The sequence below is a fragment of the Mycobacterium sp. NS-7484 genome (assembly GCF_001953975.1).
Taxonomy (GTDB): domain Bacteria; phylum Actinomycetota; class Actinomycetes; order Mycobacteriales; family Mycobacteriaceae; genus Mycobacterium.
In genome coordinates this window covers 54,096-111,106 of record NZ_MBEJ01000062.1, presented here as the reverse complement: position 1 = coordinate 111,106, position 57,011 = coordinate 54,096, and the positions used below count along the sequence as shown (strand labels likewise).

Sequence of the window (57,011 nt, the reverse complement as noted above, 5' to 3'; positions counted from 1 at the left end):
CTCCAGACCATGTCACGACCCGGTGCCCGCGGTGGTGCGCTGTACCCGGGCGTAGGCCGCGGTGGCCGCCAACGCCATCAGGCCCACCAGCAGGTACTGCCAGGCTTGTGAAAGCTTGAGGAAGATGGTCGCGTTGCTGATCACCTGCAGCAGCAGGACACCGAACAGCACACCGACGAAACTCCCTCGCCCGCCGAAGATCGACGCACCGCCGAGCACCACCGCGGTGATGGCTGTCAGTGTGTAGCTGATGCCTGCCGTGGGGTCGCCCACCCCGATCTGGGCCATCAACAGCAGGGCACCGACGGCCGTCAGCACAGAGCTGGCCAGATACGCGAGCAGCTGTACCGAATCGACGCCGACGCCACGCTTGCGCGCTGCCGCCTCATCGGATCCCGAGGCGCGCAGCCGTAGACCGAAGAAACTACGGCGGGAGGCAAATTCGAAGCCGACGAGGACGGCGATGCCGATGATCACCGCGATGGGGAATGGACCCACCCGCATGCTGAGAGCTTCGACCACGTCGAGGGCGATGACGCCGCCGGGTGCGTCACGCCATACCAGCGACAAGCCCTGCAGCGCGGTGTAGGTGATCAGCGTCGCGACGACCGGTACCACCCGGGAATATCGGACCATTGCGCCGTTGGCGAGGCCGACCCCGGCGGCAAGGCCGAACATCAGGACGAATCCCAGTATCCACCAGCCGAATCCGTATCCCTCGACGATGAAGAAGGATGCGACCACCACCAGTGTTCCGCTCAGCGGACCCACGGAGAGGTCGATGCCGCCGGTGAGCATCACGATCAGCTGCCCGGCCGCCAGGAACAACACCGGCGCCATGAGCATCAGCACATTGGCGATGTTGAACTCGGACAAGAACCGGCCGTTGACTGCCGTGGTGACCGCGCCCAGGGCGAGAATCGCCGCCAGCAACACCAAACTCGGCGACTGCTGGCTGGCGAGCAGGCGCTGCCAGCGGCTGGGCCGCCCGGACCGAGGCGCGGTGACGGCGCCGTCCTCCTCGTCGGCGCGGCCCGCCGTCAATGATGCTGCGGTGATGGCGTGCTCGGTCACTTCCTCGCCGACGAGCTCCTTGACCACGTGTCCGCGGGAGAACACCAGCACGCGGTCGCACAACCCGGCCAGTTCCACATCATCGGAGCTGAGCACAACGACCGGAGTTCCGGAATCGGCCACGTCCCGCAGACGGTGGTAGATCTCGGAGCGCACGCCGACATCGATGCCTTGGGTGGGTTCGTCGCACAGCAGGAGTTCCGGCGCAGACAGCAGGGCCCGGCCCAGCACCACCTTCTGCTGGTTGCCGCCCGACAGCGTGCCCACCTCGGTGTCGATGCTCGCTGTCTTCACGCCCAACTCGGCCACCTGTTCCTGGGCCAGTTCACGTTCGATGGCCGGAGAGACGAAACCCGCCCGGGACACTCGTGGCAACGCGACGAGGGAAAGATTCTCGCGCACCGACAGAATCGGTGAGATGCCCTCGATGCCGCGCTCCTGCGGCATCAGGATGATCCCCTTGTCGCGTGCGGCGCGCGGCGAGGACAGGCGCAGCCGGCCACCGTCCACGCTGACCTCACCGTGGGAGGCGATCGCGCCGCCGAGCGCACGGATGAATTCCCGCTGGCCGTTGCCTTCAACACCGGCCAGCCCGAGGATCTCGTGCCGGCGAATCGTGGTGGTGACGCCGGGGGAATCGACGGACCCGAAATCGGAGATAACCACCGCGGGCTCGCCGAGGTCATCGCTGCGATCGGGGAACAGTGCCTCCACGGTGCGCCCGGCGATCAGCGTGACGATCTCGGCCTCGGAGACGTCGTCGGCGGCGAACCGGCCGCGAATCCGCCCATCCCGCAGAACCGTTATCCGATCGGCGAGACGGAAGACATCGGGCAGGCGGTGACTGATGTAGACGACGGCCACACCGGATGCGGTGAGCTCGCCGATGAGTTCGAAGAGCCGCGCCGACTCCGCGGCGGCGAACGGCTCGGTCGGCTCATCGAGAATCAGCACGCTGGGTTCGCAGGCGAGGGCACCGCAGATCTCGATGGCCTGCTTCTCGGCCAGCCCGACCTGACCCGCAGGCAACGAAGGGTCGATGGGGATGCCCATCGGTTTGAGTTTGTCGGCGGCCCAGGCGTCGAGATCGCGCAGCGGCGGCCGCAGGCTCGGCGGCACTGCCAGCGCGAGGTTCTCGGCCACGGTGAGATCGGGCAGGATCGCCGGAATCTGGTAGGCGATGGCCAGCCCGGCTTCCTTGGCGGCCACGGGCGAGGCGGAGGTGAGCTCGTCGTCGCCGATCCGTACGGTGCCGCAGTCGGGCGCCAGGGCGCCTGAGGCGACCGCCATGAGCGTCGACTTACCGGCACCGTTGCCACCGACCAGGGCATGCACTTCGCCGGGCACGGCTTCGAAGCTCACACTGTCCAGGGCCGTGACGCCGGGGAAGGTCTTGGTCACGCCCGCAACTGACAGTCCACGAAGGGGTTTGGGCGCCAAGGACTTCGACCCTTCCTCGCGTCGTTGGGGTGCGGCGGTGTTGTGGGTCATCGGTAGATCTCCGCGAGTTTGTCGGTGCTCAACTGAGAGGAGGTGACGGCGCTGGCAGGCAGGTCGGGATCGCACGTCGGGTCGAGGTCGGGATCCAGTGAGTTCATCACGATCGGCACGTTGACGATGTCGGGCTCAGGCTCGGGAATGTCCTGCGCGGCAGCGACGGCCTTGCGCAACGCGAGCCGGATGATCCACGTCCTCGAGGTGACGGCGACGATCTGGAACTGCGGCTGCTTCGGCTTGTTCTCGACGTAGGCGCACGCAAAACCGTTGTTGTCGTTGGCCGTCCACACCGGAAGCGGCCGGCCGGCTTGCAGGAATGCGCGGATACCGCCGAGGGAACTGTCGCCGGAGTCGGTGATGACGGCGTCGATCTTGGGGTACTTGGCCAGTAGGCCGGACACGACACGCTGCGTCTGTGCGGGGTTCCAGCCGGTGTCGATCGGCGCGCCCGGATCGTTGAGCAGGGTGACGTTCCGGCAGTCGGGGTTGGTGGCCAGCTCATCTTCGATGCCGTGGATTTCGCTGAGGCTCTGCGCATTACCCGGAGTGCCGCCGAGGAAGATGGCATTGCCGCCTTTCGGTCCCAGTGCGTTGCATACCCATTCAGCCCATTTCGCGCCGTCGGTGACGGTGTTGTGCCCGACGAAGGTGGTGTAGTCGACGCCGGGGGTGCCGCCGGGGCTGGCGGTGTAGGGCACGACTGCCACACCGGCCTCGAAAGCCTCACGCAAGGTGGGTATCAGAGCCGGCCCGGCGTCGGGGAACACCACCAGCGCGTCCACCCCGAGGGCGACCAGCGCCTTGATGTCGCTGATCGCCTTCTGCGGGTTGTTCTGTCCGTCGGCGTAGGGCAGTACTTCGAGATTTGGGCACTTGGCGGCCTCGTCCTCGAACTCGGCACGCGCGGTCTTGCGGAAGGCGTTGTCACCCACACCGTCGGCGAGGGCGACCTTGATGGGCCGGTCGCCGCAGAAGTCGGTGATCGGCCGGAGCTGATCGACCGAGCCACTCAGTTCGGGGTCGAGGTAGACGGGGTCGACCTCGAATGCTGCGGGCGCGCTGAACGGCCCCCCGGCGCAGGACGTCAACGTGAGGCCCGCGAGCACCGCCGCCACTGTTGCCTTGATTCGATCGGGCACGCCAATACTCCTGTCAATCACTGCTTTTGCGGGTGGACGGGTTCATTGCGGAATCTGACGAATCGCCGCCAGTCCACGCCGCGCAGGATGATGGCGGCAGCCAGCACCAGGGCCTGGATGAGCAACTGCATGGCCGTCGATGCACCGGCGGCCAGCACCACCTGTCCCAGCTGGGTGAGGAACAGAGCGGCGACGGCGGTGGCGATGATCGATGAGATGCCGCCGCGCAGGAGCGTGCCACCGAGAACGACGGCGGCGATGGTGGTGAGCTGATAGCTCTGGCCCAGCTGTAAATCGGGCGTGCGCAGGTAGGCGGCGAGCAGCATGCCGGCGGCCGCGTAGGCAGTCCCGGCCAACACGTAGGCCATCACCCCGTGGATGGAAGTGTGAATACCTGCGATGCGCGCGGACGGCACGCCGGCGCCGACGGCGATGAACCGGCGACCCGCCACGCTCTGCTTCAACACCAGGTGGGCGACCACCACCAGCAACGTTGCCAACAGGAACAGCGTCGGAACCCCGGCGAAGGAGCTGACCGCGAAGGCGCTGACGGCAGGATGGGCGGTGCCCGGGAATCCACCGGACACCACCAGCACCAGGCCGGTGAGCAATGAGTTCACCGCCAGCGACGCCACGAAGGCGGCAACTGAAAACCGCACCACTGCAACGCCGATCACCAAACCGGACAGAGCCCCTGCAGCGATGCCGAGCAGCACACACGCCGGCGTGGGCAGCTCCCCGCCCTGGGCGAGCTTGGTGACGCAGACGGCGGATATCGCCATCACGCCGGGCACTGACAGGTCGATGCCGCCGTGGGTGATCACCAGGGTTTGTCCCAGCGCGGCGATCGCCATGACACCGGCGAAGGGCAGCATCGCGGTGAGCGCTGATGGCGTCACACTGCCTGGCGCGATCAGCGGGCTGATCACAAACACGACGATCGCGAGCAGCCAGATCGGCATGAATCGGTCGGTGCGGATGCGGTGTAACAGCGTCGGGCCGGGCGGCAACCGATTGTCCGGCCCGGCTTTCGACATCAGAGATGACATGGTCGGCTCCTCGAAAGGCATTGTGCTGGGCAGTGTTCGGTCAGACGCTGGTGTAGCCGCCGTCGACGGCCAGGGCCGCGCCGGTGACGAAGCTGGAGTCCGATCCCAGCAGGAAGGCGATGGTGGAGGCCACCTCGCGCGCTTCGGCGACGCGCCCGATCGGGTGCGCCGCATAGAGCGCTTGACGGGCCGCGTCGGGGTCGGGTTGTGACCCGAGGTAGGTCGCGAGCTGCGCGGTCTCCACGGTGCCGGGACTCACCACGTTGGCACGGATTCCGCGTCCGGCATATTCGACGGCGATCTGCCGGGTCAGCTGCGCCACAGCGCCTTTCGATGCGCAGTAGGCGGCTTGATTCGGCAGCGCGACCGTGCCGGAGATCGACGACAGATTGACGATCGAACCTGGCCGGCCGATGTCGGTGAGACGGCGCACGAACTCGCGGCAGATCAGGAACACGCCCGTCACATTGACCGACTGCAGCGTGTTCCAGTCGTCGAGTGTGGTCTCGGTCAACGGTTTGGAGATCATCACGGCCGCGGAGGTGACCAGGCCGTCGATCACGCCGAACTTTTCATACCCCGCGGCGAGTGCGTCCGCGGCCGCAGGTTCGTGCGATACATCGCCGACGACGGTGACCGCCTGACCGCCGGCGGCTCGAACGTCGTCGGCCACCCGTTCCAGACGGTGCTGGTCGATGTCGACCAGCACAAGTCGGTGGCCGCGCTGGGCCAGCAGGGACGCGGTGGCCGCGCCAATCCCGCTGGCAGCGCCGGTGATCAGGGTGGTGTTGGTCGGGGTTGATGGGGCGTCAGTCATCAGCAGAACCGCCCGTCAGCACATTGCATGCAGCACGCAGAGTATCCCACGTCACACACATTGACATGCTGCATGCAGCATGTCAATGTGAACCGACGACCTCATGGAAGGGGGAAACCGGTGTCCGACGACGAGTCACGCCGAGGCCCATTCGCGCTCGGCGCCGGCGCCGCAGACGCCGCGGACGCCGTCGTCGCCGTCGCCCAGGTCCCCTCGGTACTCGGTGAACCCGAGGCCAACATCGAGTCGGTCGGGCAGTGGTGGCGGCGGGGCGCCACCCGGGGCGCGGCACTGACCGTCTTTCCCGAGTGCGCACTGTCCGGCTACATGATGGACTCGCGCGATCAGGTTGAGGCCGCGGCTTTGCGCGTCACCGACGACCGGTTCAATTCTCTCGTCGAGATCGCCGCGGACACCGGAACATTCGCGGTGGTGGGCCTACTCGAACGTGCCGATGACAAGGTCTACAACGGTGCCGTGCTGATCGGCCCCGGCGGCATCGTAGGTTCCTACCGCAAGCAGCACCTGCCCAGGCTGGGCGCCGACATGTTCGTCGACCCCGGCGACGGTGTGGCGCCCCGGGTTTACGACATCGGCAGCCTGCGCGTCGGAATCATGATCTGCTTCGATTTGAGGTTCCCGGAATCGGCCAGAGAACTGGCCCTCGGTGGCGCCGATGTCATTGCCATGCCGACCAACTGGCCGTTGACTGCGGGCTTTCTCGCCGATCACATGACCCGAGTGCGGGCAGTGGAAAATCTGGTGTATGTGGCCGTGGCCGACCGGTGCGACCGCGAATCCGGCACCGACTTCCTCGGCCGCAGCCAGGTGGTGGCGCCCTCCGGTGAGGTGCTGGTCGACGCGGGAAGCGGAGAGGGGATCGCCGTCGCACCGGTCGACGTCGCCCAATCCCGCACCAAGACCTTGACGTTCGACGACCCGCCGTTCTCGCTTCCGGTGTTCGACGGACGCCGGCCGGAACTGTATTCGGCGCTCACAAAGCCCGCCAACCCCACGACCCGTTAGGCAGGAGAAGACCACCATGTGTGGACCCGGCATCATCGACGAGCGCACCCGTGACCTCATCGCCGCGCACGCCGCGAAGTTCCGCGAGATCACCATGAGTCCGTTCGGCCCGGACGACGAGATCGGCATGCTGAACCTGATCAGCGCCGAGAAATCACGAGAGGTGATGCGGGCCGCCGACGGAGGCAAAGCGATCGACCTCTCCGTCGACTACTTCGTCGGGATGCCGTCCTGGACCAAAGCCGGCGACCCGGGATTCCAGCAGTGGATGACGCATACACCCAACGGGACCGTGCTCGACGACATCACCGGCGTCGGCGTCGACCAGAACCATCTGGTGTCGTACTCGGGCGACGCGATGTCGATGTACACCCACTGCGGTACCCACATCGACACGCTGAACCACTTCGGTTATCACGGCAAGATCTTCAACGGATACGAAGCGGCGCAATGCATCAGCTCGCGACACTGGATCAAGTGTGGGGCCGACAAGTTTCCCCCGATCATCACGCGCGGGGTGCTGTTCGACATCGCCGGTCTGCACGGGGTCGACGTGCTGCCGGACAACTACGGCATCGGGGCAAAGGATCTCGCCGATGCGCTCAAGCGGCAGAACGTAGAGTTCCAGCCCGGCGATGTCGCGCTCGTACGCACCGGCCGCATGAGGTGCTGGCCCGACACCGATCGCTATATCGACAACGCCCCCGGCCTCAACCGGGAGGGAGCGGAGTTCCTCGCCGAGGCCGGCGCCGCCGTCATCGGTGGTGACAACCTGGCACTCGAGCAGTCGCCGTCGCCCGATGCCGAGAACTGGCAGGTGGTGCACACCTACCTGCTGGCCGAGGCGGGCGTGCCCATCATGGAGGTGGTCGACTGCGAAACCCTTGCCGGGGAAGGACTTTACGAGTTCGCCTTCATCGGCGCCTGCATGAAGGTGCGTGGTGCAACCGGCGCCCCCATGCGTCCGCTGGCGATGCCGCTGCTGCCCTGACGGGGCACCGAAAGGATCTACATGTCTGAATCGTCCGGGTATCAGCCGGGCACCTCGGCCGTCGACAGCAGTCGGACGTCGTACGGGGATGCCGGCTTCAGCCGTTACCTGCGCAGGGCATTCCTGGCCTCCGCGGGCTACGACGACGAGAGCCTCGAGCGGCCGATCATCGGGATCGCGGTCACTCAAAGCGATTACAACACCTGTCACCGTGACATGCCCGCGCTGCTGGCGGCGGTCAAGCGCGGGGTGGAGCAGGCCGGTGGGCTGCCGATGGACTTTCCCACGATCTCACTCGGCGAGATCCTCACCTCCCCGACGACGATGTTGTTCCGCAACCTCATGGCGATGGACACCGAGGAGATGATCCGGGCCCTGCCGATGGATGCGGCAGTGCTGCTCGGCGGTTGCGACAAGACGGTGCCGGCCCAACTGATGGCGGCCGCCTCGTCGGACATCCCGGTGATGCTCGAAGTCGTCGGACCCATGATGACTGGCTCGTGGCGCGGCGAGCGGCTGGGTGCGTGCACGGACTGCCGACGGTTCTGGGGCGCGCACCGTGGTGGTGAACTCGACGGGGACGAAATCGTCTCGGTGCGACAGGAATTGGTGTCGACCACCGGAACCTGCACGGTGATGGGAACCGCATCGACAATGGCGGCGTTGACCGAGGCGCTGGGCATGATGCTGCCCGGCGGTGCGACGCCGCCCGCGGTGAGCGGGGCACGGTTGCGGCATGCCACCCAGACCGGCAGGCGTGCAGTGGAATTGGCCCGGACCGGGGGACCGCTGCCGCGGGATGTGCTGACGCGTGAGGCGTTCGAGAACGCGATCCGGGTGTTGGCGGCGGTCGGCGGTTCGACCAACGCGCTGATCCACGTGATCGCGGTCGCGCGTCGGGCGGGGGTATCGCTGGAGCTCGCCGACTTCGACAAGATCGGTTCGGACACGCCTCTTCTGGTCGATTGCAAGCCGTCCGGCGCCGGCTACATGGAGGACTTCCACCGTGCCGGTGGCGTGCCGGCGTTGATGACCGAGTTGGCGCCGCTACTGCATCGCGACCATCGCGGGGTCAGTGGACGCTCGGTTGGCGAGCTGATCGCGGACACGGACGGACCGGCAGAGTGGCAGAACACGATCCGGCGCCGAGGCGATCCGCTGGGGCCGCCGGGGGCATTGGCGGTGTTGTCGGGGTCGTTGGCGCCGAACGGGGCGATCATCAAGGCCTCGGCCGCCAGCCCGCACCTCATGCAGCACACCGGTCCGGCGCTCGTCGTCGACAATCCGGCTGATGCGTCGACGATCCTGGATGACCCGGATCTGGACGTGACGCCCGAACATGTACTGGTGTTGCGGTTTTCGGGACCGGTGGCGGCTGGGATGCCGGAGGCGGGCGCCCTGCCGATCCCCGCGAAGCTCGCCCGGGCCGGGATCCGGGACATGGTGCGCGTCTCGGATGCGCGGATGAGTGGCACGTCGTACGGGACCGTGGTGCTGCACTGCGATCCCGAGGCGGCCGTGGGCGGTCCGCTGTCGGTGGTGCGTAACGGGGACCTGATCCGGCTGGACGTGCCGAACCGGTCGATTGATCTGCTGGTGCCCGAGGAGGAGATCGCCGAGAGGCTGCGATCGTTCACGCCTCCACCGCGGGCCGCGCGGGGTTGGCGGAGGCTCTATGAGGAAACAGTCTTGCCTGCGAGTCAAGGTGCCGACCTGTCTTTCCTGTGAGCAGCCACGACACGGCGTATCGGAACCAATACGGCGCATGCTGCATGCATTTATGCTGACGGGAATGTGCTGGTCGATCAGGGGGACGTGAAACGTGTTCGACCCCGGGCAAGTTTCGTTGACCGATCGTGTCTACGAAGAGTTGATGCGCGCCGTCCGCGCGGGCGAACTGCAACCCGGCACGATGCATTCGGTGGTGGAGATCTCGAGCCGTCTCGGGGTGTCACGGACTCCGGTGCGCGAGGCGCTGTTGCGAATGGCGAGCAATGGCATGGTGCGCTTCGAGCGCAGCCGCGGCGTGCGAATCCTGGAGGTGTCCACCCGCGACATCGAGGAGATCTATTCGCTGCGGATGATGCTGGAGGTGCCCTCGGCCTACCGGGCTGCTGAATTGCTGACCGACGAGCTGCTGGGGCCCATCGAGGAGGCTTTCGGTCGGATGCAGGACGCGGCCAAGGCGGGCGACGAGTCCGACTTCCAGGCCGCCGATGTCGACTTCCACGCCGCGATCCTCAATGTCGCGGGCAATCGCCGAGTCACCGAGGTGGCGGCGAACACCCGTATCCAGATGATGGATCGCGGCTTGTCGACCACCGCCACCCGCACGCTGGCCGACATCCTGCTGGTGCACGAGCGCATCCTCGACGCCCTCCGTGCCCGTGACCCGCAAGCCAGTGCGGCGCGGATGCGCGACCACCTGGTCGAGACGGTGGGGTTGCTGCTGACCCAGTCGACCGGCGACGAGGCCTCGGTTGACGCTTACACGCCGCCGCCGCTGCCGGTGTAGCGCCGCCGGTATAGGTATGCCGCGCCGACTTCTACACCCTGGTCGCGGTGAGGCGCTCGGAACCGCCCTGACGTGGAAATCGGCGACGTTCGCCGCAGGCGTAGCGGGGAACTCGAAAGGCGCCGGTCCAAACCTTGCACTCACCCTGGTCGAGTGCTAAGAATGCAGTTGGCACTCTCGATCAGTGAGTGCTAGGTCGGGACGGTGAGACCGGGGCCGCACCTGCGGGAGCACACCTTGGTCGTCCGTCGCGGGCACTGCGCCCGACCGAAAAGACGTGCATCCCCAATCCGGAGGAATCACTTCGCAATGGCTAAGACAATTGCGTATGACGAAGAGGCCCGTCGCGGCCTCGAGCGGGGTCTGAACGCCCTCGCCGACGCGGTAAAGGTGACGCTGGGCCCCAAGGGTCGCAACGTCGTCCTGGAGAAGAAGTGGGGCGCCCCCACGATCACCAACGATGGTGTGTCCATCGCCAAGGAGATCGAGCTGGAGGACCCGTACGAGAAGATCGGCGCTGAGCTCGTCAAAGAGGTCGCCAAGAAGACCGACGACGTCGCAGGCGACGGCACCACCACCGCCACCGTTCTGGCCCAGGCCCTGGTTCGCGAAGGTCTGCGCAACGTCGCTGCCGGCGCCAACCCCCTCGGCCTGAAGCGCGGCATCGAAAAGGCCGTGGAGAAGATCACCGAAGGCCTGCTCAAGTCTGCCAAGGAGGTGGAGACCAAGGAGCAGATCGCTGCCACCGCCGGTATCTCCGCCGGTGACCAGTCCATCGGTGACCTGATCGCCGAGGCCATGGACAAGGTCGGCAACGAGGGTGTCATCACCGTCGAGGAGTCCAACACCTTCGGGCTGCAGCTGGAGCTCACCGAGGGCATGCGCTTCGACAAGGGCTACATCTCGGGTTACTTCGTGACCGACGCCGAGCGTCAGGAAGCCGTCCTGGAGGATCCCTACATCCTGCTGGTCAGCTCCAAGGTCTCGACCGTCAAGGACCTGCTGCCGCTGCTGGAGAAGGTCATCCAGTCCGGAAAGCCGCTGCTGATCATCGCCGAGGACGTCGAGGGCGAGGCCCTGTCGACCCTGGTGGTCAACAAGATCCGTGGCACCTTCAAGTCTGTGGCCGTCAAGGCTCCGGGCTTCGGTGACCGCCGCAAGGCCATGCTGCAGGACATCGCCATCCTCACCGGTGGCCAGGTCATCAGCGAAGAGGTCGGCCTCTCGCTGGAGACCGCCGATGTCGCGCTGCTGGGCCAGGCCCGCAAGGTCGTCGTCACCAAGGACGAGACCACCGTCATCGAGGGTGCCGGCGATGCCGACGCGATCCAGGGCCGTGTCGCCCAGATCCGCGCCGAGATCGAGAACAGCGACTCCGACTACGACCGTGAGAAGCTGCAGGAGCGCCTGGCCAAGCTGGCCGGCGGTGTTGCGGTGATCAAGGCCGGCGCTGCCACCGAGGTGGAGCTCAAGGAGCGCAAGCACCGCATCGAAGATGCCGTGCGCAACGCCAAGGCTGCCGTCGAAGAGGGCATCGTCGCCGGTGGTGGCGTGGCCCTGCTGCAGGCCGCTCCGTCGCTGGAGGAGCTGTCGCTCACCGGTGACGAGGCCACCGGCGCCAACATCGTGCGTGTCGCGCTGTCGGCTCCGCTCAAGCAGATCGCCTTCAACGGTGGCCTGGAGCCCGGCGTCGTCGCCGAGAAGGTCGCCAACTCGCCCGCCGGCACCGGCCTGAACGCCGCCACCGGTGAGTACGAGGACCTGCTCAAGGCCGGCGTTGCCGACCCGGTGAAGGTCACCCGCTCGGCGCTGCAGAACGCGGCGTCCATTGCGGCGCTGTTCCTCACCACCGAGGCCGTCGTCGCCGACAAGCCGGAGAAGGCCGCCGCACCTGCGGGCGACCCGACCGGTGGCATGGGCGGTATGGACTTCTAAGTCCTGCTTTTTACGGGAAGGCCCGGTCTGCTTCGGCAGGCCGGGCTTTTTCGTGGGTGCTCAAAACTCGCTCGCTCCTGTCGGTGGCCTGTGCCATGGTGCACTCGTGGGGCATGCACTTCCCGATTGCATCGGGATTACGTGGGTGGATGAGAAGACCAGCGAATACGCCTACCTGGCGCAGCATCACGACGAGCTCGTGGGGGCATCGGCTCCCGACGGCTGGTTCGTGTCCAGGTGGCTGGATGACTCCGGGGCGATGTTCGTTCTGAGCAGGCACCAGGCGGGCTATTACAACGGCAGCGCGCACTTCCATGGCAACGTCACCGCCACTCTCGGAGAGGCCGACTGGATCAAGGACACCGTCTACCTAACCGCTTCGGTTCTCGGCACCGACGGCGCCACGGCGACGCGACTGTGTGCCGCGTTCGGCCAGTTCCCCTATTTCGCCGAGCTCGATCCCGAGGTACCGCAGGAGGCGGTCATCACCGGGCTGGCTCGTGAGGTCACCGTGTACGCGAACGCCGAGGTGTTCGACCGTTCGAGCGACGGCGACGTGGGTCCGCTGAAACAGTCCATCGAGATGCCCGATGGCACGGTGGTCCGTCGTCTTCGCTACGGGGTTGGTAGTTTTCTTCCGACCGGAATGTTCGGCGATGAGACCACGCCGATGGCGATCGTGTTCGGGGAGGTCGAGGAGGCCTTTGCCCGCACCGTTTCCGATACCGCAGCGACGTTCCACGTTGCGCGGGTCACGGTGGTCGGCTGCCTGCCGATCTACGTCTGCTGGCCCGAATATCTCGCCCCGGTACCGGTGCTGGGCAGCATCATTCGGGTCAGTGCGTTCCTGACCGCCTTCATGCCAGCGCTGTGGGAACGGTTGCTGGCGGATGAGTGAGTGGGATGCGTTTGTCTTCTGCACCTGTTTTCAGGACGGATTGACAACCGAACCGCCGTATCCGCGATCGGACCTAACCATCAATCGATTCGGTGTGGTGACGCTGGCTGATAGCACCGATCACACGAAAGACCCTGAGACTCTGATGGATTGGCGGCAGGGATGGGTCGGCTTCGACTTACCGTTCGACGAGCCAAACCCGCCGTGTGTACACGAATACATGAAGTTGGTGTCGGTCAGCCCGTTCTATACACCCGCCAACTGGCCCGACACCGACCCGTATGAGTTTCAGGGCTGGCTGAACGACAGCGAATGCCCAGTTCTCTCCGAAGTCCTCTACCGGCGGCAATTCCCTGACTACCCGTCCGGCGGGATCTGGGTGGTCGGAAAGTAGGTGGGTGCCGCACTGGCCGAATTGGTGCGATTCGTGCCGCGTGTCCGCCGGGGCTTACGGACCGAGGATGCCTATTTCCTCGAGAACCTGCAGACTCTGCTCGAAGCATCTGTGCAGACCGGTAACCCGATCATCTGTCATTACAACGGGATCGCCGACGATGCATGGTGATTTCACGGGATGGTCTGTTCGGGTCGGGTGATGCTGTTCGGTACCGATATCGACGCCGCGACGACGGGGCGCGTACGGATGGAACGACGTCGCACCCGACCACGGCTTCCACGGCTACCGCCAGACACAGCGCTGGACGGCAAGCCCCGCCGCACGAGTGGAAATCCTCGACCGTCTGCTCGGCGAGAACCATTTCCGGGGTCAAAGAGAACAACGTGCAAGAGCCAGACCGACGGTTGCTGAGGTTCTCCGGTAAGACGGACTCTCTTCAGTCAACGCTGACCGACTGATGAACTGTTCTCGATGCGCCTGGATTGCCGGCGTTCGCGTGCGACTGTCAGGGTCCGCGTTCTGGCAGCAAGGTAAGAACTTGAGCGCGGTTGGGGCGGACAACGCGAAAGTGCCTGTGGTCGAGCGTCGCGATCTCGTCCACACCAAGGCGCTCAGCGAGCGCAATCACGGACGCGTCGGTGGTGCCGAGCGGCAGATTGTCATAGCGCGCCACCAGTTCGGCGACTCGGGTCACGTCAGCCTGGGTAAGGCTGATCAGCTCAAAAGTTCGGTTGGCCACGGACTTGAGGAATGCCACCTCAGCGAAAGTTCCGAGCTTGGTCTCCAGCATGTAGCCGACCTCCGCCAGCACCGTCTGGGGCAGAAGTAGTCGGCGATTGGCACGTCGGAGATTGGTGAACAGGTCCACGCACGCCTGGTGGTCGGCGTCCTTTCGGTCTGCTGCGGCGAAGATCGGACCCGTGTCGCAGACGATCACGAGCGCCGGGAACCGAAGCCCTCGGCGAGGATTTTATCGACGCGACGTGCGTTGTCAGTGCGGCCATCGCTGGATTCTCCGATGCCGAAGAACTGGGGTGGCCATTCCCCACGCGGGCTCTCCGTTGACAGCCGCCGGACATCGGCGAGCACCGCCTCGACCTGATCATCGGGCAGGTGCTCGATCAAGTGAATCAGCTCGTCGCGACTCGCTGTCATAGAAGCCAATTGTAGGCGGGCAGGCCGACAGGAGCCGGACACCGACCTGGTTCAGGTGAACAGAGTCCTGTCCTCGTGGGAATGCCGCCGATTCTAGGGGTGCGGTTGCTCTGCAGTTCATTCTCGGCTCGGCGGTGATTTTCTTCCAGCAACCGGCGCCCGAGTGGAAATGCTCGACCGCCGCCGTACCTGTGGGCGACCGACCGGTGGCATGGGCGGTATGGACTTCTAGGAGTCCTGCTCTTTCCTTTGCTCTGCTGCGCCCCTGCGTGGCGCGGTAACCCGGCACGCGTGGCGTGATACCGCCGTGATACGGTCGGCCAGCGATAGCTGTCGTGGCGTCTTGTGGGGGGAGATCAGATTGTTGTCGTTTCGCACGAGCGGGTTTGCTGCGTGACGCAGCCGCCGCATTCGCCGTTCGGAGGACCCAACCCCGTCGACGGATCTACGCCGCAGAATTCCGGCTACCGTCAGGCACCTCCGCCTCCACCTCCACCTCCACCCCAACCCCCGCAGTGGGGCGGTCCCGCGCAGCCGGCCGCGCCCCATCACACGCCGGCCGGGCACGTCGCCCCCGGTGGGCCGCCGGCACCCGCTCAGGCCGGCTGGCAGGGCCCGTTGCAGCGCGACTTCAATAACCTGCAGCCCGGGTTCACCCCGGCACCACCGCGTCGCAACAAGAAGGCACTGCTCATCACGGCAGGCGCCACCGCTGCGGTGCTCCTCGTCGTGGCCATCGTGGTGGGTGTCGTGTCGTTCTCGGGCGGTGGCGCCGGCGATATCAGTGCCCACGGCGCCAGCTCGCCCACCGACGCGGTCAAGGGCTATCTGGACGCGCTGTCGAAGGGAGATGCCAACGCCGCGTTGGCATTCGGATCCGATCAGCCGGCGTCGAAGGAGTTCCTCACCGACGACATCCTGAAGCAGCAGATCGCGAAATGGCCCATCACCAACGTCCGGGTTCTCAGTGCCAACGAGACCGGCGACATGGCGCAGGTGCACGTGGTGGCGAACTTCGGTGAGCAGACCTCCGATCAGACGCTGCTGGTGAAGAAGCAGGACGGCGGCTGGAAGCTGTCCACGGCCGCTGCCAAGCTCAATCTCGCCGCGTCCACCCTGACCGCCAATCCGGTGACCGGTCAGCCGCTCGCAGCTCCGCCGATATCCCTGTTCGGCAAACCGATTTCGAGCGGCTCCACGGTCTATGTGCTGCCCGGCTGGCTCGATCTGGGCTCGGCGAACAAGTACATCTCGGTGACGGCACTGCGGCCGGTGCTGCTGGACAGCCTGGTCACACAGGGGGCGGCAATGCCATCCCCGGTCCAGGTGCAGCTCAGCGAGGCCGGATCGGCAGCAGCCAAGAAGGCCGTCGCCGACGCGGTCGCCGAATGTGCGAAATCCACGGCGCTTTCGCCGCCCGGATGTCCGCAGAACGTCCCCAACCCCTCGTTGGCCGACGGCACCGCGCACTGGGAAGCACCCAATCTGGACAACCTCCAATACTCCTTCATGTCGTATGACATGACGCTTCGGGTGCTGGGCACATCGGAGTGGAAGCTCACCGCCAACAGCACCGACGGCACACCCATGCAGGGCACGCCGCTCATCCCGTTGATGGGGGAGATCGACATGACCCAGGACCCGTTGACCGTGAAATGGATGGGCCGATGAGCGTCACGATGCCACCCCAGCGGGCACCCCAGCCCACCCGCGACGAGCTCGACCGGGCGCGCGCCGTGGTGGGCGCGCTGTCGAATGCCTTCGCGGCCAAAGTGGTCGGCCAGACCGGGTTGCAGCAGAGCCTTCTGGTCGGTCTGCTCACCGGCGGTCATGTGTTGCTGGAAAGTGTTCCGGGACTGGCCAAGACGACGGCCGCGCGGGCCGTCGCCGATGCCGTCCAGGCCAAGTTCCGGCGCATCCAGTGCACGCCCGACCTGCTCCCCAGCGACATCATCGGCACCCAGATCTTCGATGCGTCGCGGGGCGCCTTCCACACCCAGTTGGGCCCGGTGCACGCCAACATCGTGCTGCTGGACGAGATCAACCGGTCCAGCGCGAAGACCCAGAGCGCCATGCTGGAGGCGATGGAGGAACGCCAGACCAGCATCGCCGGCGAGATCTACAAGATCCCCGAGCCGTTCCTGGTGCTGGCCACCCAGAACCCGGTCGACCAGGAAGGCACCTATCCACTGCCGGAAGCGCAGATGGACCGGTTCATGTTCAAGGAGATCCTGACTTATCCGACGCCGCAGGAGGAGTCGGAGATGATCTTCCGGATCGATGCGGGTGTGTATGCGAACAACCGGACCGCGGCGGTGGCCTCGTTGGATGACATCCTCTACCTCCGCGATGTGGTGCGACGCGTCTACCTCGACCCCGCGATCGTCAACTACATCACCCACATCGTCGCGGTGACACGTGCTCCCCAGCAATACCTTCCGGCGAACTTGGCCCGGCTCATCGAGTACGGCGCCAGCCCGCGCGCGACCATCGCCTTCACCAAGGCCGCCCGGGCACTTGCCCTGCTGTCGGGGCGCAATCACGTTTTGCCCGACGACATCAAGGCACTCGCGCACCGGATCCTGCGGCACCGGCTGATCCTGGGATTCGAGGCGGTCGCCCAGAACGTCACTCCGGAAGTCTTGATAGACAACGTCATTCAGGCAGTGCGTACCCCGTAGTCGCTATGGGAGTGCTACTGCAGGAGGTGAAGGCCCAGACCCTCGCCGGTAACCGGCTGTCGGGGCCGAACGGGGTGTCGCGGGGACTTCTCGAGGGGGAGCATCGGTCGATGTTCCACGGGCGCAGCCTGGAATTCGACGATCTACGCCCCTACATTCCCGGTGACGACGTCCGCGACATCGACTGGAAGGCGTCGGCGCGCTCGACCGACGTGCTGGTGAAGCGGTTCGTCTCCTACCGTCAACAGCGCGTCCTGATGGTCACCGATCTCGGTCGCAACATGCTCGCGCTGGCCGCCGGTGGTGAGGTCAAACAGCGTGTGGTGCTCAATGCCGTGGGCCTGGTGGGACTGCTCGCGATCAGCAAGGGCGACGAGATGGGCCTGGTGTACGGAGACGCCACCGGATCGGTGCACATGCCCAACCGGCGCGGTGAGGCGCATCTGGAGCACATTCTGGAGCGGGTCAACCGTCACCAGGTGGCCGACAGCGACCGCAGTGACCTCGGCACCCAATTGCGGTACGTCCAGCAGCATTTCCGTCGTCGACATATTGTCTTCGTGATCTCCGACGAGCCCGACGTCTCAGCGGAATTGGACGAACAGTTCCGTAAGGTGGCGGCCCGTCACGACGTGTACTGGATCACCGTGCGCGATGCCCCGCTGATCGGGGTACCGGCGTTCGGCGGCGAGGGTTACGACGTCGACAGCGGCAGAACCCTACTGCGCGAGGAGATCCTGGGCCACCGGGTGCTCGAGGCCTACCGCCGGGCCGAGGCGCAGCGCGAGGCCGCGTTCGCCGACTACGTCAACAGCTCGGCGATTCCGTGCGCCCGGGTGGCCGCCAGCGGCGAGTTGTTCGGGGCCGTCACCCTGATGCTGAAGAAGGCCAGCCGTGGCAAATGACCATCTGAAATGGATCGTGGCGCCGCTGCCATATTCGGTGGGCTGGCTGGTGTTCGGTGTGCTGCTGATCCTCGGCGTCATCGGATGGTTCGTCGGCGTATGGGTGTGGACGCTTCCGGTGCAACGGCTGCGCACCATCCCGGTGATCCGGGACATCAGCGCCCGGGTGCTGCGGCGCAAGTTCAGCGCGGCGATCAGCCGGATCAGCGAGCGGCATCATGCCGGAGAGCTGACGTCGCGGCAGGCCTACACCGCGATGAGCCGGATACTGCGCAACTTCGTGTACCTGCAGACCGGGGTCGCCGCGCAGTACATGGCCCTCGGTGAGGTGGCAGACAGCCCTGCGGCAGCGGCAGCACCTGCGGTATCAGCCCTGTACGCACGACAATTCGACCTCGAAGACAGCCCAGACGTCGCTGCCACGGCAGCTCAGGTGCGGAGCACGATCCTGTCATGGAGCTGAGGTGGGGATGGATCGTCATAGCCGGCCTGGTGGCGCTCGTCGCCATCGTGCTGGTGGCATTCCTGTGGCCGATGCGCCAGCAACCGCGCCGGCTGCGTCCACTGGCCTGGGTCGGTCGGCTGACCGAACTGCCCGAATACGCCCGGGCGTACCGGCGCTATCGAATCCTGTTGGCGGCCATCGCCGCCACCACGGTCGCCGTGCTGCTGTGCGCCATCGTCGCGACCGCCCGTCCGGTCAGCACGCAGGCCACTGCCGCCGAGATCAACCGCGCACATCCCGAAGACGTGATGCTGTGCCTGCAGGATGACCCGGCCACCCACGACGCGTCGGTGATGTTGACCTATTTCGCCGACCAGGCCGCCGATTTCGACACGCAACGCCTCGGCCTGACATCCCTCACCAACCGGGTGATCCCGCTGACCCGCGACTACCCCTTCCTGCAGGAGCAGCTCGGCCGGTACGCGAGCCTGGAACGGTTGCAATCCACCCAGAATCCGACGCCGGAGGACACCGCTGTCCTGCAACGCGCCCAGCACGAATTCGGCCGCATGGTCAGCTACTCGGACTACCAGCTGACCGCCAACGATGCACTTGCCATGTGCCTCAACGGTTTCCCCGGCGTCGGGAAGCCGTCGGATGCCCGGCGGTCGGTGATATACATGGGCCCCGCCGGTGCGTCGGAGAAGCCGATCTACTCCGATGACGCGCTCGCCGAGCTGGCGCGGTCGTCGGGAATCCAGGTCAACGTGTTGACCAGAACGACTCTCGACGCCAGCGGTGGGCTCAGTGGTCTCGCCGAGGCCACCGGTGGACGCTTCATCAGCTATGTCGCGGCGGCGTCCGCCGGCGGAGCCACTGGTGGCATGGCGCAAGACAGTCAGGACAATCTGGACAAGGCGCTACGCAGCCACCTCGACGACATCCGCTCACATCCACCGGCGCTGACCCGCTCGGACGGGACGATCATGGTCGAGCAGGTGCGGGACCGACCCAATCTGGTGCTCACCATCGGACTGGTGATCGTGATCGTCTTCTCGATCAGCCTCGCGGGGGTGCGGCGATGACATTCGAGCCGATCCTGCCGTGGTGGATCTTCCTGTCGCTGGCCGGGCTGACGCTGGTACTGCGGATGTACACCCTCTATCGGGTGCTCGTGGTCGTCGGGAAAGGCAGCCAGCGCAAGGTCGTCGTGCGGTGGAGCCTGCTGACCCTGGTGATCGTGTGCCTGTTCGCGGCGGCGGTGCGGCCGGGGATCGAGGGAGACCGCCACGCGGTGAACCAGGCCGCCGCGGCGGAGGCCGCCAACAGCAACGTGAACGTGTTCTTCGTGGTGGACCGATCGCTCAACTCCCGCGCAGAGGACTTCGGCAACAACCAGTTCCGGATGGCCGGGGTGCGCGCCGACATGCAGTCGATCGTCGATCAGTACCCGGACGGACGCTTCTCGATCACCTCGTTCGCCACCAAGGCCAGAGTGGACTGGCCGCTCTCCGACGACATCTGGAGTCTGCGGGCACTGCTCAAGGACTACTCGGCCTACGAGTCGGATTTCGACTCGGTGTACCAGGTCGACCTCGGCGCCGCGGACGAACAACTCAAGCGGCAGCTGGAACTCGCCGCCCAGGAGTATCCCGGGTCGAACAATTTGATTTTCTATCTCGGGGAGGGAGCCGGGGTTTCGAAGCGGGCGGCGACGACGTTCGACGTGCCGGCCGACTTGGTGGCCGGCGGAGCGGTGCTCGGCTACGGCACGGCCGCCGGCGGTCCGGTGGCCAGTCGGCTAGCCGAGAATGGGGAGAAAACGTACTTTCCCGACCCGTCAGGTGCCGGCCCACAGTTTCTTTCGGTGCTCGACGAAGCGTCGTTGAAATCCGTTGCCGAGCAACTGCATGTGCCGTACTTCCACCGTGACCTCGGTGCCTCGACGTCCATGCTCATCCCCCCGCTGGATGAGAATTCGTCGACCGCGGTAGCGCAGGAAGTGTCGTTGCCGGGGGACCGCACCGAGTTCTACTGGGTTTTCACGGCGATCGCGATGCTGTTGATGTTCTATGAGTTGTTCGCGATGGCACGCGAGTATCGGGTCTCCCGCATGACCAGCCAGCGGGGTGCGTGATGTTGAGACAGCGCAGTGTTTCGGCATTCCAGTCGGCGATCAGGTGGGTCCGCGCGTTCTTCTCGCAGGGGCCGAGCCGGAAAGTGCTGCGGCGTCGGCTGATTCTGTTCTCGATTCTGCCCGCCGTGGTGCTGGTGGCGATCGGCGTCAAACTGGTGACGATGGTGATCTACGGGCACTCGGCCAGATCCCATTACCTCAGCTATGACTCGTACGGCTTGACCGACGACGTACGTAGGCTCAAGTCGTTCAACGTGATCGACTCGTACAAGCCATATTTCGCCGACGGCGACCGCTACGTGCTGGAAGGGAAATTGGCCGACGCGGAGTCGGAGTTCAAGAAGTCGCTGTCGCTGGTCAGCCCGGAGCGGTCATGTCCGGTCCGGATCAATCTCGAGGTGGTGCTCGAGACGCTGGGCGATCTCAAGAACGCCGACCAGAACCGCGAAGAGGCCAAAAAGTTCTGGACCGAGGCGCTGAAGGTGACGCAGGAGGCGCCCGGCGGCTGCTTCGACACCACGACCGAGCCCGATGAGGAGCGCCGCACGCACCTCAACGAAACCGAACAACGACTCCAGGACAAGTTGAAGGACCCGCCGCCGTCGCAGGGTGGTGGTGGCGGTGGTGGCGGTGGCCAGGATGGTGGCGGCCAAGGCGGCCAAGGCGGCGGTGGCGGCCAGGGCGGTGGTCAAGGTGGCCAAGGCGGCGGCGGTGGCCAGGGCGGTGGTGGCCAGGGTGGTGACCAAGGTGGCCAGAGTGGCCAGGGAGGTCAAGGCGGCCAGGGCCAACCGGACCAGGGCCAGGGAGACCAGGGACAACCCGGCCAGGGGCAACCCGGCCAGGGTCAACAGGGCCAGGGGGCAGATCAGGGCGGTGCCGGCCAGAACGGTCAGGGCTCGGGCGGAGTGACAGATCAGTCCACGCGCGACACCGTCGGCGCGGACCGCATCGCCACCGAATCGAACGGGGTGGCCACCCACCAGTTGAATCCCGGACAAGGTGACCCGGGTGACGTCCTCAAACGACTGCTGGAAGATTCCAACGCCACCGGTACCGACCGGGAGTGATCACCTGCGCTCAGTGGCCAGTTGATGCACGTTTGGACACCGGATGCGTGACATAACTGGCCGGCGCCGCGGCACGACTCGCCTCAGTTCTCCGACAAGACGATGCAGTCACTCTCGCATTGACTGCTGGGCGGGCCGGGCCGGGCAGCTCGTCGATGCAGCACGGCACGACTGGGCACGATGTGCTGGATCTGGTCTTCGGTGGCCCCGGCCTCACCGCGACCGTCGACGATCAGCGAATACCCGCCGGGCACACTCGGCGGGCAGACTAGGGTGACGTCTTTGTGCTGGGCCAGGTTTTTGCGGGTGTGCCCGCCGACCGGGCCGACGTGAATGACCCCGTCGACCAGGTGGGGCTCCACCGCCACCGTGTGCGCGTGGTAGTTGTCGTCGACCGTGACGAGGTAGGCGAACGTGTAGTCCGCCAGCTTGTCGGCCAGCTGGTTGAGGTCCACTTTCACGCTCATGACGTGAGGATAGGCCGGTTGGGCTCGCTGGGTGCCCGACCGGCCAGACTAGGCTGAGCCGGACAACCGCCTCGGACGAAGGATTGGTTCTGGTGAGACGCGTGCGCGCCTGGCTGGCGGTGTCATCGGCGTTGCTTCTGCTCGGTTGCGCGCCTGTACCGGGGCCCGCCGCAACGGACGGCCACAGCGCACCGCAGCGCATCGTCTCGCTCAGCCCGTCGGCAACCGAGACGCTGTGGGCGATCGGTGCGGGCCCGCAGGTGATCGCCGTCGACGCGCAGTCGAATCATCCGGGTGACGTGCCGACGCAGGCCGATCTGTCCGGGTATGAACCCAACGTCGAGGCCATCGTGCGCTATCAACCGGACCTGGTCGTCACGGCCGATGCCCCCGACTACCTCGTCTCGGGCCTGAAGGCGGCCGGCATCGAGTTGTTGGCGTTGCCCGCCCCCGCCACCCTCGACGACGCGTACGCCCAGATCGAGAAGATCGGTGCGGCGACCGGGCACGCCGCCGACGCCACGGAGTCGGTTTCGCAGATGCGCCGAAAGATCAGTGCGGCCGTCGACACCGCTCCGAAAACCCACCTGAGCTACTACCACGAACTCGACCCGATGTTGTTCAGTGCCGGCAGCGCCTCCTTCACCGGTCAGCTCTACAGCCTGTTCGGTTTGGTCAACATCGCCGACAGCGCCGGCGGTGATCCGTATCCCGAGCTGTCCGAGGAGTACATCGTCACCGCGAACCCCGATCTGATCCTCCTGGCCGATGTGCAATGTTGCGGCACCAGCCGGACCTCCGTTGCGGACCGGGCCGGATGGGCCGACGTGTCGGCAGTTCGCAACGGCCACATCTACGAGCTCGACGCCGACGTGGCCAGCCGGTGGGGGCCACGCATCGTCGACATGGTGCAGACGATCGCCGCTGTGATTTCCGAGGTGCACGCTGTCCCGGCCCGGCGGTGATCGTCGCCGCGTCTGGGTGATGGCTGCGGCCGTGCTCGGGGCGCTCGGCGCCGCGCTGCTTGCGACGTTCGTCGGCCCGGCGGGGTTGCCGCCGCGCGGGGTGCTGCTAGCGCTGGCCGACGGACTACCGGGCATTGATGTCGATCACGGTCTGACGGCGTCCCAGCATGCGGTGCTGTGGCAGATCCGATTGCCGCGGGTGGTGCTCGGTGCCCTGGTCGGCGGCACCCTCGCCATCGCCGGCGCCGCCTATCAGGGCGTCTTCCGCAACCCGCTGGCCGATCCGTATCTGCTCGGCGTTTCCAGCGGGGCGGGTCTCGGTGCTACCGCGGTGATCGTATCCGGCTTGGCGGCAAGCACTTTCGCGGTACCGGTCGCGGCGTTCGCCGGCGGCATTCTGGCGGTCACCGCCACGTACCTGCTGGGCCGCGGTGTGGGCGGTGGGCGCACGGAAGTGGTGATCATCCTGGCGGGTGTTGCGGTGGCCGCGTTCGCCAATGCGGGGCAGACGTTCCTGCAACAGCGTTACGACGAGTCCATGCGTCAGGTGTACAGCTGGCTGCTCGGGCGACTGAGCACCGATGGCTGGAGCGAAGTGGGCGTCGCGCTGCCGTATGTGGTGTCGACGATCGTGGTGATCCTGCTGTTCGCCCGGATCCTCGACGTGATGGCCGTGGGGGACACCGAGGCGGCCAGCCTCGGGGTGGACCCGGGCCGGGTGCGGCTGCTGCTGGTTGCGGTGGCGACCTTGGGCACGGCGGCGGTGGTCAGCGTCAGCGGACTGATCGGATTTGTGGGAATCGTGGTGCCGCACGCGGTTCGGTTGGTGGTCGGGCCCGGACATCGGTTGCTGCTGCCGTTGTCGGTACTGTTGGGCGCCGCTTTCCTGATGCTGGCCGACGTCCTGGCGCGCACGGTGATGGCGCCGGCCGAACTTCCGATCGGCGTGGTGACGGCGGCCATTGGGGCACCGTTCTTCCTGATGGTGCTACGCCGCAGTCGGAGGTTGCCATGACGGTTGCCCTGACGTGTACCGACCTGACGCTCATCCGGCGGGAGACGACGGTGCTCGGGTCGGTGAACCTGACGGTGTCCGCCGGCGAATGGGTCAGCGTGGTGGGCCCCAACGGAGCCGGCAAGACCACGCTGCTTCATGTGATCGCCGGCTTGGTGCCGGCCGGCAACGATGCGCGCTTGACCGGGACGGTACGGGTGGCCGGTCTGGACCCACACGCCGTGCGCCGCAGGCAGATTGCCTCGGAGGTGGCGCTGATGCCGCAACGGCCTGTCGTTCCGGAAGGGGTGACCGTGACCGACTTGGTCACCCTGGGCCGGACACCACACCTGCCGCGGTTTGCCGCACCGTCGGCCGCCGACCGTCACGTGGTGACCGGTGTGATCGAACGACTCGGCCTGCAAGACATCGCCGCCCGTGCCGCGACCGAGCTTTCTGGCGGTGAACTGCAACGCGTGGTGCTCGCCCGGGCCCTGGCGCAGCAGCCGTCGGTGCTACTGCTCGACGAGCCCACCAGCGCACTGGATGTCGGCCACCAGCAACAGGTTCTCGAGTTGGTGGACACCCTCCGCGCGGCCGACGGCATCACCGTGATCGCCGCGATGCACGATCTGACATTGGCCGGCCAATACGCCGACCGGATGCTGATGCTTGCCGCGGGGCGGGTGGTCGCCGACGGCACCCCCACGGAAGTGCTTACCGCCCAACGGATCGCCGAGGTCTACCAGGCCCGCGTCGACGTGCTCGAGCGCAACGGCCGGATCGCGGTGCTGCCGGTTCGGGACCCGGTGCGCTGATGGACGTGATGTTGTTGGGCACCGGCAGTGCCGACGGCTGGCCCAGCCCGTTCTGCAGCTGCCGGTCGTGTCGGTGGGCGTTGACGGCCGGTGAGATCCGCGGGCAGACCGCCGCGCTCGTCGACGACGTTTTGTTGATCGACTGTGGTCCGGAAGTGCCCCGGGCCGCACTGCGCGCCGGACGAACGCTGGCCGCGGTGCGCCACATCCTGTTGACCCACGGCCATTTCGACCACGTCGGCCCGGCAGCCCTGGTCATGCGGCACTGGGTGGGCCGGACCGAGCCGCTCGACGTGATCGGGCCGCCGGGTGCTCTCGATCAGTGCCGCGACTGGGTGGGCCCGGACGACCCGATCCGGTTCCGCGCCGTATACCCCGGTGAGGAGCTCACCCTGCCGGTGCCCGGTGGCGCGTATACGGTTCGGGTGGTGGCGGCCGCGCACACCGATGCACTCGTCGACGATGCCGTGCTGTACGACGTATCCCGCGGTGATACAAGACTTCTGTGGGCGACCGACACCGGTCCGCTGCCCGACGCGACCCACGCGGCCATCGCCGCGGCCGGGTTCGACGCGGTGTTCCTGGAGGAGACGTTCGGCCCCAAGACCGACCACGGCACCGACCACCACGACCTGCCGTCGTTTGCGCGCACGCTGACCCAGATGCGGGAATCCGGCGCGATCGGAGACCACACCGACGTCGTGGCCGTACACCTAAGCCATTTCAACCTTCCGGGCCCCGAATTGTCCACGGCGCTCACGCAATACGGTGCGCGTGCCGGCCGGGACGGCGAGGTGGTGCGGGTGGGCACGCGCCGTTCCCCGGTGGCATCCCCGACTTCCCGCACATTGGTTCTCGGCGGCGTGCGTTCGGGGAAATCGGTACACGCCGAAGGGCTGCTCGCCGGGCATTCGCGGGTCCGGTACCTGGCCGCCGGTGGGCCGCGGCACGGCGATCCGGAATGGGCTCAACGGGTCCGGCAGCACCGGGCGCGTCGCCCACCGGAATGGCACACCGTCGAAAGCTCCGATGTGGCAGGCCAATTGCGCACCGCCCAGACGCCGGTCCTGCTCGATTGCCTCGGCACCTGGCTGGCCGCGCGGATGGATCGGCACGGCTGCTGGGACAGTGGACAGCTGGTGCCGGTGCACGACGACATCGACGAGGTGGTGGCGGCGTGGCGTCAGTGCACCGTCACGGCGGTGGCGGTGAGCAACGAAGTGGGTAGTGGGATCGTGCCGGATACCGCGTCGGGCCGCATCTTTCGCGACCTGCTCGGGATGGTGAACATGCGGATCGCCGCGGAATGCGATGACGTGCTGCTCATGGTGGCCGGCGTCGCGATTCCGCTGCGCGGCTGACCCCTTACGCGGGTGCGGCCTGGCGACCGCGAACCAGCCGGCCGGGCCGCGCGTCCGTCGGAACCCCGTTCTCGGCGATGATCTCGCCGGAGACGACGGTGGCGACATAGCCGTCCGCGGTCTGATCCAGGCGACGACCACCACCCGGCAGGTCGTAGGCCACGACGGGCCGGTGCAACCGTAGCCCGGCGTGGTCGATGACGTTGAGATCGGCCTTGTAACCCACCGCGATTCGACCTCGATCGGCCAGCCCGGCGACCCGGGCCGGGACCGACGTCAGCTCCCGCACCACGTCCTCGACGCTGAACGTCCCGGTGGCGCGGTCGCGTACCCAGTGGGTCAACAGGTAAGTGGGAAAGCTGGCGTCGCAGATCATCCCGTAGTGCGCGCCGCCGTCGCCGAGACCCAACACCACGTCGTCGCGCCGCAGCAACTCGGCCACGGTGTCGAGCGAGTTGTCCCGGAAGTTGGCCAGGGTGACCAGCAGCATGGCGTGTCCGTCGTCGTCGAGGACGCGGTCGTAGGCCTCCTCGAGCGGGTCGACGCCACGGGCACGGGCTCGCGCGCCGATGGAGTTCGACGGATCGGGCTCGTAGTCGGGCACCTCACCGAGCGGATACATGTAGTCCCATGCCTGCACCGCGAACATCAGCGGGTGACCGTCGCTGGCTGCGGAGTCGTTCAGAATGCGTTGCCGGACTTCGGGTTTACGCATCTCGGCGACCCGTTCGGCCAGCGGCAGATGGGCGATCTCGCGGTAGCTCGGGTAGAGCACGAACGGGTTGCCCGACAATTCAAGCCCGAGCACCAGGCCGATGGGCCGCGGGAAGATCTGGGCAGTGATCTGCCCGCCGTTCGAGTTCGCCTTCTCCACCATGCGCAGCGCGTCCTCGAAGAAGGCCGGCCCGGCATTGCCGATCGCCAGCGTGAACGTCACCGGCAACCCGACGTCGGCGGCCACGTCGAACACGGTCTGCAGGGCCGGTTCATAGTCACCCGCCACCAGATCGGGCACGAACTGGATCAGGCCGCCGCCGGCGTCGTCGACCCCGCGGGCGATCGCCTCGATTTCGGCATAGCCGGCGTCGTAACTGGGGATGGGGCGCCCACTTTCGGTCTTGTGGATCGTCAGCCGCGACGAGGCGAAGCCCAGTGCGCCACATTCGACCGCCTCGGCGGCGAGCTTGCGCATCAGCGCCAGGTCCTCGGTGGTCGCGGGCTCTCGGTCGATGCCGCGCCGGCCCATCACGTACACCCGCAACGGCGAGTGCGGCAGGAATGCCGCCACATCGATATCGAGCCGGCGAGACCCCAGGGCATCGAGGAACTCGGGGAACGTCTCCCAGGTCCACGGCAGGCCGTCGACCATCACCACCCCGGGGATGTCCTCGACGCCGGCCATCACATCCACCAACACGTCGTGGTCGTCGGTGCGGCACGGCGCGAAACCCACCCCGCAATTGCCCATCACCGCGGTGGTGACCCCGTGCGCCGAGGACGGGTTGAGCCGGTCCGACCAGATCGCCTGGCCGTCGTAGTGGGTGTGCAGGTCCACGAACCCGGGGGTGACCAACAGGCCGGTGGCGTCGATCTCGCGTTCGGCAGGCTCGGGCGCGGACCCCACTGCCACGATGACACCGTCGCGCACCGCGACATCCCCGGCGTACGGTTTCCCGCCCAGGCCGTCGACGATGGTGCCGCCGCGGATGCACAGGTCATAGCTCATCTAACAAACCTACGACGACTACCTGTGTATGCCCATGGGGTTGGCCGAAATTGGTGGGGTTGTCGGTGGCGCATGCCAGGATCTCGGCTGTGATCGATCACTTCGGCATCAACTGCATCGACTTCGCCAAGGCGGCCGAGTTCTACGACACCGTGCTCGGTGTCCTCGGCTACACCCGGCAGCTGGATCATGGCGTGGCCATCGGCTACGGCACCGACGGACACCCGGCGTTCTGGATCGCCGACGCCAGTGCCGGTGAGGTCGGCGGGCCCAACCGCGAGATCCACGTCGCCTTCCAGGCCAACGGGGCCGACGCCGTCACCGCGTTCTACGATGCCGCGCTGAAACTGGGAGCCGAGTCGTTGCATGCACCGCGGCTGTGGCCCGAGTACCACCCGGGCTACTTCGGCGCCTTTGTCCGCGACCCCGACGGCAACAACGTCGAGGCGGTCTTCCACGGCGCCGCGGCGTCATAGCGGCGCACAGAGTTACAGCGGTTCCAGCTCCGAGATCAGCCAATCGCCGTCGACCCGGCTGAGGCTGACCCGGTAGGCCAGGGCGTCCTTGGTCGAGGGGCCGCCGCCGGCCGGCTGTGCGGTCTGGTCGACGAACACCACCACCTTGGCCTCGTCGTCCGACAGTGACTCCACGCCGGTGTTGCGCACCGTGGCGCTCTGGGTGACATTGTCGGGTTTCTCGCGGATGCGCTTTCGGTACTCGTCGACAGCCGCGCCGGTCAGCACCTTGCTGACCGCGTCGGTGTCGCCCCGACTCGTGGTGGGCGTGAAGCTCAAGACCTTGACGACATTGGTGGTGACGAAATCGGTGACTTGTTCGCGGGCATGGTCATCGTCGGCGATCGGAGCCGGCGCCGGTTGACCTTTGACCGACAGCTGCCAGAAGCCCAGCCCGGCGACCACGACGATCCCCACGATGAGCGTGAGGACCAGAATCAGCCAGCCGCGCGTGCGTGTTCCCATCAGTTGACGAACTCCAGCTTCGAGGCCTTGTAGCTACCGTCGACGTGCTGCACGGTGACCCTGGTGCGTTGCAGCGAAACGACGCCGACCGGGTTGCTCGTGACCGTGACCTTGGTGTCGACCGCGACCAGGACGACCGCCTCGTCGGAGAACACCGATTCGACGCCCGCGCCGGTGACCGTTCCCTCGGTGTGCACGCCCAGCTCGCGCGCCTTGCGTTTGATCTCGGGCGCCTGGTTCTGCAGGTCGGCGCGAAACTTGTCCGTGGCCCCGTCCATGATCATCGCGAGATCGGTGTCGACGGTGTCCGCGCTGACGGTCACGGTGTGCAACGCGAACGTCTCGGCCGCCTCGACGTAGGGCTGCCACGAGGGCGTGCTGCGCGGCACGGGCGTGGAGCGGATGAACTGGCTGATCGTGAACACCAGGGTGCAGACCAGTAGGACCGCCAGCGCGGCGGGCACCACAACCCTTGCCGGGCCGGGTTTCTGGGGTCGATGCGGTTGCGGGATCGGGCTGGGCCCCGACCAGCCGGGCGACAGGTGCGGCGCGCTGATCACCGGGAGACTCGGCGCCGAGAACGTCGGGGCCGCGATGATCCGGGGTGGCTCGGCCGACACCGACGGCGTCGGCGTGGGCGGCGCGGACGGGGCGCGCTGAGGTACCGGGATGACGGGCTGCGGCGACGCCGGCGCCGCGCCGAGCGCTTTGGCGAAATCCGCGCACCGCTCGTAGCGTGCGCCGCGATCCTTGGCCATGCCCTTGCGGATCACGTCGTCGAGATGGACCAACTCGGGGCGCTCGGTCCGCAGGCTCGGGGGAAGCTCGTTGAGCTGCTTGCTGATCACCACCGCGGGATTGGAATGGTGGAACGGAGAATGGCCGGCGAGAAGCTGAAAGGCGCTGGCCGCCAACGCATACTGATCGGCGCGGCCGTCCATCGGTTGTCCCAGCAGCTGTTCGGGAGCGGAGTAGGCCATCGACCCCACGGCCATGTTGGTGGCGGTGATCCCGCTTATGTCGTCGATACGGCGGGCAACGCCGAAGTCGGCCAACAGAATTCGTCTTCGAGCCGTCTGCGGGCCGGTCAGCAGGATGTTGGCGGGCTTGACGTCACGGTGAAGCAGGTTGCGCTCGTGGGCGTAGTCGAGTGCCTCGGCGATGGCGGTGACGATCTCGACCGCTTCGGTCAGCGGCATCCCGCCGGGATGCTGGTCGCGCACATAACGCGCGGCGTCGGTGCCGTCGACGTAATCCATCGCGATCCACAGCTGCCCCTCGTGCTCACCCCGATCGTGCAGACCGACGATGTGGGGATGCCAGAGTGTGGCGGCAATGTCGGCTTCCCGGTTGAACCGGTCACGGTACTGGGCATCGTTGGTCAGCGAGGCCGGCATGATCTTGAGCGCGTCCTGGCGGGGGAGTCGCGGATGCTGGGCCAGATACACCTCACCCATGCCGCCGGAGCCGAGCAGACGTTGAATCGTGTACCCGGCGAACACGTCACCGGTATTCAACGGCATGCCCGTGATGGTAGTCGGGACGGCCGCCGCCCGGTTCGCGAGTAGCGTCGGGATCATGACTGCTGCCGATTCCGACGCCGTCCGGGAACTGCTGCGCGACGCATTCACCCGGCTGATCGAACATGTCGACGATCTCACCGACGGGCTCACCGAGGACGTCTCGCGGTACCGCCCGACCCCCCAGGCCAACAGCATCGCGTGGTTGATCTGGCACAGCGCGCGGGTCCAGGACCTGCAGTTGTGTGACATCGCGGGGGTAGAGCAGGTGTGGACCCGCGATGGCTGGAAAGACCGATTCGCGCTCGACCTACCGGCCAACGACATCGGGTACGGACACAGCGCCGAGGACGTCGCGAAGGTGCACGCCCCGGCGGACCTGCTGGCCGGGTACTACCGGGCGGTCCACAAAGACACCCTGGCCTACATCGCCGGCGTGACCGCCGACGAACTCGGCCGCATCGTCGACACCAACTGGGACCCGCCGGTGACGGCGAGTGCGCGCCTGGTCAGCATCATCGACGATTGCGCCCAGCACCTCGGTCAGGCGGCATATCTGCGCGGCATCATCCCTTGATCGCCCGATGGTGGCCGCCCATCGGCGTGGCCGCCGTGGTGCTGCTCGGATGGGCGGTCCGGCGCGGGCCGGTGCCGGTCGACATCTGGTTCCAACGGCTCGGCGGTGAGATGGGCGCGTATGGAGATGCCTTCCTGCTGTTCACCACGCCGTTGTTGGTGACGGCTGCGTTGATCATCGGCATCGTCGTCGCGGTGCGGCAACACCGGAACGGGTTGGCGCTCGCCATGGCGGTCAGTCCACCGGTGGCGATCGGCATTGTGCGGATCTCTAAACCACTCTTCGGCCGCGAGAAGGGCGGCGCCCTGGCCTACCCCAGCGGCCACACCACCTTTCTCGTGGTGGTGATCGGCCTGCTCGTGGTGGTGGCGGGGGTGACGTTCTGGGCGGTGTTGATCGGGCTCTGCGTCAGCCTGTTGGGCATATTCGGGCAGGCCGTCACCTATCACTACTTCACCGATGCCCTCGGTGCGGCGTTGCTGGGCACAGCGGTGGTGTGTGTGGCCGCGATGTTCGATCGCTTCGGGCGGGCCGATCGGGATGTGGGCATGTCACCTGAACTTCGCTGAGCGATGAACGCCTCGACGCGCGGCGTTTTCTTTTCGGCGACGATCACCGAGCGGTCGGTCGTTGCCGCCGCGCGTCCCTCGTCGGTGTCATTTTCCGGTGCGGCCTAACGGTCAAGTACCCCTTGATGGTTCAGACCTAGGCGATTCTCAGTGTTGCACCGGACAAGACTTTCGGTTGTCGAAATCTGCCTCGGCAACCTTCGCCGGCCGTAGCGAGCTGCGGAAATAGCGACTTTTGCTGGTTTGCGCCACTGCAATTTGCGCCCACGATAATTGCGTATGCAAATACCGGTCGAAAACGAGCTGAGAAAAAGCTGAGATCTTGATGAGTAGCGGGTAATTTTCTGCACGTGCCGAGTCATCGGCCAGCCCAAACATCAAGTCATCGAGGGGATTTCATCTATGAGCAGTCGCGTTTCCAGTGGTCTGACGGCATGCGTAGCCATCGCCGGCGCCACCGTCATCGCCGCCACCCCGGTGGTAGCTTCACCGCCGACGCCGACGCGTGTGGTGGAAGCGTCGGTTGCGCTCACGGGGGTGAGCGACTTCATTGGCAAGAAGCCGGACGCACTGCTCATCATGGCGGCGGAACGACTCGCCCAACAGCCCCAGCAGGTACCGTTCATCCCCGCGATCGCGGCGGCAGCCATCGTTGCCGGTGACAACGACCGGCTGTACACAGTCGCACGGTCGATCATCGATGCCCCGCTGTACGTCGCGGATCCGCTCATCTACGCAGCGGCCGCGATCTTGCCGGAATCTCAGGGCGGCAACCCGGAGGAACCGGCGAACTCGGCCATCTGGACCGAATTCCGCGATGGAACGCTGTATGGCTTGAGGCAAGATCTTCACGGAGTCGTTGCCGATGCGCTGGGGGTGAGCGCGGATCAAGACGCCAACTACGCCTACGACCTGTCGAACAAGTTGATCGAATCCGGCATCCGACTCGCCAGCTTGCCTGTCCTCCAGGCCTCGAGCCTGATCACCCTTGCTCAGGCAGTGGAGGGCGGTAACAACGTCGAGATCTACAAGGTGGTCCGCGATTACATCGACGGCCCGCAGTGGGCGATCGATCCGGCCATCGACGGGATTGCCGAAGCGCTCCCTACGTCGCTCGGTGGCGGTACTAACCACAATCCCAAGGATCCGAACGGTGATGGCACCCTCATGCAGTTCCGCAACAAGGAAATGCTCGGTGTGCGAAACGCGGTACGGGTTGCGGCCGCGAACGTTCTCGGAGTCGACGTGAAGCCCGACGGCAACCTGCCTGACCCTGCCGCCAAGCAGTCGCAGCAGGCCACCCTGCAGGCCGACGCGCCCGAGACCGGCAAGCGCGACGTGTCGAACCTCAAGCCGCACGTCACCAACCTGAACGCCAAGATCAAGAAGTCGGTCGATGACGCCAAAGACCGGGCCGAGAAGCGTCGGGAGACGGTCAAGACAAACGTGGAAAACGCGGTGAACAAGGCCAAGACTGCGGCGTCGAACCTGACCAAGAAGGTCACGTCGAAGAAGGAATCGGGGACCTCGAAGGACGAGTCGAAGGGCTCCGAGGACTGAGCTTGGGGTGGAGGCTGACAGCGGGCGGTGACCGAGAGGTAGCCGCCCGCTGTCGGCATTGCGCTTTACCCGGAATTAGCCATCGCCGAGCGTGCACACAGATCGCAAATTCGGCCATCTGGGCGATCTGAATGCACGCTCGGCGCATCCCGCGCCGAGCCGCACTTGACAGGTGTCAACCCCGGTGCGACGTGGGTCACAAATGGTGATTAACATAGGCACCATGACAGCGACGCCAGATGTAGATCTGACCGGAGAGTTCTCGGGTTCCGGCACCATTCACAACCCCGCGACCGGCGCCGTCGCAGGCCAGGTGACCTGGACCGATGCCGCCGACGTGCCGCGTATCGCGGCCGGTCTGCGGGAGGCCCAGAAAGAATGGGAAGCCCGTGGCGCCAAAGGCCGCGCGAAGGTCCTCGCCCGGTACGCGGTATGGCTCGGCGAGCACCGTGAGGAGATCGAAAAGCTCCTGATCGCCGAGACCGGCAAGTCAGCGATGGACGCCGCCCAAGAGGTGCCGTTGCTGATCATGATCCTCTCCTACTACATCAAGGTTGTGGAGAAGGCGATGGCGCCGGATTCCCGCCCGGCCCCGCTGGCCTTCCTGTCGATCAAGAAGATCGCTGTGCACTACCGGCCGCGTCCCGTCGTCGGGATCATCGCGCCGTGGAACTATCCGGTAGCCAACGCGATGATGGACGCCATCGGTGCGTTGGCGGCCGGCTGCGCGGTGTTGCTCAAGCCGTCCGAGCGCACTCCGCTGACCGCCGAAGTGCTGCTGCGCGGCTGGCTGGATTCCGGTGCGCCCGAGGTGTTCGCGCTGGCTCAAGGTGCCCGCGAGGTGTCGGAGGCCGTCATCGACAACTCCGATTACATCCAGTTCACCGGCTCGTCGGCGACCGGCGCCAAGGTGATGGAGCGCGCCGCGCGCCGCCTGACCCCGGTGAGCCTGGAGCTCGGCGGCAAGGATCCGATGATCGTGCTCGAGGATGCCGACGTCGAGCTCGCCGCCAACGCCGCGGTGTGGGGCGCGATGTTCAACGCCGGGCAGACGTGTGTGTCCGTCGAGCGGGTGTACGCCCTCGAGTCGGTCTACGACCAGTTCGTCGCCGCCGCCGTCAAAGCCGTGGAGAATCTCAAGATGGGCACCGGCGAGGGCTACCACTTCGGCGCCCAGATCGACGAGAGCCAGGTCGCCATCACCGAACGCCACGTCAACGAGGCCGTCGCCGCCGGCGCCAAGGCGCTGACCGGTGGCAAGCGGCCCGAAGGTGGCGGGAGCTTCTTCGAGCCGACCGTGCTCGTCGACGTCGATCACTCGATGGCCTGCATGACCGAAGAGACCTTCGGCCCGACGCTGCCGATCATGAAGGTGTCCTCGGTCCAGGAGGCAGTGCGCCTGGCCAACGACAGCCCCTACGGGCTGAGCGCCTCGGTGTTCTCCAAGGACGTCGAGCGGGCGAAAAAGGTGGCGCTGCAGCTTGATTGCGGTGCCGTCAACGTCAACGACGTGATCTCCAACCTGATGTGCACCACCGCCCCGATGGGTGGCTGGAAGACCTCGGGCATCGGTGCCCGCTTCGGTGGCGTCGACGGGGTGCGCAAGTTCTGCCGGCAGGAGACCGTCGTGGTGCCGCGCACCAGCGTGGGTGCCGGCGGCACGTACTACAACAACTCAGAGAAGGCGCTGGGCCGGATGAACAAGATGATGACCAAGCTGGCACTGGCCCGTCCGCGCCGCACCGCGAAGTAGCCCAGCCTCTATGTTGGTGATGTATCGTTAAGGCATACATCACCAACATAGGGGGTTGTCGTGGCGGTGACCCAGATCGATCTCGACGACGACGCTCTGGTCGAGGTTATGCGTATCGCCGGGGTGCGCACCAAGAAGGATGCCGTGAACCTCGCGATGCGCGATTACGTCGACCGATTCCGCCGTATCGAGTCCCTGGCGCGCTCACGCGAGCAGTCGAGCGGCTGGGACTACGAGGGTTGGGTGTCCGCGCGGACGGATGAGAAGTCCGTCGGGACGTGATCTCGTTCCTGGCGGATTCCTCGGCGATATGGCGCTTCCAACGGCAACCGGAACTCACCGAAGTTTGGGATCCTGTACTCGTCAGCGGGGCCATTGGTTCATGCGAACCGCAGCGGGCGGAGTTTCGTAGATCGGCGCGGAACGCTGACGAGCTCGACGAAATGAATCTGATGTTTCGCGACGTGTATCCCGACGTACCTGTACCGAAAGCTGTTTGGCGCTGGATCGATTCGGCTCAACACCGGCTCGCGGCCGCCGGCGCGGTGCGCGCACTGTCGGTCGTTGATCTGTTGGTCTGCGCTACCGCTGCTGCCAAGGGGTTGGTGGTCCTGCACGACGACGCCGATTTCGAGCTTGCCCAGCGTTACCTCGCCGACGTAAACGCGCGCCGCGTCGTCGACCCGTAGCGGGCCCGGCAACCTGGCGTTCACCAAAACATCACTCCGGATTCCGGAAGCACGGATACCGTCGGCCGGTGACCCTCGACATCACCGGCTACGCGGTCCGTGACGACGACGATGACGACCCCGTGCTGCTGCTCGAACCCGGCGGTGAGGTGGTCGACACCTGGCGGGAGAACTACCCGTACGACGACCGGATGTCGCGCCACGAGTACGACGAACAGAAGCGGCTGCTGCAGATCGAACTGCTCAAGCTGCAGAAGTGGAGCCAGGCCAACGGCCTGCGACACGTCATCGTGTTCGAGGGACGTGATGCCGCCGGCAAAGGCGGCACCATCAAGCGGTTCATGGAGCATCTCAACCCCCGCGGCGCGCGGGTCGTTGCACTGGAGAAGCCGACCGAGAAAGAGCGCACCCAGTGGTACTTCCAGCGCTACGTACAGCACCTCCCCGCCGCCGGTGAGATCGTGCTGTTCGACCGGTCCTGGTACAACCGCGCCGGGGTGGAACGGGTGATGGGCTATTGCACTCCCAAGCAACATGCCGAATTCATCCGCCAGGCTCCGTTGTTCGAGCAGATGCTGGTCAACGACGGCATCAGCCTGACCAAGCTGTGGTTCTCCGTCACGCAGTCCGAGCAGCGCACCCGCTTCACCATCCGCCAGGTCGATCCCGTGCGGCAGTGGAAACTTTCGCCCACCGACCTGGCGTCGCTGGACAAATGGGACGACTACACCTTGGCCAAAGAAGAGATGTTCGCCTGGACCGATACCGAAATCGCGCCCTGGACCGTGGTGAAGAGCAACGACAAGAAACGCGCCCGTATCAACGCCATGCGTTACGTGCTCGGTAAGTTCGACTACGACAACAAGGATTTTGATGTGGTCGGCCACGCCGATCCGCTGATCGTGGGGCGAGCCTTGTCGGACTGACCCGTCCGACCTGGATTAGGAGGACGGCGTGCGCTTCATCATGACGCTGTTCCTGTGGGTGGTGACGACGGTCCTGCTGGCTGCGGCGGTGCCCTCGGTGTGGCTGCAGAAGAACATCATCGACCAGGATGGCTATTCGGCCTTCGCTGCGGACGCAGCCACCGACCCGCAACTGCAACGCGCGGTGGCCGGTGAACTGACCACCCAGGTGCAGACCCTGGCGGCACAGAGCGGCTCCGGGGTTGACGCGCGGCGGATCGGCGCCGTCGCCAGCGCCTACACCGCCGGCTCGGACTTTCCCCGTCAATTCGCGCTGGCCAACCAGGTCGCACACACGTGGATGTTCACCGACCGGTTGTCTCGCAACGAGAACGGCAACTGGGTCGTCGACCTGGCTCCGATGCTCTCGGATCCCTCGTTTCATGACACCCTGAACGGCTTCGGCATCGAAGTGCCGCAGACCCTTACGGTTCCGATCGCATCCGCTGCGCCGGAGAGCTTGCGGCCAGGAATCCTGCGTCCGTTGGCCGTATGGGGCCCGTGGATCAGTGTCGGCGCAACCGTGCTAACCGGAGTCTTCGCCTTGCTCACCCTGGCGGCCGCCCGCGCTCGCGGTAAAACCCTTGCTGCCCTGGGTATCTCCGCGCTGTTGGTGGGAGCGGGCGGCTGGGCCGGGTTGGAGGTCGGCCGACGCTACCTCAACCAGGCGCTCAACCACACCAGCGGCGGTATCCGTCAGATCGCCGACGCGATGGTGGGCCACGCGATCGACAGCCTGCATCAATGGCTCAACCTCACCTTGGCCGCCGGTGGCGGGCTGGTGGTGTTCGGCATCATCGTGGCGCTGCTCGGTGGGCTACGGCGGCGGGACTGATCGGCCACACCAACGGGCCTACGAACGCCGCTTTCGACGCCAGGGTTGTCGTTCCCGCCCCATGGCAACCCTGGTGTCGAAAACGGCGACGCCGAAAGCCCTAGGAACCGAGCACCTGCCAGAGGAACTCGTACGTCAGCGCTGACTTGAAAGCGGCCTGCTTGTTGTCGGCCGCACCCCCGTGTCCGCCTTCGATGTTCTCGTAGTACAGCACCCGGTGCCCGGCCGCCTCGAGTGCCGCCGTCATCTTCCTGGCGTGTCCGGGATGTACGCGGTCATCGCGGGTCGAGGTGGTGATCAGGATCGGCGGATAGGTCGCTGAGGCCGAAATGTTCTGGTATGGCGAATATTTCGACATGAACTCCCAGTCCGCCGGATCGTCGGGATTGCCATATTCGGCCACCCACGACGCACCCGCCAGCAGCAGGTGGAAACGCTTCATGTCCAGCAGCGGAACACTGCACACCAACGCCCCGAACAACTCCGGATAGTGGGTGAGCATGACGCCCATCAACAAGCCGCCGTTGCTGCCGCCGGACGCGCCGAGCTGCTCGACCGTGGTGATCCCGCGGCGCACCAGATCCGCGGCGATCGCGGCGAAATCCTCGTACACCAGATGACGGTTTTCCCGCATCGCCTGCTTGTGCCAGTCCGGCCCGTATTCACCGCCGCCGCGGATGTTGGCCTGTACGTAAGTGCCGCCGCGGGCCAGCCAACCACGGCCGATCCCGCCGATATAGCCCGGTGTCAACGAATTCTGGAATCCGCCATAGCCGTACAGATACGTGGGGCTCGGCTCGTCGCGGCGACCCACCACGAAATAGGGGATCTGAGTGCCGTCGGAGGAGGTGGCGAAGAACTGCTCCACCTCGATGCCGTCGGCGTCGAAGAACGCCGGCGCCGACTTCACCTCGGTCAACGATCCGCCTGCGGTGCCGTACAGCAATCGTGACGGGGTGGTGAATCCGCTTGAGTTGTAGAACACCTCGTCGCCGAAGGGATCGATGTCGACGACGATGGTGTCGGCGGCCGGCGGTATGTCCGGCGCATCGTGGCGTTCCCACGTCCCGGGTGTGACCACCTCGACGTGGCTGGCGACATCGCGCAGCGTGATCAGGATCAGCTTTTCGCGGGTCCACTGCGCGGCGGACAGGCAGCTGTGCGCGTCGGGCTCGTAGATCATCGCGAGATCGGCTGTGCCGGCGAGGAATTCGTCGAAATTCGCACCGAGCAGCGCGCCGGCGGGGTAGGTGACGTCCCCGACCTGCCAATCGGTCCGCAGCGAAATCAGCAGCCACTCGCGGTGCAGCGACAGTGACGAGTCGGTCGGCACCTCGATCTCGATCAACTCGCCGTCGCGCAACTCGTACCGGATGCGGTGGTAGAAGTCGGTGTAGCGGCCCAACCGGGTGTGCTCGAAACCGGGCGTCCGGTCAACGGAGGCGATCACCCGCACATCGGTCGGCTCGGCCTCGTACACGGTTTCGGCCTCGGCCAACGGCTGCCCGCGACGCCAGCGCTTGGCGATCCGCGGATAGCCGGATTCGGTCATCGAGCCCTCGCCGAAGTCGGTGCACACCAGCAGGGTGTCCTCGTCCTCCCAGGACACCGACGACTTGGCCTCGGCCAGCTCGAACCCTCCGTCGACGAATTCTCTTGTCCGCATGTCGAACTCGCGGACAACGGTGGCGTCGGCCCCACCGCGCGACAGGCTGATCATCGCCAGCGTGTGGTCGGGCTCGATCACCTCCGGCCCGGCCCACACCCAGTTCTCGTCCTCGGCGCGGGCCAACTCGTCCACATCGAGGATCACGTCCCAGTCCGGGTTGTCGGTGCGGTAGCTCTCCAGCGTGGTGCGCCGCCACAGGCCGCGGGGGTTCGCCTCGTCGCGCCAGAAGTTGTACAGGTACTCACCGCGCCGGCCGGGATAGGGAATCCGCGCGTCGGTGTCGAGGATCTCCAGGATCTCCGAGCGCATCGCCTCGAATCGTTCGCCGCTCAACTCGGCGATCGTCGGCTCGTTGTGGGCACGCACCCACGCCAACGCGTCGTCGCCGGTGATGTCCTCAAGCCACAGATAGGGATCCGCTGGGTCCGTTGCCACGCGTCCATTGTGACCACGCGCGTACTGTGAGCCGAACAACACCATTGTCGAGATGAAGCGAGGTTGTGATGGGCCAGGCACCGGCACGGGCCCTCATCACCGCGGCTGCCGCCGACCTGCTGGCGCGGCTGCAGGAGCGGCACGGGGCCCTGATGTTCCACCAGTCCGGCGGCTGCTGCGACGGGTCGTCGCCGATGTGTTACCCCGACGGGGACTTCATCGTCGGCGACCGGGACATCCTGTTGGCGATCCTCGACGTCGGGACGGGCGTGCCGGTGTGGATCTCCGGGCCGCAATTCGACGCCTGGAAACACACCCAGCTGGTGATCGACGTGGTGCCCGGCCGCGGCGGCGGGTTCAGCCTGGAAGCGCCCGAAGGCATGCGGTTCCTGTCCCGCGGGCGCGCCTTCACCCACGACGAGAACCGCCTGCTCGACGAGCAGACACCGGTGACCGGTGCGCAGTACACCGCCGGCGTACGCCCACCCGACACCGGCAGCCACATCGTCGACGAGGCCGCCGACGCCTGCCCGGTACCGCAAGGACGCGCCGCGCAGATGTAGCGGGTCGGCGCGGGCCGCGGCGTTATCGTCGAAAGGTGATTCCGCTGCCCCGCGCATGGCTACTGACCGGCGCAATGTCGGTCGGCGTCGCCGTCGGGCTTCTGGCCGGGGTCGCCACGTCGTTGTTGGTGACGGTCACCGTGCGGCCCGACGTGGTGATCGCGCTCGTGCTCGGGGTGCCCGGCGTCCTCGGAATCCTGCTGGTCCTGGTTTCCGGACGACGGTGGGTCACGACGTTCGGCGCGTTCGTCCTGGCCGTCGCGCCCGGCTGGTTCGCTGCCCTGACGATCATCCAGGCGGCGTCGAATGCCTGAGAACCTCGACACCTCCACCGCGGACTTCACCCCACTGTTCGACACCGGCGAGAACGAGGTCGTCGCTGTCGAGGATCCATCGCCTGTCGGCGCGGAGGCGCCGGGCGCACCGGAACCACCGGTGTCCGACGACGCGCCGTCGGCACCGTTGGCTGCCCCGGCTCCGTCCATCGTGGTCGAAGGGTCCTACCTGTATGTCAAGTGGTGGACGTTCGTGGGTGTGCTCGCCGGGGTGTGGTTCGTCTCCGCGGCGGCCGGGGCGGGCCTGTACTACTACTGGTTCCAATCGGTGGGCAAGACCTGGCCGGTGTTCGTCGTGCTCACCTACGTCGTCGTCACCACGGTCGGGGCCCTGCTGGCGTCCACCGCCCAGCGCAGACCGGTGATATCCGCCCTGGCCATCGCGTTGATGTCGGCCCCGCTGGCGGCGATGGCGGCCGCGGCGGCCTTCTATGGTGCCTACGTGTTCGGCTGGATCGCTCGGTAGGAACATTGCGCGGCCCACTAGGGTGGGTTCGTGACCCACTTTGACGTTGTCGTTCTCGGAGCCGGGCCCGGTGGATACGTCGCGGCCATTCGTGCCGCCCAACTGGGGCTGAATACCGCAATTGTCGAACCCAAATACTGGGGCGGCGTGTGCCTCAATGTCGGGTGCATCCCGTCCAAGGCGTTGCTGCGCAATGCGGAGATCGCGCACATCTTCAACAAGGAAGCCAAGACCTTCGGCATCAGCGGGGAGGCGACCTTCGATTACGGTGCCGCCTTCGACCGCAGCCGCAAGGTGGCCGACGGCCGTGTCGCCGGCGTGCACTTCCTGATGAAGAAGAACAAGATCACCGAGGTCCACGGGTACGGCACCTTCACCGGCCCCAACGCGATGTCGGTGAAGCTCAACGAAGGCGGGACCGAGGAGCTGACCTTCGACAACGCCATCATCGCCACCGGGTCGTCGACGCGTCTGGTGCCGGGCACCTCGCTGTCGGAGAACGTCGTCACCTACGAGACCCAGATCCTCTCGCGTGAGCTGCCGGGGTCGATCGTCATCGCGGGCGCGGGCGCCATCGGCATGGAGTTCGCCTACGTGCTGAAGAACTACGGCGTCGACGTCACCATCGTCGAGTTCCTGCCGCGGGCCCTGCCTAACGAGGACGCCGAGGTCTCGAAGGAGATCGAGAAGCAGTACAAGAAGCTGGGCGTGAAGATCCTCACCGGCACCAAGGTCGAAGCAATTGCCGACGACGGTTCCAGCGTGAAGGTCACCGTAAGCAAGGACGGCAAGACCGAAGAACTGCAGGCCGACAAGGTGTTGCAGGCCATCGGGTTTGCCCCCAACGTCGAGGGCTACGGCCTCGAGGCGGCCGGTGTCGCGCTCACCGACCGCAAGGCCATCGGCATCGACGATTACATGCGTACCAACGTGCCGCACATCTATGCCATCGGCGATGTCACCGGCAAGCTGCAACTGGCCCACGTGGCCGAGGCGCAGGGCGTGGTCGCGGCCGAAACCATCGGCGGCGCAGAGACTCTGACGCTGGGCGATTACCGGATGATGCCACGCGCGACGTTCTGTCAGCCGCAGGTGGCCAGCTTCGGGCTGACCGAGGAGCAGGCCAAGGCCGAGGGATACGACGTGGTTGTCGCCAAGTTCCCGTTCACCGCCAACGGCAAGGCGCACGGTCTGGCCGATCCGACCGGGTTCGTCAAGCTGATCGCCGACAAGAAGCACCTCGAACTGATCGGCGGGCACTTGATCGGACCCGATGTCTCGGAGCTGCTGCCCGAGCTGACCCTGGCCCAGAAGTGGGACCTCACCGCCAACGAGTTGGCCCGCAACGTGCACACCCACCCGACCCTGTCGGAGGCGCTGCAGGAGTGCTTCCATGGGCTGACCGGCCACATGATCAACTTTTGAGAAACGAAATCGTTGCCGGCATAGCCGGATTGGTGGCCGGCCACATTCTGTGGCTGGCTGCCATCACATTGGCGACCGAGGGCTCCCGGGTGACCATCTGGGCGCTCTTGGTGGCCGCGCTGTCCCTGATCGGCGGTGCGGCCGGCGCGTACTTCGGCCGGCGCAAGTATCAGCAGAAAGACCACGCGTGGGCGGCATTCCTGTGGGCGCTGCCGGTGTCCCCGGTGGTGTTCTCGCTGGTGTTGCTGGGCGTCACGTATCTGTGACGAGCGATTCGCGCGCCGGTTTCTACACCTGGGCTGTTGCGGACGCCTCAGCACAACCCTGAGGTAGAAAACGGCGCCGGCCCGGCGGGGGAGCCGGCCGCTCAGTCGGGGAAGTCCAGCGGGATCCGCAGCGTGGTCATCGTGGCGGCCAGGCCATCGTATTGGCTTGCCAGCAGGCAGAATTCGATGATCTGCTGTTTGGTCAGGATGGCGGCGAGCGCGGCCCACGTTTCCGCCGAGATCGACCGGGTGACGACGAACTCGTCGGTCGCGGTGATCAACACCCGCTGGCGGTCGGTGAGCCCGTCGGCATCGGGTCCCTCGAAGATGCGGGCCTGCGTCTTTTCGTCGACGCCGCGGCTGCGGGCCAACCGCCGGTGCTGCTGCAGTTCGTATTCACAATCCCGCAGATGGCCGACCCGCAGGATGACCAACTCGGCATCCTGACGCGACAGCTTGCCCAGCGGTCCGAGTAGCAGGCCCGAATACGGCAGCCACGCCAAAAACAGCAGCTTGTGCTGGCCCAGGACGTTCATCAGGGTGAACCTCGGTGCCCGGATGGCCCTGGCGCCCAGCTTGGCGATCGCCCAGTTGACCGGGCCCAGTTCACGGAATCCGCCCGGTGCGATGCGGGCCGGCTCGAGTGCACTCACCCCGCCGAGTCTGGCACAAGATGGCAGGCTGGGAAGGCCGCACCGGTTTCCACCGCAGGGCGGTGAATTGGCCGTCACCACGACCCAGGTGTGGAAAACGGCGTGGACGGTGTGCGGGCTGTCGCGGCGACTACGGCTGGCGCACCAGATACGGCGACACCGTCGAGCGGTGCTCGTTGAGGTCCAAGGCCTTGCCGAGTGCCGGGAACGCCCGTTGCGGGCAGTTGTCCCGTTCGCACACCCGACAGCCCGATCCGATGGGGGTGGCCGCCTCACCCGAGAGGTCCAGACCTTCGGAGTACACGAGCCGATGGGCATGGCGCAGTTCGCATCCCAGCCCGATGGCGAAGGTCTTGCCCGGTTGTCCATAGCGCGAGGCGCGACGCTCCACGGTGCGGGCCACCCACATGTAGTTGCGCCCGTCGGGCATCTGGGCGATCTGCACGCCGATCTTGCCGGGGTTGCCGAAGGTCTCGTACACGTTCCACAACGGGCAGGTGCCGCCCGAGGAGGAGAAGTGAAAACCGGTGGCGGACTGGCGTTTCGACATGTTTCCGGCCCGGTCGACCCGGACGAAGGAGAACGGCACGCCACGCATCGACGGGCGTTGCAGGGTCGACAGCCGGTGCGCGATGGTCTCGTAGCTCACCGAGTAGAACGCCGACAGCCGTTCCACGTCGTAGCGGAAATTCTCGGCCACATCATGGAATTGGCGGTAGGGCAGCACGGTTGCGGCGGCGAAGTAGTTGGCCAGTCCGAGCCGGGCCAAGGTGTGGGACTCGGCGCTGGTGAACATGCCCTCGTCGACGAGTTTGTCGATGAGCTCACCGAACTCCAGGAAGGCGAGTTCGGCTGCCATCTTGAACACCTGCTGACCGGTGCCCAGGTGATTGCTCATCTCCAGGGTCTTGCTGGCCGGGTCGAAGCGGTGCAGCACGGTGTCACCCAGATCGATGCGCCGAACGATCCGCACGTTGTGCACGGTGGTCAGCCGGTTCGCCAGTTCGCCGGCCAGATCACCGCGATGCATACGGATCTTGGCGGTGAGATCCTCTGCGGCAGTGTCCAATTGGTGCAGATAGTTCTGGCGTTGGTAGAAGTAGTCGCGCACTTCTTCGTGCGGCATGGTGATCGACCCGCTGCCGCTGCCGTCGGAATACCGATCCTCGGTCGCTGCGGCCAGCTGTGTGGTGGTGAGCCGATACCGGCGGTGCAGGTTGACCAGCGCGCGGGCGAAATTGGGATATGCCGCCACCAAGTCGGCCACCTCGGTGACGTCCATCTCGACACCGAGGTCGCGGTCGAGCGTCACCTCGCGCATCTCGGCGACCAGTCGGGTGTCGTCCTGAGGGGCGAAGAACGTCGCGTCCACCCCGAACACCTCGGTGATGCGCAGGAGCACCGCAACCGTCAGTGGGCGTACGTCGTGCTCGATCTGGTTGAGATAGCTCGGGGAGATCTCCAACATCTGTGCCAGCGCGGCCTGGCTGAACCCACGCTCGCTCCGCAGTTGTCGCACCCGCGAGCCCACGAACGTTTTTGCCACGTCAAATAGCTTACAAGCCTGTGAAGACGTCCTTTGCATAGTTGGCAAATTTGGGACTACTGGCATCATCGGGCTGCCTGGCATGATCGGGCTCAGGCGCAGCGATTGGGAGATGGCCATGACGGGAACCGCGGAAACTTCGACCACCGGACTCAACAAGGTGATGATGCCGGTGCCGGATCCGCATCCCGACGTCTTCGACCGGCAATGGCCGCTTCGCGTCGGCGACATCGACCGCGTCGGCCGGCTGCGGTTCGACGCCGCGGCTCGGCACATCCAGGACATCGGCTCCGATCATCTGCGTGAACTCGGCTTCGAGGAGACCCATCCACTGTGGATCGTTCGGCGCACGATGATCGATCTGATCAAGCCCATCGAATTCCAGGACATGCTGCGGATGCGACGGTGGTGTTCGGGCACGTCGAACCGCTGGTGTGAGATGCGGGTGCGCATCGACGGACGCAAGGGCGGCCTGATGGAATCCGAGGCCTTCTGGATCAACATCAACCGTGAGACCCAGGGCCCGGCTCGCATCTCCGACGACTTCCTGGCCGGCTTGCGGCGCACCACCGACGAGGCGCGACTGCGGTGGAAGTCCTACCTGAAGGCCGGGAGTCGCGAGGACGCGGTGGAGGTACGTGAGTATCCGGTGCGGGTGTCCGACATCGATTTGTTCGACCACATGAACAACTCGGTCTACTGGACCGTGATCGAGGACTACCTGTACTCGCACCCCGAGCTCCTCCAGAAGCCGCTGCGGGTGACCATCGAGCACGACGCCGCCGTCGCCCTGGGCGAGAAACTCGAGATCCTGTCGCACGTCCACCCCGCCGGATCGACCGACAAATTCGGCGAGGGGCTGACGGACCGGACTGTTAGAACGCTCACATATGCCGTCGGCGACGAGACGAAAGCGATCGCCTCACTCTTCTCGCTCTGACGCCCGCCGGTTTAACAGTACGGGCGTACTGACCTGCGCCTTTGGGCTACCCGTCGGTAGCTTCTGAACCGGTACAGCCATCATATTTCTTCGCAACATTTGCAAATTTGCTAAGCGCTTTGGCGAAAGTTGGCAATTGAAACGGGTGGACCTGCGGATATGTGCTGTGCCATGGTCGAGTCAGCACATCAGTGAAGTTGCCAAAGCGTTAGCAATGAGCGAGCGGTGCGGCGGCGGAGCAACTGAACCAAACCGAAGGAGCAGTCCTATGTCGACCGTGGGCACCCCCAAGTCACCGGAGCAGATCCAGCACGACTGGGATCACAACCCCCGCTGGAAGGGCATCACCCGTACCTACACCCCGGCCGACGTGGTCGCCCTGCAGGGCTCCGTCGTCGAGGAGGCCACCTTGGCCCGCCGCGGCGCCGAGGTGCTGTGGGAGCAGCTGCACGACATGGACTTCGTCAACGCGCTGGGCGCGCTGACCGGCAACATGGCCGTCCAGCAGGTCCGCGCCGGCCTCAAGGCCATCTACCTGTCGGGCTGGCAGGTTGCCGGTGACGCCAACCTGTCCGGTCACACCTACCCCGACCAGAGCCTCTACCCGGCCAACTCGGTGCCGCAGGTGGTCCGCCGCATCAACAACGCGCTGCTGCGTGCCGACGAGATCGCCAAGGTCGAGGGCGACACCTCCGTCGAGAACTGGCTCGCCCCGATCGTCGCCGACGGTGAGGCCGGCTTCGGTGGCGCGCTCAACGTCTACGAGCTGCAGAAGGCCATGATCGCCGCCGGTGTCGCCGGCTCGCACTGGGAAGACCAGCTGGCCTCGGAGAAGAAGTGTGGCCACCTCGGTGGCAAGGTGCTGATCCCGACCCAGCAGCACATCCGCACCCTGACCTCGGCCCGCCTGGCCGCCGACGTGGCCGACGTGCCGACCGTCGTCATCGCGCGCACCGACGCCGAGGCCGCCACCCTGATCACCTCCGACGTCGACGAGCGCGATAAGCCGTTCATCACCGGTGAGCGCACCGCCGAGGGCTTCTACCACGTGAAGAACGGCCTCGAGCCCTGCATCGCCCGCGCCAAGGCCTACGCGCCGTACTCCGACCTGATCTGGATGGAGACCGGCACCCCGGACCTGGAGCTGGCCAAGAAGTTCGCCGAGGGCGTCAAGGCGGAGTTCCCCGACCAGATGCTGGCCTACAACTGCTCGCCGTCCTTCAACTGGAAGAAGCACCTGGACGACGACACCATCGCCAAGTTCCAGCGCGAGCTGGGCGCGATGGGCTTCAAGTTCCAGTTCATCACGCTGGCCGGCTTCCACGCCCTGAACTACTCGATGTTCGATCTGGCCCACGGCTACGCCCGCGAGCAGATGAAAGCCTACGTCGAGCTGCAGGAGCGCGAGTTCGCTGCCGAGGAGCGCGGCTACACCGCCACCAAGCACCAGCGTGAGGTCGGCGCCGGCTACTTCGACCGGATCGCCACCACGGTTGACCCGAACAGCTCGACCACCGCGCTGGCCGGTTCCACCGAAGAGGGCCAGTTCCACTAGGCCCTGCGGAGAGCCCTTCTCGCCGAGCAGACGTAAACCCGTACATTTTCCCCGCGAAAATGCCCGGTTTACGTCTGCTCGCGGAGAGAAATCACACGTAACCGCACAGGCCCCGCCCAGAGGTTTTGGGCGGGGCCTGTCTGCGTATAGAAAGAGAAGCCGTGAGCAATCAAATTAAACGAGTAGGCGTGATCGGCGCCGGCCAGATGGGCGCGGGTATCGCCGAGGTGTCGGCCCGCGCGGGCGTCGACGTGCTGGTGTTCGAGACCAACGACGCGCTGGTCACCGCCGGCCGCAACCGCATCACCAAGTCGCTCGAGCGCGCAGTCAGCGCCGGCAAGGTCACCGAGCGCGAGAAGGACGCCGCGCTGGCCAAGCTGAACTTCACCACGACGCTCGCCGATCTCGCCGACCGTCAGCTGGTCATCGAGGCCGTCATCGAGGACGAGAACGTCAAGGCCAAGATCTTCGCCGAGCTGGACAGCGTCATCACCGACCCCGATGCGGTGCTGGCCTCCAACACCTCCAGCATCCCGATCATGAAACTGGCAGCAGCTACCCAGAATCCTCACAGGGTTCTCGGTCTGCACTTCTTCAACCCGGTTCCGGTGTTGCCGTTGGTCGAATTGGTCAGCACTCTGGTGACCGCAGATGCCGCCGCCGAGCGCGTCGAGGAATTCGCCGGGACGGTCCTCGGAAAACAGGTCGTGCGTTGTTCTGACCGGTCCGGTTTCGTGGTCAATGCGTTGCTGGTGCCGTACCTGTTGTCGGCCATCCGGATGGTCGAGGGTGGGTTTGCCACAATTGACGATGTCGACAAGGCGATCGTGGCGGGGCTTTCACATCCGATGGGCCCACTGCGGTTGTCCGACCTGGTTGGTCTGGACACCCTCAAACTCATCGCCGACAAGATGTTTGACGAGTTCAAAGAGCCTTTGTACGCCGCACCGCCGCTGTTGTTGCGGATGGTCGAAGCCGGGCAGCTCGGCAAAAAATCGGGCCAGGGCTTCTACAAGTACTGAGCACGTCATGACGCAACCCGCGCTGGCACTCTGGCCGAGGCTTAGCTAGTCTAGCCACAGTAGGGCCTGCTGGCTCACTCAAACGAGTCTGCGTGAAAAACACGCGTCGGCCCCAAACCGTCGGTCGTCAGCAGCAGAAAACGCAAAGAGGTAAATTTTCGCATGTCCAACGTCGAGTCCGAACTGGCGCCGTATTACGAAGAATCGCAGTCGATTTACGACATCTCCAACGATTTCTTCGCCCTGTTCCTGGGGAACACCATGGGTTACACCTGCGGCTACTACGAACGCGAGGACATGACCCTCGACGAGTCGCAGAACGCCAAGTTCGATCTGGCGCTGGGCAAGCTCGATCTCAAGCCGGGCATGACGCTGCTCGACATCGGCTGCGGCTGGGGCGGCGCCCTGGAGCGGGCCATCACCAAGTTCGACGTGAACGTCATCGGCATCACGCTGAGCAAGGCGCAGTCGGAATACGCCCGTGAGCGGCTGGCCAAGATCGACACCAACCGCAGCATCGACATCCGGCTGCAGGGTTGGGAAGAGTTCGACGAGCCCGTCGACCGCATCGTCTCGATCGGTGCGTTCGAGGCGTTCAAGCAGGAGCGTTACCCGATCTTCTTCGAGCGCGCCTACAGCATCCTGCCGGAGAACGGCGGCCGGATGCTGCTGCACACGATCCTGGCCCACACCCAGGCGTACTTCCGGGAAAACGGGATCAAGCTGACGATCAGCGACCTGAAGTTCATGAAGTTCATCGGCGAGGAGATCTTCCCCGGTGGGCAGCTGCCCGCGGTCGAGGACATCGAGAAGCTCGCCGACGATTCGGGCTTCAAGCTCGAGCGCATCCACCTGCTGCGTCCGCACTACGCGCGCACGCTGGACATGTGGGCGGCCAACCTCGAGGCGGCCAAGGACGAGGCCATCGCCATGCAGGGCCAGGAGGTCTACGACCGCTACATGAAGTACCTGACCGGTTGCGCCGACTTCTTCCGTCGGGGCATCACCAACATCGGTCAGTTCACGCTCGTCAAGTAGTTTTTCCAAAAACTGCCCCCGACGTCTGTCGGGGGCAGTTTTGTGTGCTTGGCGCACCGAAATTGCACACAGGGACAGGACCCGCACGATTCCTGTCCCTGGGCTCAATCTCGACGCACGACCAGAGAAATCAGGCGCCAGCCAACCGCTTCTTCTCCACCTCGACGTCGAAGTCCGGTGGCGGCCATGACATGTTGAGGCCCTTGAGGGCTTCGATGAGCAGTTCGGTGATGGCCAGCCGGCTGTACCACTTCTTGTCGCACGGCACGATGTGCCACGGTGCATAGTCGGTGGAGGTCTTGTCCAGCATGGCCTGGTAGGCCTCTTGGTATTTGGGCCACAGCAGGCGTTCGTCGATGTCGGCCGGGTTGTATTTCCAATACTTGTCCGGCCGTTCCAGCCGCTCGGCCAGGCGGTCCTTCTGTTCGGCCAGCGAGACGAACATCGCGACCTTCACCAATGTGGTGCCGGCATCGACCAACTCGCGTTCGAAGGCGTTGATCTCGTCGTAGCGGGCGCCCCAGACGTCCGGTGGCACCAGGTTGTGGACGCGCACGACGAGCACGTCCTCGTAGTGCGAGCGGTCGAACACCCCGATGTGACCGGCCGGGGGAAGGGCGTTGCGAATCCGCCACAGGTAGTGGTGGGCGCGTTCTTCCTCGGACGGTTTGCCGAAGCTGGTGTATCGAACCCCCTGCGGATTTGCCGCGCCCACAACGTGTTTCACGATTCCGCCCTTGCCGGCGGTGTCCATGCCCTGCAGGATCAGCAGAACCGAGCGGTTGTCGTCACCACTTTTGGACCGGGCGTAGAGCATCTCCTGTAGCGACGCCAGCCGCAGATTGCGTTCGGTCTGCAGGGTGGGCGCATCGCTCTTGGTTCCGCGAAATCCCGGTGTGCTGTTGGTGTCGATGTGCGCGACTTTGTCTCCGGGGCGGAATATCAGGTGTTCGCGTGGTTCGTGGGTCCACAGGGTAGGCAGATCGTCCTTGCTCACCCGTTCAGTCAAGCAGTTGACGCGGCAATACCGGAGATGGGTGTGGCTGCGAGTTGAACTTCTCCAGCGAGCCGCCGACTTCGACGATGCCGCACAACGCGTTCCAGGACAGCATGGTCAGGTAATCGATCAGATCGTCGGTGCTCATGCGCGGATTCGACATCCACGAGTGGGTGGCCAGTTGGACCCCGCCGACGGTGTGAAATGCCCACGCTTCGGCGCCCCGGGTGTCCATGCCGACCTGCGCCATCCGCCGACGCAGCATCACGGCCAGCATGCGAGCGATGATCTGCTCGGAGTCGGCGACCGCCTTGCTCTTGCTGGCGGAGTTGTTCGCCATCACGAAGCGATACGGTTCCGGCTCGGCGGCAACGGTTTCGACGTAGACCTTGATGATTTCGCGGGTCAGGTCGAACCCGTCGAGGTTCGACGACAGAGCCGCGGCCATGTTCGGGATCAACGTGGTCTGGGCGAACCGCATCATGACTGCGGTGGTCAGGTCGTTCTTGTCGACGAAGTACCGGTAGAGCACGGTCTTGGAGACGCCGATCTCCGCGGCGATTTCGTCCATGCTGACATTGCTGCCTCGGCGCCGGATCGCCTCGAGGGTGCCGTCTACGAGTTCATTACGGCGCTCCACCTTGTGCTGGTGCCAGCGCCGCTTTCGTCCGTCGGTTTTCACCGTCACCGGAGTCTGCTGTGCCACAGTCGCAGTAATCCCATTCCCTAGTTCCGCTTAATAGTACGGCGGATCGGGGGCTGCGGACCTGTGGGTGCGACGCCGAATCGGCGCAGTTGTGGATGATGGATACGTGGCACATCGATCGGACGCCGGTTTGCGCGCGTTGCCTTCCCCGCGGCCCAGTTTTGCCGAGACGCTGGCCGGGGCGGACAGTGCCGCCGACGCCGAACGGCTCCGGGCTTTGCGGCGCATGAAGCTGGTGGCGCTGAGTTTCCTGCTCGGGGCCACCGTGATCTTCCTGCTCTGCACCTGGGCGCAGTCCCGCGGCGCCGGTGGTTGGGTGGGATATGTGCGGGCCGCGGCCGAGGCCGGCATGGTCGGTGCCCTGGCGGACTGGTTCGCCGTGACGGCGTTGTTCAAACACCCCCTCGGTCTGCCGATCCCGCACACCGCCATCATCAAGCGCAAGAAAGACCAGCTGGGGGAGGGGCTGGGCACGTTCGTCCGGGAGAACTTCATGTCCCCGGAGGTGATCGCCACCAAACTGCGTGACGCGCAGGTGGCGGGCCGGCTCGGCAAGTGGCTGTCTGACCGTCCGCACGCCGAGCGGGTGGCCGCCGAGGCGTCCACGGTGCTGCGCGTCGGGGTGGAGATGCTGCGCGACGAGGACGTTCAGCATGTCCTCGACCGGATGATCGTCAAGCGCATCGCCGAGCCCAAGTGGGGTCCGCCCATCGGCCGGGTGCTCTCGACGCTGCTGCAGGAGGGCCGGCAGGAGGCGTTGATCCAGCTGCTGTGTGACCGGGCCTTCCAGTGGTCGCTGAACGCCGGTGAGGTCATCGAGCGGGTGATCGAGCGGGATTCGCCGACGTGGTCGCCGCGTTGGGTGGATCATCTCGTCGGCGACCGCATCCACCGCGAGCTGATGGATTTCACCGACAAGGTGCGCCGTAATCCCGAGCACGAGCTGCGCCGTTCGGCGACGAGGTTCCTGTTCGAGTTCGCCGACGACCTGCAGCACGACGAGGCGACGATCCAGCGGGCCGAGAACGTCAAGGAACAACTCATGGGTCGCGACGAGGTGGCCCGGGCCGCGGAGACGGCCTGGGCGGCGGCCAAGCGGATCATCCTGGAATCGGTGGACGACCCGTCCTCGGCGCTGCGCACCCGGATCGCCGATTCGGTGATGCGCATCGGGGAGTCGTTGCGCGACGACGCCGAGCTGCGGGACAAGGTCGACAGCTGGATCATCCGCGGTGCGAAACACTTGGTGGGCGAGTATGGGACGGAGATCACAGCGATCATCACCGAGACCATCGAACGCTGGGACGCCGACGAGGCCAGCCGGCGGATCGAGCTCCACGTGGGTCGTGACCTGCAGTTCATCCGGATCAACGGCACCGTGGTGGGGTCACTGGCGGGTCTGGTCATCTATTCGATAGCGCAACTACTCTTCTGACCTGCGCTAACTAGTGCTTGCAAAAGTTAGCACCCCGTCGTAGCGTGAAAATTGTCGTTAACGGATACCCGGGCTACGAGGGGAATGACATGGCGCAAGACGAGAATCTCGCTGCTGTCGTCTCCAACGCTGCGCAGGACATCGGGAGCTTCATCCGTGCCCAGCGTGAGGCGGCACAGGTATCTGTTCGGCAGCTGGCCGAAAAGGCCGGCGTCAGCAATCCCTACCTGAGTCAGATCGAACGGGGATTGCGCAAACCCTCAGCCGACGTGCTCAACCAGATCGCGAAGGCGCTGCGGGTGTCCGCGGAAGTGCTCTATGTGCGCGCCGGGATCTTGGAACCCAGTGAGCCCAGCGAGGTCCGCGACGCCATCGTCAACGATGCGGGGATCACCGAGCGGCAGAAGCAGGTGCTGCTCGACATCTACACCTCGTTTCGCCAGCAGAACGAAGCCGACGCAGGTGAGGAGCCGACAACTGAGCCGACTGACTGACACCCCACGTCCTTCCCGATAACCACTCAGACGAAAACAGACCAATCAGAAAGGAACTCGCATGACCGAGAAGAACCAGCCCACCATCGAAGACCTCAAGGCCCCGCTGCTCGCCGCAGTCGGCGCCGCCGACCTGGCCCTGGCCACGGTCAACGAGATCGTCGCCAGCCTGCGTGAGCGGGCCGAGGATGCGCGCACCGACGCCCAGGGCCGCGTCGAGGAAGGCCGCGCCCGGCTGAACAAGCTGCAGGAAGACCTGCCCACCCAGTTCGAGGAGCTGCGCGACAAGTTCACCTCCGAGGAGCTGCGCAAGGCCGCCGAGGGCTACGCCGATCAGGCCACCGCCACCTACAACAAGCTCGTCGAGCGCGGCGAGGCGGCGCTGGAGCGCCTGCGCAACCAGCCGGCCATCGAGGAAGCCGCCAACCGGGTCGAGGGCTACACCGACCAGGTCACCGAGCTGACCCAGGACGCACTGGGCACCGTGGCCTCGCAGACCCGCGCCGTCGGTGAGCGTGCCGCCAAGCTGGTGGGCGTGGAGCTGCCGAAGAAGTCCGCTCCCGAGAAGAAGGCTGCTCCGGCCCCGGCGCCGGCCAAGAAGGCCGCCGCCCCGGCCGCCAAGAAGGCCGCCCCGGCCAAGAAGGCTCCGGCGAAGAAGGCCCCGGCCAAGAAGGTCACCCAGAAGTAAGTCAGTGCGCCGGCCGGCAGGGGTGTGGGGCCCTGTCGGTCGACGCTGAGATGACGCCCGCATAGGCTGGTGAGGTGCAACTTGCCAACCTTGCGGGCGTCATTCTTTCAGCGCTCACGTACTTGGTCGCTCTCGTAGGTGTTTACGCCTTCGTGCATGCGGCGATGCAGCGTCCGGACGCCTACACGGCCACCGGCAAGCTGACCAAGCCGGTGTGGTTGGTCATCCTGGGCGTGGGTGTGGTCCTGACGCTGTTGTTGGGCGGTGTTTTCGGCGCGGCGATCTCGGCCTGCGCCACCGGTATCTACCTCGTCGATGTCCGGCCCAAGCTGCTCGAAATCCAGGGAAAGTCGCGCTGAACCGATGCGTTCGTCACTGGCCGCGCTCGGCGCGGCAGGTGTGGTGCTGGGCGCAGCGCTGACGTTCGCTCCGGCCGCAGCCGCCGTCGACCACGTCTACGTCGACCATGTCGAATGGGCCAAGTGGGGTGACCTGTCGAGCCTGCGGGTCTACCCGACCGACACCGCCCGCACGCTGACCCGCCAACCCGGCACCACCGTCGAGGCCGATCAGGCCTGGGCCGAGGTCCTGGCGTTGTCGCCGGACGCCGACCTTCCCGGAATGCGTGAGCAGTTCCTGTGCCACTGGACCTTCGCCGAACTCGCCGAGCCGGGCAAGACCAGCTGGAATCTCGAACCGTGGCGGCCCGAGGTCAGCCCCGAGATGATGCTGGCCACCGGGTGCAATCCCGGCGGTACCGAGGAACCGTTCTGACCCGCCGGAAAAGCCGGAGCTAGAGCTTCGCGAAGCAGGGGTCCTCTTGGCCCTTGGGCATTGCCGCGTTCGTGGTCGAGAACTTCGCCACGACGCCACTGTCGGTCACCTGCACGCTGTCGGCGTGGATTCCCATCGGATAGTTCTCGGTGATCTGGGCGGTGAACTTGTCCAGGATCGGCTGCAGGGTCTCCCGCGGCCAGGACAGACCGATGGCACTCAGATCGACGATCTGCAGCGAGATGCCCTTGTTGACCACCGTGGGCTTGGCCGTGATGGTGCCGAGCAGACCCTTGAGCTCGATGGTCCCGTTCGACGGGTTGGTCCGCACATCCGAGATCGCCGAGCCGACGAACGGCAGGCTCACCATGTCGGCCACGGTCTGGCGGATGCCGTCGGTGTTCCAGGTGATGTCGGCGACCAGGGAGCCCACCGTGCCACTGGCGTCGGCGGTCTCCTTGATGCGGACGTCCTTGATGCCGAGCTTGACCTTCATGCCCTTGGCATCGCGGATCTGATTTCCCGCGGTCTCGATGTTGATGTTGGTGTAGTGGCCGCTCACGTGCTGCAGCAGGAACGGCGGCAGCGGGTCGAACGACGCCTTGGCGCCGTCCTGGACGATGCACTCCACGATCGAGGCGACGATCTTGTCGGCGCGACTGCGGGCGTACAGCTCACCGCCGAGAATTCCGGCGGCCACCAGGGCCACCACGATCACCACGACCAGGACCACCGAGAGCGGGTCCGACAGCAGCCGCTTCACCTTGGCCAGGGCCGACGAGTCCGGCGGCCCGGGTTGCGCCGGTGCGGGCTGCTCCACCTGGGGCTGCTGGACCGGCTGCTCCTGCGACGACGGCTGTGCCGGCGGTTCTTGAGGTGCGGGCGGGGACTGGTCGGACGGGCGGGCCCAGGGATCGGTCACCCCAGCGATTGTGCCTTACCGAACTGAGCGAACTGTGAGCGGTTCTGCAGCACCGCGATGGCATCGCGGACCCCGCTGGCGGCCTCGAGGTCGACGTCGGACACCAGCAACTGCGGCTCGGCACCGGCCGCGGCGAGGACCTCACCGGTGGGGGAGGCCACCAGGCTGCCGCCGACCCCTGTCGGCCCGGCCTTGGCGATCTCGTCACCCGGATACGCCTGGTCCACCGCGGCGATGAAGCCCGTGGTGTCCAGCGCCCGGGCCCGGGCCAGCAGGGTCCACTGGTCGAGCTTGCCGGGCCCGGCGCCCCAGGAGGCGTGCACGGTGATCAACTGTGCGCCGCGTCGCGCGAGCTCGACGTAGAGCTCGGGGAACCGGATGTCGTAGCAGGTGGTCAAGCCCACCGTGGCGCCGTCGACGGTGATCGTCACGGGCTCGAAACCCGGTGCCACCGTGCGTGATTCGGCGAAGCCGAAGGCGTCGTAGAGATGGATCTTGTGGTAATGCGCCTCCACACCGGGTCCGGTCGCGATCAGGGTGTTGGTCACCCGTCCGTCGTCTCCGGGAGCGAACATCCCGGCCACCACGACGACACCGGCCTTCGCGGCGATCTCACGTACCGCGGTCGCCCAGGGGCCGTCGAGCTTCTCGGCCACCGGGCCCAGCGGTACCCCGAACCGGCACATGGTGGCCTCGGGGAACAACACCAACCGGGCGCCGTCATCAGCCGCGCGGCGGGTGAACTCGTCGACCAGCGTCAGGTTCGACGACGGGTCCGTGCCGGTGGCGATCTGCGCCAGGGCAATTCGCATGCGTCTCAGCTTAGTGGTGCCACGGTGCTCAATGCGTGGCCGGCGCCACGGTCACCCAGGGGACCGTGAGCACCCCGTCACGCATCCGACGACGTGGCGCCGCCACCGGATAGCCCTGGCCACGCAACAACTCCAACATGGCCCGCCAGCGCACCCGGGGACCGAACACGCCGTGCCCGGCCGCGCTCGCCCAGGCCCGGTCCGCAGCACTGAGCAGCTCATGGATCGGCTGGCCCTCGACGTTGTGGTGAATGAGTACCTTGGGCAGGCGTTCGGCCAGGTCCGAGGGCCGTTCGATGCTGAACGGATCGCAGGCCAGGGTGAAACTCACCGGCCCGTCGGCGTCCAGCAGCACCCAGCAGCATCGGCGGCCCAGCTCGTCACACGTGCCGTCGACGATCAACCCACCCGGGGCAAGCCGGCGCGTCATGGTCGCCCAGGCGTCCGGCACCGCGTCAACCGGATATTGCCGCAACACGTTGAACGCGCGCACCAACACCGGTTGCAGCCCGGCCAACTCGAACCCGCCGAGCGCAAACTGCACATCGGTGCCGTCCGCCACCGCCCGGGCGGTGGCGACCCGTTCTGGGTGGATCTCCAGGCCGACCACGCGCACATCGGGGCGTATCGACTGCAGCCGTGCGGCCAACTCGAGCGTGGTGACCGGCAGCGCGCCGTAGCCCAGATCGACGACCAGTGGATCGACCGCGGCCCGCAAGACCGAGCGCACCCGCGGTGAGTGCACCAGCCATCGGTCGCTGCG

General features: G+C 65.9%; 60 protein-coding genes and 1 pseudogene (2 of these 61 cut by a window edge). 42 read left to right on the top strand and 19 right to left on the bottom strand.

Translation table 11 applies throughout. The features are described 5' to 3' along the window. The 5 genes in view from A5733_RS11255 to A5733_RS11235 are tightly spaced (at most 40 nt apart) and all read right to left on the bottom strand, a layout consistent with a single transcriptional unit that may run on beyond the window. A protein-coding gene (locus tag A5733_RS11255; RefSeq protein ID WP_067767563.1) for a WhiB family transcriptional regulator crosses the window boundary here: on the bottom strand, window positions 1-11 show its beginning. The gene continues 325 nt to the left of window position 1, outside the view; 11 of the gene's 336 nt are visible here — the first part of the coding sequence; it begins with the start codon at window positions 9-11; its stop codon lies off the left edge, out of view. Between the two features lies 1 nt (window position 12). Beyond that, window positions 13-2,565, bottom strand: a complete 2,553-nt coding sequence (locus A5733_RS11250) for an ATP-binding cassette domain-containing protein (RefSeq protein WP_083666105.1) — start codon at window positions 2,563-2,565, stop codon at window positions 13-15. Then, complete coding sequence (locus tag A5733_RS11245; RefSeq protein WP_076240158.1) at window positions 2,562-3,710, bottom strand: substrate-binding domain-containing protein; 1,149 nt, start codon at window positions 3,708-3,710, stop codon at window positions 2,562-2,564. Before A5733_RS11245 ends, A5733_RS11250 begins: the two co-directional genes overlap by 4 nt. A 17-nt stretch (window positions 3,711-3,727) precedes the next feature. Then, window positions 3,728-4,759 (bottom strand): ABC transporter permease, encoded by a 1,032-nt coding sequence (locus A5733_RS11240; RefSeq protein WP_158070603.1) that lies wholly within the window; start codon window positions 4,757-4,759, stop codon window positions 3,728-3,730. Between the two features lie 40 nt (window positions 4,760-4,799). Then, window positions 4,800-5,576, bottom strand: coding sequence for an SDR family NAD(P)-dependent oxidoreductase (locus A5733_RS11235; RefSeq protein ID WP_076240157.1), 777 nt, complete (start codon window positions 5,574-5,576; stop codon window positions 4,800-4,802). A 120-nt stretch (window positions 5,577-5,696) separates the two neighbouring features. Between A5733_RS11235 and A5733_RS11230 the strand changes: the two genes are divergently transcribed. From A5733_RS11230 to A5733_RS27480, 8 genes are all read left to right on the top strand, one after another. Beyond that, window positions 5,697-6,602, top strand: coding sequence for a carbon-nitrogen hydrolase family protein (locus tag A5733_RS11230; protein ID WP_198938771.1), 906 nt, complete (start codon window positions 5,697-5,699; stop codon window positions 6,600-6,602). Window positions 6,603-6,618: 16 nt separating this feature from the next. Continuing rightward, entirely contained in the window at window positions 6,619-7,593 is a 975-nt protein-coding gene (locus A5733_RS11225) for a cyclase family protein (RefSeq protein ID WP_076240156.1), read from the top strand. A 21-nt stretch (window positions 7,594-7,614) separates the two neighbouring features. Then, a complete protein-coding gene (locus A5733_RS11220; protein WP_076240155.1) occupies window positions 7,615-9,321 on the top strand; it encodes a dihydroxy-acid dehydratase in 1,707 nt (568 codons plus the stop codon). Between the two features lie 118 nt (window positions 9,322-9,439). Further along, window positions 9,440-10,108: a GntR family transcriptional regulator gene (locus A5733_RS11215; RefSeq protein ID WP_142253927.1), complete on the top strand. Its 669-nt coding sequence runs from the start codon at window positions 9,440-9,442 to the stop codon at window positions 10,106-10,108. A gap of 309 nt (window positions 10,109-10,417) precedes the next feature. Further along, window positions 10,418-12,043 (top strand): chaperonin GroEL, encoded by a 1,626-nt coding sequence (gene groL, locus A5733_RS11210; protein WP_067767581.1) that lies wholly within the window; start codon window positions 10,418-10,420, stop codon window positions 12,041-12,043. A gap of 145 nt (window positions 12,044-12,188) precedes the next feature. Continuing rightward, the gene (locus tag A5733_RS11205; protein ID WP_076240154.1) at window positions 12,189-12,941 is read left to right on the top strand and encodes a hypothetical protein; all 753 of its coding nucleotides are present in this window, start codon (window positions 12,189-12,191) and stop codon (window positions 12,939-12,941) included. Further along, window positions 12,934-13,335: a hypothetical protein gene (locus A5733_RS11200; protein WP_076240153.1), complete on the top strand. Its 402-nt coding sequence runs from the start codon at window positions 12,934-12,936 to the stop codon at window positions 13,333-13,335. Before A5733_RS11205 ends, A5733_RS11200 begins: the two co-directional genes overlap by 8 nt. Further along, window positions 13,336-13,506: a hypothetical protein gene (locus tag A5733_RS27480; RefSeq protein ID WP_158070602.1), complete on the top strand. Its 171-nt coding sequence runs from the start codon at window positions 13,336-13,338 to the stop codon at window positions 13,504-13,506. It begins immediately after the preceding gene. Between the two features lie 337 nt (window positions 13,507-13,843). Here the strand turns inward: A5733_RS27480 and A5733_RS11195 are convergent, their stop codons facing one another. Then, the gene (locus tag A5733_RS11195; RefSeq protein ID WP_076240152.1) at window positions 13,844-14,275 is read right to left on the bottom strand and encodes a type II toxin-antitoxin system VapC family toxin; all 432 of its coding nucleotides are present in this window, start codon (window positions 14,273-14,275) and stop codon (window positions 13,844-13,846) included. Beyond that, window positions 14,272-14,493, bottom strand: a complete 222-nt coding sequence (locus A5733_RS11190; RefSeq protein WP_067767593.1) for a hypothetical protein — start codon at window positions 14,491-14,493, stop codon at window positions 14,272-14,274. Before A5733_RS11190 ends, A5733_RS11195 begins: the two co-directional genes overlap by 4 nt. 393 nt (window positions 14,494-14,886) lie before the next feature. Between A5733_RS11190 and A5733_RS11185 the strand changes: the two genes are divergently transcribed. Genes A5733_RS11185 through A5733_RS27710 form a run of 7 tightly spaced genes read left to right on the top strand, consistent with a single transcriptional unit; the run spans window position 14,887 to window position 21,728 of the window. Then, complete coding sequence (locus A5733_RS11185) at window positions 14,887-16,164, top strand: DUF4878 domain-containing protein (protein WP_076240151.1); 1,278 nt, start codon at window positions 14,887-14,889, stop codon at window positions 16,162-16,164. A gap of 8 nt (window positions 16,165-16,172) precedes the next feature. Next, the gene (locus A5733_RS11180; RefSeq protein WP_067767648.1) at window positions 16,173-17,174 is read left to right on the top strand and encodes a MoxR family ATPase; all 1,002 of its coding nucleotides are present in this window, start codon (window positions 16,173-16,175) and stop codon (window positions 17,172-17,174) included. Between the two features lie 5 nt (window positions 17,175-17,179). Beyond that, on the top strand, window positions 17,180-18,079 hold the full coding sequence (locus A5733_RS11175) for a DUF58 domain-containing protein (RefSeq protein WP_076240150.1): 900 nt from the start codon (window positions 17,180-17,182) through the stop codon (window positions 18,077-18,079). Further along, window positions 18,069-18,542 carry a hypothetical protein gene (locus A5733_RS11170; protein WP_067767602.1) on the top strand — a complete coding sequence of 158 codons (474 nt, stop codon included), beginning with the start codon at window positions 18,069-18,071 and terminating at the stop codon, window positions 18,540-18,542. The genes A5733_RS11175 and A5733_RS11170 overlap by 11 nt, the downstream gene beginning before the upstream one ends. Continuing rightward, window positions 18,533-19,609 carry a hypothetical protein gene (locus A5733_RS11165; protein ID WP_076240149.1) on the top strand — a complete coding sequence of 359 codons (1,077 nt, stop codon included), beginning with the start codon at window positions 18,533-18,535 and terminating at the stop codon, window positions 19,607-19,609. Before A5733_RS11170 ends, A5733_RS11165 begins: the two co-directional genes overlap by 10 nt. Next, the gene (locus A5733_RS11160) at window positions 19,606-20,661 is read left to right on the top strand and encodes a VWA domain-containing protein (protein WP_076240148.1); all 1,056 of its coding nucleotides are present in this window, start codon (window positions 19,606-19,608) and stop codon (window positions 20,659-20,661) included. Before A5733_RS11165 ends, A5733_RS11160 begins: the two co-directional genes overlap by 4 nt. Further along, window positions 20,661-21,728, top strand: a complete 1,068-nt coding sequence (locus A5733_RS27710; protein ID WP_076240147.1) for a hypothetical protein — start codon at window positions 20,661-20,663, stop codon at window positions 21,726-21,728. Before A5733_RS11160 ends, A5733_RS27710 begins: the two co-directional genes overlap by 1 nt. Before the next feature lie 83 nt (window positions 21,729-21,811). Here the strand turns inward: A5733_RS27710 and A5733_RS11150 are convergent, their stop codons facing one another. Then, window positions 21,812-22,195: a hypothetical protein gene (locus A5733_RS11150; RefSeq protein WP_067767613.1), complete on the bottom strand. Its 384-nt coding sequence runs from the start codon at window positions 22,193-22,195 to the stop codon at window positions 21,812-21,814. Window positions 22,196-22,287: 92 nt separating this feature from the next. Between A5733_RS11150 and A5733_RS11145 the strand changes: the two genes are divergently transcribed. From A5733_RS11145 to A5733_RS11130, 4 genes are read left to right on the top strand one after another with little or no spacing between them, the layout of a single operon-like run. Further along, window positions 22,288-23,160: an ABC transporter substrate-binding protein gene (locus tag A5733_RS11145; RefSeq protein WP_233152670.1), complete on the top strand. Its 873-nt coding sequence runs from the start codon at window positions 22,288-22,290 to the stop codon at window positions 23,158-23,160. Window positions 23,161-23,179: 19 nt separating this feature from the next. After that, on the top strand, window positions 23,180-24,175 hold the full coding sequence (locus tag A5733_RS11140; protein ID WP_083666097.1) for an iron ABC transporter permease: 996 nt from the start codon (window positions 23,180-23,182) through the stop codon (window positions 24,173-24,175). Beyond that, complete coding sequence (locus tag A5733_RS11135) at window positions 24,172-24,972, top strand: ABC transporter ATP-binding protein (protein WP_076240144.1); 801 nt, start codon at window positions 24,172-24,174, stop codon at window positions 24,970-24,972. The genes A5733_RS11140 and A5733_RS11135 overlap by 4 nt, the downstream gene beginning before the upstream one ends. After that, window positions 24,972-26,333 (top strand): bifunctional adenosylcobinamide kinase/adenosylcobinamide-phosphate guanylyltransferase, encoded by a 1,362-nt coding sequence (locus tag A5733_RS11130; protein WP_076240143.1) that lies wholly within the window; start codon window positions 24,972-24,974, stop codon window positions 26,331-26,333. Before A5733_RS11135 ends, A5733_RS11130 begins: the two co-directional genes overlap by 1 nt. Window positions 26,334-26,337: 4 nt before the next feature. Here A5733_RS11130 and A5733_RS11125 read toward each other — a convergent pair whose 3' ends face one another. Further along, entirely contained in the window at window positions 26,338-28,059 is a 1,722-nt protein-coding gene (locus A5733_RS11125; protein WP_076240142.1) for an amidohydrolase family protein, read from the bottom strand. An 89-nt stretch (window positions 28,060-28,148) separates the two neighbouring features. Between A5733_RS11125 and A5733_RS11120 the strand changes: the two genes are divergently transcribed. Then, entirely contained in the window at window positions 28,149-28,535 is a 387-nt protein-coding gene (locus tag A5733_RS11120; protein WP_067776211.1) for a VOC family protein, read from the top strand. A 12-nt stretch (window positions 28,536-28,547) separates the two neighbouring features. Here the strand turns inward: A5733_RS11120 and A5733_RS11115 are convergent, their stop codons facing one another. Beyond that, complete coding sequence (locus tag A5733_RS11115; RefSeq protein ID WP_067776175.1) at window positions 28,548-29,039, bottom strand: hypothetical protein; 492 nt, start codon at window positions 29,037-29,039, stop codon at window positions 28,548-28,550. Further along, complete coding sequence (locus A5733_RS11110) at window positions 29,039-30,562, bottom strand: serine/threonine-protein kinase (RefSeq protein ID WP_067776208.1); 1,524 nt, start codon at window positions 30,560-30,562, stop codon at window positions 29,039-29,041. Before A5733_RS11110 ends, A5733_RS11115 begins: the two co-directional genes overlap by 1 nt. Window positions 30,563-30,617: 55 nt before the next feature. Between A5733_RS11110 and A5733_RS11105 the strand changes: the two genes are divergently transcribed. The 8 genes and pseudogenes from A5733_RS11105 (at window position 30,618) to A5733_RS11070 (ending at window position 37,507) form a co-directional block, all read left to right on the top strand. Continuing rightward, entirely contained in the window at window positions 30,618-31,136 is a 519-nt protein-coding gene (locus A5733_RS11105) for a mycothiol transferase (RefSeq protein WP_076240141.1), read from the top strand. Beyond that, entirely contained in the window at window positions 31,133-31,705 is a 573-nt protein-coding gene (locus tag A5733_RS11100; protein WP_076240140.1) for a PA-phosphatase, read from the top strand. The genes A5733_RS11105 and A5733_RS11100 overlap by 4 nt, the downstream gene beginning before the upstream one ends. 402 nt (window positions 31,706-32,107) lie before the next feature. Further along, entirely contained in the window at window positions 32,108-33,265 is a 1,158-nt protein-coding gene (locus A5733_RS11095; protein ID WP_076240139.1) for a YtxH domain-containing protein, read from the top strand. Between the two features lie 223 nt (window positions 33,266-33,488). Further along, window positions 33,489-35,018 carry an aldehyde dehydrogenase family protein gene (locus tag A5733_RS11090; protein ID WP_067776165.1) on the top strand — a complete coding sequence of 510 codons (1,530 nt, stop codon included), beginning with the start codon at window positions 33,489-33,491 and terminating at the stop codon, window positions 35,016-35,018. A gap of 60 nt (window positions 35,019-35,078) precedes the next feature. After that, window positions 35,079-35,231, top strand: a pseudogene (locus tag A5733_RS11085) (type II toxin-antitoxin system VapB family antitoxin); the annotation flags it as partial. Window positions 35,232-35,296: 65 nt separating this feature from the next. Further along, complete coding sequence (locus tag A5733_RS11080; RefSeq protein ID WP_076240138.1) at window positions 35,297-35,707, top strand: PIN domain-containing protein; 411 nt, start codon at window positions 35,297-35,299, stop codon at window positions 35,705-35,707. A 68-nt stretch (window positions 35,708-35,775) separates the two neighbouring features. Beyond that, window positions 35,776-36,633, top strand: coding sequence for a polyphosphate kinase 2 (ppk2, locus tag A5733_RS11075; RefSeq protein ID WP_067776157.1), 858 nt, complete (start codon window positions 35,776-35,778; stop codon window positions 36,631-36,633). 28 nt (window positions 36,634-36,661) lie between these two features. After that, on the top strand, window positions 36,662-37,507 hold the full coding sequence (locus A5733_RS11070; RefSeq protein ID WP_076240137.1) for a hypothetical protein: 846 nt from the start codon (window positions 36,662-36,664) through the stop codon (window positions 37,505-37,507). A gap of 100 nt (window positions 37,508-37,607) precedes the next feature. Here A5733_RS11070 and A5733_RS11065 read toward each other — a convergent pair whose 3' ends face one another. Then, the gene (locus A5733_RS11065) at window positions 37,608-39,611 is read right to left on the bottom strand and encodes a prolyl oligopeptidase family protein (RefSeq protein WP_076240175.1); all 2,004 of its coding nucleotides are present in this window, start codon (window positions 39,609-39,611) and stop codon (window positions 37,608-37,610) included. Between the two features lie 68 nt (window positions 39,612-39,679). Here A5733_RS11065 and A5733_RS11060 point away from each other — a divergent pair, with 68 nt between their 5' ends. From A5733_RS11060 to A5733_RS11040, 5 genes are read left to right on the top strand one after another with little or no spacing between them, the layout of a single operon-like run. Then, window positions 39,680-40,174 (top strand): DUF779 domain-containing protein, encoded by a 495-nt coding sequence (locus A5733_RS11060; protein ID WP_076240136.1) that lies wholly within the window; start codon window positions 39,680-39,682, stop codon window positions 40,172-40,174. Window positions 40,175-40,209: 35 nt separating this feature from the next. Further along, on the top strand, window positions 40,210-40,488 hold the full coding sequence (locus A5733_RS11055) for a putative holin (protein WP_076240135.1): 279 nt from the start codon (window positions 40,210-40,212) through the stop codon (window positions 40,486-40,488). Continuing rightward, entirely contained in the window at window positions 40,481-40,975 is a 495-nt protein-coding gene (locus A5733_RS11050; protein ID WP_076240134.1) for a hypothetical protein, read from the top strand. Before A5733_RS11055 ends, A5733_RS11050 begins: the two co-directional genes overlap by 8 nt. A 30-nt stretch (window positions 40,976-41,005) precedes the next feature. After that, window positions 41,006-42,400 (top strand): dihydrolipoyl dehydrogenase, encoded by a 1,395-nt coding sequence (lpdA, locus tag A5733_RS11045; RefSeq protein ID WP_076240133.1) that lies wholly within the window; start codon window positions 41,006-41,008, stop codon window positions 42,398-42,400. Beyond that, on the top strand, window positions 42,397-42,666 hold the full coding sequence (locus tag A5733_RS11040) for a hypothetical protein (RefSeq protein ID WP_067776139.1): 270 nt from the start codon (window positions 42,397-42,399) through the stop codon (window positions 42,664-42,666). The genes lpdA and A5733_RS11040 overlap by 4 nt, the downstream gene beginning before the upstream one ends. A 101-nt stretch (window positions 42,667-42,767) precedes the next feature. On the opposite strand, the gene A5733_RS11035 is transcribed toward A5733_RS11040, so the two are convergent. Both A5733_RS11035 and ramB read right to left on the bottom strand, forming a co-directional pair. After that, window positions 42,768-43,319 carry a carboxymuconolactone decarboxylase family protein gene (locus A5733_RS11035; protein WP_076240132.1) on the bottom strand — a complete coding sequence of 184 codons (552 nt, stop codon included), beginning with the start codon at window positions 43,317-43,319 and terminating at the stop codon, window positions 42,768-42,770. Window positions 43,320-43,449: 130 nt separating this feature from the next. Then, complete coding sequence (ramB, locus tag A5733_RS11030) at window positions 43,450-44,865, bottom strand: acetate metabolism transcriptional regulator RamB (protein WP_076240131.1); 1,416 nt, start codon at window positions 44,863-44,865, stop codon at window positions 43,450-43,452. 118 nt (window positions 44,866-44,983) lie between these two features. Here ramB and A5733_RS11025 point away from each other — a divergent pair, with 118 nt between their 5' ends. The 4 genes from A5733_RS11025 (at window position 44,984) to A5733_RS11010 (ending at window position 49,420) form a co-directional block, all read left to right on the top strand. After that, complete coding sequence (locus tag A5733_RS11025) at window positions 44,984-45,805, top strand: acyl-[acyl-carrier-protein] thioesterase (RefSeq protein ID WP_067776205.1); 822 nt, start codon at window positions 44,984-44,986, stop codon at window positions 45,803-45,805. Window positions 45,806-46,073: 268 nt separating this feature from the next. Then, a complete protein-coding gene (gene aceA, locus A5733_RS11020) occupies window positions 46,074-47,360 on the top strand; it encodes an isocitrate lyase (protein WP_076240130.1) in 1,287 nt (428 codons plus the stop codon). Window positions 47,361-47,521: 161 nt separating this feature from the next. Continuing rightward, entirely contained in the window at window positions 47,522-48,382 is an 861-nt protein-coding gene (locus A5733_RS11015) for a 3-hydroxybutyryl-CoA dehydrogenase (protein ID WP_076240129.1), read from the top strand. A 162-nt stretch (window positions 48,383-48,544) separates the two neighbouring features. Continuing rightward, on the top strand, window positions 48,545-49,420 hold the full coding sequence (locus tag A5733_RS11010; protein WP_067776125.1) for a cyclopropane mycolic acid synthase family methyltransferase: 876 nt from the start codon (window positions 48,545-48,547) through the stop codon (window positions 49,418-49,420). A gap of 130 nt (window positions 49,421-49,550) precedes the next feature. Here the strand turns inward: A5733_RS11010 and A5733_RS11005 are convergent, their stop codons facing one another. Together A5733_RS11005 and A5733_RS11000 are read right to left on the bottom strand one after the other, a co-directional pair. Further along, window positions 49,551-50,417, bottom strand: coding sequence for a polyphosphate kinase 2 family protein (locus tag A5733_RS11005; protein WP_076240128.1), 867 nt, complete (start codon window positions 50,415-50,417; stop codon window positions 49,551-49,553). Between the two features lie 4 nt (window positions 50,418-50,421). Then, window positions 50,422-51,123 (bottom strand): TetR/AcrR family transcriptional regulator, encoded by a 702-nt coding sequence (locus A5733_RS11000; protein ID WP_067776120.1) that lies wholly within the window; start codon window positions 51,121-51,123, stop codon window positions 50,422-50,424. 106 nt (window positions 51,124-51,229) lie between these two features. Between A5733_RS11000 and A5733_RS10995 the strand changes: the two genes are divergently transcribed. From A5733_RS10995 to A5733_RS10975, 5 genes are all read left to right on the top strand, one after another. Further along, window positions 51,230-52,558 (top strand): DUF445 domain-containing protein, encoded by a 1,329-nt coding sequence (locus tag A5733_RS10995; protein WP_076240174.1) that lies wholly within the window; start codon window positions 51,230-51,232, stop codon window positions 52,556-52,558. Window positions 52,559-52,647: 89 nt separating this feature from the next. Beyond that, on the top strand, window positions 52,648-53,052 hold the full coding sequence (locus tag A5733_RS10990; RefSeq protein ID WP_076199156.1) for a helix-turn-helix domain-containing protein: 405 nt from the start codon (window positions 52,648-52,650) through the stop codon (window positions 53,050-53,052). A 61-nt stretch (window positions 53,053-53,113) separates the two neighbouring features. After that, window positions 53,114-53,740 (top strand): heparin-binding hemagglutinin, encoded by a 627-nt coding sequence (locus A5733_RS10985; protein ID WP_067776114.1) that lies wholly within the window; start codon window positions 53,114-53,116, stop codon window positions 53,738-53,740. Window positions 53,741-53,814: 74 nt separating this feature from the next. Continuing rightward, a complete protein-coding gene (locus tag A5733_RS10980; RefSeq protein WP_067776111.1) occupies window positions 53,815-54,099 on the top strand; it encodes a DUF2516 family protein in 285 nt (94 codons plus the stop codon). A 4-nt stretch (window positions 54,100-54,103) separates the two neighbouring features. Continuing rightward, window positions 54,104-54,514, top strand: a complete 411-nt coding sequence (locus tag A5733_RS10975; RefSeq protein ID WP_076240127.1) for a DUF2599 domain-containing protein — start codon at window positions 54,104-54,106, stop codon at window positions 54,512-54,514. Window positions 54,515-54,533: 19 nt separating this feature from the next. Here A5733_RS10975 and A5733_RS10970 read toward each other — a convergent pair whose 3' ends face one another. The 3 genes in view from A5733_RS10970 to A5733_RS10960 are tightly spaced (at most 28 nt apart) and all read right to left on the bottom strand, a layout consistent with a single transcriptional unit that may run on beyond the window. Further along, window positions 54,534-55,436 carry a DUF2993 domain-containing protein gene (locus A5733_RS10970; RefSeq protein WP_076240126.1) on the bottom strand — a complete coding sequence of 301 codons (903 nt, stop codon included), beginning with the start codon at window positions 55,434-55,436 and terminating at the stop codon, window positions 54,534-54,536. Beyond that, window positions 55,433-56,248: a carbon-nitrogen hydrolase family protein gene (locus A5733_RS10965; protein ID WP_076240125.1), complete on the bottom strand. Its 816-nt coding sequence runs from the start codon at window positions 56,246-56,248 to the stop codon at window positions 55,433-55,435. The genes A5733_RS10970 and A5733_RS10965 overlap by 4 nt, the downstream gene beginning before the upstream one ends. Before the next feature lie 28 nt (window positions 56,249-56,276). Further along, a protein-coding gene (locus tag A5733_RS10960) for a class I SAM-dependent methyltransferase (RefSeq protein ID WP_076240124.1) crosses the window boundary here: on the bottom strand, window positions 56,277-57,011 show its 3' portion. Its footprint extends 75 nt past the window's final position; only the last 735 of its 810 coding nucleotides appear in the window; its start codon lies beyond the right edge, outside the window; it ends in the stop codon at window positions 56,277-56,279.

Coding starts and splice junctions, on each gene's coding strand:
- A5733_RS11250 (WP_083666105.1), bottom strand. CDS start 2,565: ATGACCCACAACACCGCCGCACCCCAACGACGCGAGGAAGGGTCGAAG.
- A5733_RS11240 (WP_158070603.1), bottom strand. CDS start 4,759: ATGTCATCTCTGATGTCGAAAGCCGGGCCGGACAATCGGTTGCCGCCC.
- A5733_RS11235 (WP_076240157.1), bottom strand. CDS start 5,576: ATGACTGACGCCCCATCAACCCCGACCAACACCACCCTGATCACCGGC.
- A5733_RS11225 (WP_076240156.1), top strand. CDS start 6,619: ATGTGTGGACCCGGCATCATCGACGAGCGCACCCGTGACCTCATCGCC.
- A5733_RS11220 (WP_076240155.1), top strand. CDS start 7,615: ATGTCTGAATCGTCCGGGTATCAGCCGGGCACCTCGGCCGTCGACAGC.
- groL (WP_067767581.1), top strand. CDS start 10,418: ATGGCTAAGACAATTGCGTATGACGAAGAGGCCCGTCGCGGCCTCGAG.
- A5733_RS11200 (WP_076240153.1), top strand. CDS start 12,934: ATGAGTGAGTGGGATGCGTTTGTCTTCTGCACCTGTTTTCAGGACGGA.
- A5733_RS11190 (WP_067767593.1), bottom strand. CDS start 14,493: ATGACAGCGAGTCGCGACGAGCTGATTCACTTGATCGAGCACCTGCCC.
- A5733_RS11180 (WP_067767648.1), top strand. CDS start 16,173: ATGCCACCCCAGCGGGCACCCCAGCCCACCCGCGACGAGCTCGACCGG.
- A5733_RS11175 (WP_076240150.1), top strand. CDS start 17,180: ATGGGAGTGCTACTGCAGGAGGTGAAGGCCCAGACCCTCGCCGGTAAC.
- A5733_RS11165 (WP_076240149.1), top strand. CDS start 18,533: ATGGAGCTGAGGTGGGGATGGATCGTCATAGCCGGCCTGGTGGCGCTC.
- A5733_RS11160 (WP_076240148.1), top strand. CDS start 19,606: ATGACATTCGAGCCGATCCTGCCGTGGTGGATCTTCCTGTCGCTGGCC.
- A5733_RS27710 (WP_076240147.1), top strand. CDS start 20,661: ATGTTGAGACAGCGCAGTGTTTCGGCATTCCAGTCGGCGATCAGGTGG.
- A5733_RS11150 (WP_067767613.1), bottom strand. CDS start 22,195: ATGAGCGTGAAAGTGGACCTCAACCAGCTGGCCGACAAGCTGGCGGAC.
- A5733_RS11140 (WP_083666097.1), top strand. CDS start 23,180: ATGGCTGCGGCCGTGCTCGGGGCGCTCGGCGCCGCGCTGCTTGCGACG.
- A5733_RS11135 (WP_076240144.1), top strand. CDS start 24,172: ATGACGGTTGCCCTGACGTGTACCGACCTGACGCTCATCCGGCGGGAG.
- A5733_RS11130 (WP_076240143.1), top strand. CDS start 24,972: ATGGACGTGATGTTGTTGGGCACCGGCAGTGCCGACGGCTGGCCCAGC.
- A5733_RS11125 (WP_076240142.1), bottom strand. CDS start 28,059: ATGAGCTATGACCTGTGCATCCGCGGCGGCACCATCGTCGACGGCCTG.
- A5733_RS11115 (WP_067776175.1), bottom strand. CDS start 29,039: ATGGGAACACGCACGCGCGGCTGGCTGATTCTGGTCCTCACGCTCATC.
- A5733_RS11110 (WP_067776208.1), bottom strand. CDS start 30,562: ATGCCGTTGAATACCGGTGACGTGTTCGCCGGGTACACGATTCAACGT.
- A5733_RS11105 (WP_076240141.1), top strand. CDS start 30,618: ATGACTGCTGCCGATTCCGACGCCGTCCGGGAACTGCTGCGCGACGCA.
- A5733_RS11095 (WP_076240139.1), top strand. CDS start 32,108: ATGAGCAGTCGCGTTTCCAGTGGTCTGACGGCATGCGTAGCCATCGCC.
- A5733_RS11090 (WP_067776165.1), top strand. CDS start 33,489: ATGACAGCGACGCCAGATGTAGATCTGACCGGAGAGTTCTCGGGTTCC.
- A5733_RS11060 (WP_076240136.1), top strand. CDS start 39,680: ATGGGCCAGGCACCGGCACGGGCCCTCATCACCGCGGCTGCCGCCGAC.
- A5733_RS11050 (WP_076240134.1), top strand. CDS start 40,481: ATGCCTGAGAACCTCGACACCTCCACCGCGGACTTCACCCCACTGTTC.
- A5733_RS11025 (WP_067776205.1), top strand. CDS start 44,984: ATGACGGGAACCGCGGAAACTTCGACCACCGGACTCAACAAGGTGATG.
- aceA (WP_076240130.1), top strand. CDS start 46,074: ATGTCGACCGTGGGCACCCCCAAGTCACCGGAGCAGATCCAGCACGAC.
- A5733_RS11010 (WP_067776125.1), top strand. CDS start 48,545: ATGTCCAACGTCGAGTCCGAACTGGCGCCGTATTACGAAGAATCGCAG.
- A5733_RS10990 (WP_076199156.1), top strand. CDS start 52,648: ATGGCGCAAGACGAGAATCTCGCTGCTGTCGTCTCCAACGCTGCGCAG.
- A5733_RS10985 (WP_067776114.1), top strand. CDS start 53,114: ATGACCGAGAAGAACCAGCCCACCATCGAAGACCTCAAGGCCCCGCTG.
- A5733_RS10975 (WP_076240127.1), top strand. CDS start 54,104: ATGCGTTCGTCACTGGCCGCGCTCGGCGCGGCAGGTGTGGTGCTGGGC.
- A5733_RS10965 (WP_076240125.1), bottom strand. CDS start 56,248: ATGCGAATTGCCCTGGCGCAGATCGCCACCGGCACGGACCCGTCGTCG.